The 57,671-nt window shown below is 35.4% G+C and carries 51 protein-coding genes, 2 pseudogenes and 1 riboswitch (1 of these 54 running past the window's edge); of the genes and pseudogenes, 41 read left to right on the top strand and 12 right to left on the bottom strand.

Going from position 1 to position 57,671, the window contains the following annotated elements:
* From rmuC to LDX58_RS18595, 8 genes are all read left to right on the top strand, one after another.
* Nucleotides 1–160 carry the 3' portion of a DNA recombination protein RmuC gene (gene rmuC / locus LDX58_RS18630; protein WP_227938317.1) on the top strand. 77 nt of this gene lie to the left of the window's left edge, so the window shows 160 of its 237 coding nt (coding positions 78–237); the start codon falls outside the window, past its left edge; its stop codon occupies nt 158–160.
* 441 nt (nt 161–601) lie between these two features.
* Nucleotides 602–1,585, top strand: coding sequence for a helix-turn-helix transcriptional regulator (locus LDX58_RS18625; RefSeq protein WP_227938316.1), 984 nt, complete (start codon nt 602–604; stop codon nt 1,583–1,585).
* Between the two features lie 80 nt (nt 1,586–1,665).
* Nucleotides 1,666–2,982, top strand: a complete 1,317-nt coding sequence (locus LDX58_RS18620; RefSeq protein WP_227938315.1) for a DUF4139 domain-containing protein — start codon at nt 1,666–1,668, stop codon at nt 2,980–2,982.
* A 145-nt stretch (nt 2,983–3,127) separates the two neighbouring features.
* A complete protein-coding gene (locus LDX58_RS18615) occupies nt 3,128–3,817 on the top strand; it encodes a DUF1643 domain-containing protein (protein WP_227938314.1) in 690 nt (229 codons plus the stop codon).
* Between the two features lie 100 nt (nt 3,818–3,917).
* A complete protein-coding gene (locus LDX58_RS18610; protein ID WP_227938313.1) occupies nt 3,918–4,364 on the top strand; it encodes a hypothetical protein in 447 nt (148 codons plus the stop codon).
* Nucleotides 4,365–4,390: 26 nt separating this feature from the next.
* A complete protein-coding gene (locus LDX58_RS18605; protein ID WP_308017573.1) occupies nt 4,391–5,491 on the top strand; it encodes an SIR2 family NAD-dependent protein deacylase in 1,101 nt (366 codons plus the stop codon).
* Nucleotides 5,492–6,554: 1,063 nt separating this feature from the next.
* A complete protein-coding gene (locus tag LDX58_RS18600; RefSeq protein ID WP_227938312.1) occupies nt 6,555–8,609 on the top strand; it encodes a RecQ family ATP-dependent DNA helicase in 2,055 nt (684 codons plus the stop codon).
* Nucleotides 8,610–8,623: 14 nt separating this feature from the next.
* Nucleotides 8,624–9,754: a DNA-processing protein DprA gene (locus tag LDX58_RS18595; protein ID WP_227938311.1), complete on the top strand. Its 1,131-nt coding sequence runs from the start codon at nt 8,624–8,626 to the stop codon at nt 9,752–9,754.
* 280 nt (nt 9,755–10,034) lie between these two features.
* On the opposite strand, the gene LDX58_RS18590 is transcribed toward LDX58_RS18595, so the two are convergent.
* Entirely contained in the window at nt 10,035–10,973 is a 939-nt protein-coding gene (locus LDX58_RS18590) for a YndJ family transporter (RefSeq protein WP_227938310.1), read from the bottom strand.
* Between the two features lie 191 nt (nt 10,974–11,164).
* Between LDX58_RS18590 and LDX58_RS18585 the strand changes: the two genes are divergently transcribed.
* The gene (locus LDX58_RS18585; RefSeq protein WP_227938309.1) at nt 11,165–11,656 is read left to right on the top strand and encodes a WG repeat-containing protein; all 492 of its coding nucleotides are present in this window, start codon (nt 11,165–11,167) and stop codon (nt 11,654–11,656) included.
* A 109-nt stretch (nt 11,657–11,765) separates the two neighbouring features.
* Here LDX58_RS18585 and LDX58_RS18580 read toward each other — a convergent pair whose 3' ends face one another.
* Nucleotides 11,766–13,049, bottom strand: coding sequence for an MFS transporter (locus LDX58_RS18580; protein WP_227938308.1), 1,284 nt, complete (start codon nt 13,047–13,049; stop codon nt 11,766–11,768).
* Nucleotides 13,033–13,752 carry a YndJ family transporter gene (locus tag LDX58_RS18575; RefSeq protein ID WP_227938307.1) on the bottom strand — a complete coding sequence of 240 codons (720 nt, stop codon included), beginning with the start codon at nt 13,750–13,752 and terminating at the stop codon, nt 13,033–13,035. Before LDX58_RS18575 ends, LDX58_RS18580 begins: the two co-directional genes overlap by 17 nt.
* 236 nt (nt 13,753–13,988) lie before the next feature.
* Between LDX58_RS18575 and LDX58_RS18570 the strand changes: the two genes are divergently transcribed.
* A complete protein-coding gene (locus tag LDX58_RS18570; RefSeq protein WP_227938306.1) occupies nt 13,989–14,216 on the top strand; it encodes a hypothetical protein in 228 nt (75 codons plus the stop codon).
* 45 nt (nt 14,217–14,261) lie between these two features.
* Here LDX58_RS18570 and LDX58_RS18565 read toward each other — a convergent pair whose 3' ends face one another.
* Nucleotides 14,262–14,816: a hypothetical protein gene (locus tag LDX58_RS18565; RefSeq protein ID WP_227938305.1), complete on the bottom strand. Its 555-nt coding sequence runs from the start codon at nt 14,814–14,816 to the stop codon at nt 14,262–14,264.
* 162 nt (nt 14,817–14,978) lie between these two features.
* Between LDX58_RS18565 and LDX58_RS26105 the strand changes: the two genes are divergently transcribed.
* The gene (locus LDX58_RS26105; RefSeq protein WP_265416755.1) at nt 14,979–15,110 is read left to right on the top strand and encodes a hypothetical protein; all 132 of its coding nucleotides are present in this window, start codon (nt 14,979–14,981) and stop codon (nt 15,108–15,110) included.
* 1,110 nt (nt 15,111–16,220) lie between these two features.
* Here LDX58_RS26105 and LDX58_RS18560 read toward each other — a convergent pair.
* From LDX58_RS18560 to LDX58_RS18525, 8 genes are read right to left on the bottom strand one after another with little or no spacing between them, the layout of a single operon-like run.
* The gene (locus LDX58_RS18560) at nt 16,221–17,777 is read right to left on the bottom strand and encodes a proton-conducting transporter transmembrane domain-containing protein (protein ID WP_227938304.1); all 1,557 of its coding nucleotides are present in this window, start codon (nt 17,775–17,777) and stop codon (nt 16,221–16,223) included.
* A 2-nt stretch (nt 17,778–17,779) separates the two neighbouring features.
* Entirely contained in the window at nt 17,780–19,249 is a 1,470-nt protein-coding gene (locus LDX58_RS18555; protein ID WP_227938303.1) for a complex I subunit 5 family protein, read from the bottom strand.
* Between the two features lie 23 nt (nt 19,250–19,272).
* A complete protein-coding gene (locus LDX58_RS18550) occupies nt 19,273–19,608 on the bottom strand; it encodes a sodium:proton antiporter (RefSeq protein ID WP_227938302.1) in 336 nt (111 codons plus the stop codon).
* Nucleotides 19,609–19,610: 2 nt separating this feature from the next.
* A complete protein-coding gene (gene mbhE / locus LDX58_RS18545; protein ID WP_227938301.1) occupies nt 19,611–20,315 on the bottom strand; it encodes a hydrogen gas-evolving membrane-bound hydrogenase subunit E in 705 nt (234 codons plus the stop codon).
* Between the two features lie 5 nt (nt 20,316–20,320).
* On the bottom strand, nt 20,321–20,554 hold the full coding sequence (locus LDX58_RS18540; protein WP_227938300.1) for a Na(+)/H(+) antiporter subunit B: 234 nt from the start codon (nt 20,552–20,554) through the stop codon (nt 20,321–20,323).
* A gap of 14 nt (nt 20,555–20,568) precedes the next feature.
* Nucleotides 20,569–20,904 (bottom strand): monovalent cation/H(+) antiporter subunit G, encoded by a 336-nt coding sequence (mnhG, locus tag LDX58_RS18535; protein ID WP_227938299.1) that lies wholly within the window; start codon nt 20,902–20,904, stop codon nt 20,569–20,571.
* A complete protein-coding gene (locus LDX58_RS18530; protein ID WP_227938298.1) occupies nt 20,897–21,160 on the bottom strand; it encodes an MrpF/PhaF family protein in 264 nt (87 codons plus the stop codon). Before LDX58_RS18530 ends, mnhG begins: the two co-directional genes overlap by 8 nt.
* A gap of 50 nt (nt 21,161–21,210) precedes the next feature.
* Nucleotides 21,211–21,717 (bottom strand): Na+/H+ antiporter subunit E, encoded by a 507-nt coding sequence (locus LDX58_RS18525; protein WP_227938297.1) that lies wholly within the window; start codon nt 21,715–21,717, stop codon nt 21,211–21,213.
* A 918-nt stretch (nt 21,718–22,635) separates the two neighbouring features.
* Here LDX58_RS18525 and LDX58_RS18520 point away from each other — a divergent pair.
* From LDX58_RS18520 to LDX58_RS18395, 30 genes and pseudogenes are all read left to right on the top strand, one after another.
* Nucleotides 22,636–23,436 (top strand): IclR family transcriptional regulator, encoded by an 801-nt coding sequence (locus LDX58_RS18520; protein ID WP_227938296.1) that lies wholly within the window; start codon nt 22,636–22,638, stop codon nt 23,434–23,436.
* A 29-nt stretch (nt 23,437–23,465) separates the two neighbouring features.
* Nucleotides 23,466–24,941, top strand: a complete 1,476-nt coding sequence (locus LDX58_RS18515; RefSeq protein WP_227938295.1) for an MFS transporter — start codon at nt 23,466–23,468, stop codon at nt 24,939–24,941.
* Nucleotides 24,942–24,968: 27 nt separating this feature from the next.
* Nucleotides 24,969–25,667: a cysteine hydrolase family protein gene (locus LDX58_RS18510; protein ID WP_227938294.1), complete on the top strand. Its 699-nt coding sequence runs from the start codon at nt 24,969–24,971 to the stop codon at nt 25,665–25,667.
* Nucleotides 25,667–27,088, top strand: a complete 1,422-nt coding sequence (locus tag LDX58_RS18505; RefSeq protein ID WP_227938293.1) for a dihydroorotase — start codon at nt 25,667–25,669, stop codon at nt 27,086–27,088. Before LDX58_RS18510 ends, LDX58_RS18505 begins: the two co-directional genes overlap by 1 nt.
* Nucleotides 27,089–27,153: 65 nt before the next feature.
* Nucleotides 27,154–28,167 (top strand): ABC transporter substrate-binding protein, encoded by a 1,014-nt coding sequence (locus LDX58_RS18500; protein ID WP_227938292.1) that lies wholly within the window; start codon nt 27,154–27,156, stop codon nt 28,165–28,167.
* A gap of 28 nt (nt 28,168–28,195) precedes the next feature.
* On the top strand, nt 28,196–29,032 hold the full coding sequence (locus LDX58_RS18495) for an ABC transporter ATP-binding protein (RefSeq protein WP_227938291.1): 837 nt from the start codon (nt 28,196–28,198) through the stop codon (nt 29,030–29,032).
* 45 nt (nt 29,033–29,077) lie between these two features.
* Nucleotides 29,078–29,830, top strand: a complete 753-nt coding sequence (locus tag LDX58_RS18490) for an ABC transporter permease (protein ID WP_227938290.1) — start codon at nt 29,078–29,080, stop codon at nt 29,828–29,830.
* 830 nt (nt 29,831–30,660) lie between these two features.
* Nucleotides 30,661–30,846 (top strand): annotated as a pseudogene (locus LDX58_RS26100) (DNA/RNA helicase domain-containing protein); the annotation flags it as partial.
* A 2-nt stretch (nt 30,847–30,848) separates the two neighbouring features.
* Complete coding sequence (locus LDX58_RS26830) at nt 30,849–30,971, top strand: DNA/RNA helicase domain-containing protein (protein WP_372459244.1); 123 nt, start codon at nt 30,849–30,851, stop codon at nt 30,969–30,971.
* Between the two features lie 463 nt (nt 30,972–31,434).
* Nucleotides 31,435–32,046, top strand: coding sequence for a GIY-YIG nuclease family protein (locus LDX58_RS18480; protein ID WP_227938289.1), 612 nt, complete (start codon nt 31,435–31,437; stop codon nt 32,044–32,046).
* 119 nt (nt 32,047–32,165) lie between these two features.
* Nucleotides 32,166–32,456 (top strand): PD-(D/E)XK nuclease family protein, encoded by a 291-nt coding sequence (locus LDX58_RS26095; RefSeq protein WP_265416754.1) that lies wholly within the window; start codon nt 32,166–32,168, stop codon nt 32,454–32,456.
* Nucleotides 32,438–32,872, top strand: a complete 435-nt coding sequence (locus tag LDX58_RS26090; protein WP_308017577.1) for a PD-(D/E)XK nuclease family protein — start codon at nt 32,438–32,440, stop codon at nt 32,870–32,872. Before LDX58_RS26095 ends, LDX58_RS26090 begins: the two co-directional genes overlap by 19 nt.
* 11 nt (nt 32,873–32,883) lie before the next feature.
* Nucleotides 32,884–33,540: a hypothetical protein gene (locus tag LDX58_RS18470; RefSeq protein ID WP_227938288.1), complete on the top strand. Its 657-nt coding sequence runs from the start codon at nt 32,884–32,886 to the stop codon at nt 33,538–33,540.
* Nucleotides 33,541–33,927: 387 nt separating this feature from the next.
* On the top strand, nt 33,928–34,461 hold the full coding sequence (locus LDX58_RS26490; protein WP_308017570.1) for a helix-turn-helix transcriptional regulator: 534 nt from the start codon (nt 33,928–33,930) through the stop codon (nt 34,459–34,461).
* Nucleotides 34,440–34,493 (top strand): annotated as a pseudogene (locus tag LDX58_RS27000) (hypothetical protein); the annotation flags it as partial. The gene LDX58_RS26490 and the pseudogene LDX58_RS27000, both read left to right, overlap by 22 nt.
* 54 nt (nt 34,494–34,547) lie before the next feature.
* Nucleotides 34,548–34,886: a WYL domain-containing protein gene (locus LDX58_RS26485; RefSeq protein WP_443627134.1), complete on the top strand. Its 339-nt coding sequence runs from the start codon at nt 34,548–34,550 to the stop codon at nt 34,884–34,886.
* A gap of 81 nt (nt 34,887–34,967) precedes the next feature.
* The gene (locus tag LDX58_RS18460) at nt 34,968–36,089 is read left to right on the top strand and encodes a hypothetical protein (protein WP_227938287.1); all 1,122 of its coding nucleotides are present in this window, start codon (nt 34,968–34,970) and stop codon (nt 36,087–36,089) included.
* A 333-nt stretch (nt 36,090–36,422) separates the two neighbouring features.
* Nucleotides 36,423–36,509: riboswitch (cyclic di-GMP riboswitch) on the top strand.
* Between the two features lie 121 nt (nt 36,510–36,630).
* On the top strand, nt 36,631–37,476 hold the full coding sequence (locus tag LDX58_RS18455; protein ID WP_227938286.1) for a hypothetical protein: 846 nt from the start codon (nt 36,631–36,633) through the stop codon (nt 37,474–37,476).
* 1 nt (nt 37,477) lies between these two features.
* The gene (locus tag LDX58_RS18450) at nt 37,478–38,983 is read left to right on the top strand and encodes a hypothetical protein (RefSeq protein WP_227938285.1); all 1,506 of its coding nucleotides are present in this window, start codon (nt 37,478–37,480) and stop codon (nt 38,981–38,983) included.
* A gap of 458 nt (nt 38,984–39,441) precedes the next feature.
* Nucleotides 39,442–40,992, top strand: coding sequence for a hypothetical protein (locus tag LDX58_RS18445; RefSeq protein ID WP_227938284.1), 1,551 nt, complete (start codon nt 39,442–39,444; stop codon nt 40,990–40,992).
* Nucleotides 40,989–42,290: a hypothetical protein gene (locus LDX58_RS18440; RefSeq protein WP_227938283.1), complete on the top strand. Its 1,302-nt coding sequence runs from the start codon at nt 40,989–40,991 to the stop codon at nt 42,288–42,290. Before LDX58_RS18445 ends, LDX58_RS18440 begins: the two co-directional genes overlap by 4 nt.
* Nucleotides 42,291–42,379: 89 nt before the next feature.
* A complete protein-coding gene (locus LDX58_RS18435; RefSeq protein WP_227938282.1) occupies nt 42,380–43,813 on the top strand; it encodes an NYN domain-containing protein in 1,434 nt (477 codons plus the stop codon).
* 16 nt (nt 43,814–43,829) lie between these two features.
* A complete protein-coding gene (locus tag LDX58_RS18430) occupies nt 43,830–45,728 on the top strand; it encodes a MotA/TolQ/ExbB proton channel family protein (RefSeq protein WP_227938281.1) in 1,899 nt (632 codons plus the stop codon).
* Nucleotides 45,712–46,434, top strand: coding sequence for an OmpA family protein (locus tag LDX58_RS18425; protein WP_227938280.1), 723 nt, complete (start codon nt 45,712–45,714; stop codon nt 46,432–46,434). The genes LDX58_RS18430 and LDX58_RS18425 overlap by 17 nt, the downstream gene beginning before the upstream one ends.
* A 468-nt stretch (nt 46,435–46,902) precedes the next feature.
* Nucleotides 46,903–48,828 (top strand): hypothetical protein, encoded by a 1,926-nt coding sequence (locus LDX58_RS18420; RefSeq protein ID WP_227938279.1) that lies wholly within the window; start codon nt 46,903–46,905, stop codon nt 48,826–48,828.
* The gene (locus LDX58_RS18415; protein ID WP_227938278.1) at nt 48,828–49,535 is read left to right on the top strand and encodes an OmpA family protein; all 708 of its coding nucleotides are present in this window, start codon (nt 48,828–48,830) and stop codon (nt 49,533–49,535) included. The genes LDX58_RS18420 and LDX58_RS18415 overlap by 1 nt, the downstream gene beginning before the upstream one ends.
* The gene (locus LDX58_RS18410) at nt 49,528–50,748 is read left to right on the top strand and encodes an EH signature domain-containing protein (protein ID WP_227938277.1); all 1,221 of its coding nucleotides are present in this window, start codon (nt 49,528–49,530) and stop codon (nt 50,746–50,748) included. The genes LDX58_RS18415 and LDX58_RS18410 overlap by 8 nt, the downstream gene beginning before the upstream one ends.
* 101 nt (nt 50,749–50,849) lie before the next feature.
* The gene (locus LDX58_RS18405) at nt 50,850–53,573 is read left to right on the top strand and encodes a DEAD/DEAH box helicase (RefSeq protein ID WP_227938276.1); all 2,724 of its coding nucleotides are present in this window, start codon (nt 50,850–50,852) and stop codon (nt 53,571–53,573) included.
* 484 nt (nt 53,574–54,057) lie between these two features.
* Nucleotides 54,058–54,309 (top strand): hypothetical protein, encoded by a 252-nt coding sequence (locus LDX58_RS18400; protein WP_227938275.1) that lies wholly within the window; start codon nt 54,058–54,060, stop codon nt 54,307–54,309.
* Between the two features lie 967 nt (nt 54,310–55,276).
* A complete protein-coding gene (locus tag LDX58_RS18395) occupies nt 55,277–57,193 on the top strand; it encodes a hypothetical protein (protein WP_227938274.1) in 1,917 nt (638 codons plus the stop codon).
* Nucleotides 57,194–57,671 lie beyond the last annotated feature (478 nt).

Raw genomic sequence — 57,671 nt, 5'->3', positions numbered from 1 at the left:
GAAATTCGGAGAGATATTAGATAAGACACAAAAGAAACTTCAAGAAGCCAATAACAATATGGAAAGAGTGTCGAGCAAAACAAGAAACATTGAACGTAAACTAAGCAAAGTACAAGAATTACCTGTAACGGAGAATGATTTTCTTGTTTTAATTGACTAATAAATAGAAACCTTAATAAAGTTCCTCATCCCCAGTGCTTTAAGTAACGGAGATCAGGAACTTTTTGTTTATTCATTAATTTTGTTGGATTCATTCAATAAAAAACAGTTAGAATCTAATTTTCACAAAAAAACTGGATTTTGTGATAGAACCTAATGATGAAGTGCCTAAAAGTTACTATTGACATAAGCAACCTTGCATGGTGGAACTTCTATTAATCACTTGTCTTGCACAAAAGCTAAAAGAGGGGTTTGTTCTAAGCATATTAGCTTGCAGGTCAAATAGGTTACCTTGTCGTATTATTTGTGATAAAGGAATCTTCTTCCATTATTTAGTTTCGGTGTGGTAACGAGCCAATTCTATTTTTGGGAGGTACTCCTCGTAATTGACCTAACGTAATGAGATATTGAACGATGAAGAGGAAAAGGGGAGAGAGATCAATTGTCTAACCGCACACGCTTATTGCTTTTAATGGAAATTCTGAAAAAGTATACAGATTCAAATCATCAACTATCCGTGCAAGAAATTGTTGAATTATTTGAAGAAGACTATGGATTAGACGTTAATTCGGTTGGAGTGAAAAATGATCTAAAAGAGTTAGAAATGGTTAATACTTTTGCTGTCATCCCTTATCAAGAAGCGAATGGCTTGCCGATCTATTATAGCTATCAAAATCGTCCTTTTGAAGTTCATGAGTTACGTTTAATGATTGACGCAATTTCGTCGGCGAAATTTATACCAAAAGCTGATACAGAAAAGATTATTGAAAGGCTAAAAAAGTTAACAAGCATTTATTTAGCAGAGCAACTTGAAAATCGAATCTTGCTTGCAGACCATTCAAAATCTGAAAATAATTACGTTAAATATATTATTAGTGACTTACATGATGCTATTTCTACAAAATCAATCGTGGAATTCTGTTATGGTCGTTACAACATGAACAAACAATTTGTGTTAAGTAACCAAGGAAATGTATATCGAGTTAAACCGTATGCTCTTGTTTGGAATCATGATTACTATTATCTAATTGGAGAGTACATAGCAAAAAAAGAAATTCGACATTATCGGATTGATCGGATTTATAAAAACATTACCCAAACGCATGAAACCTTCCTACCCGATTCAAATTTTAACATTACGCAATACACAGAAAAGCTGTTTCATATGTATGCAGGAGAAGAAACAGAGATTGAAATGGAGTTTTCTGCGAGTCTCATTAATGTCGTGATCGATCGCTTTGGTAGAAAAGCCGACATTCGTCCAGTGAATGATTCAACATTTAAGCTATTTACGAAAGGGATTATTAGTGAGGGGTTGGTACGTTGGACTTTAACATGGGGAAGTGATGTGAAAGTTTTATACCCACCAAGGCTTGTGCAGATGCTAAAGGTTGAGGCGGAGAAATTGTATAAGAATTATCAGTAAGCCCCCCCCCATTTTTTTGTTCGGGGTCATAAAGGTGTTCTCGGTATAATGAAAATATGAATGAAGAGGAGGACATTAAGATGCGCTATCAATCAACGAATGAAGAAAATCAAAGGTTAAGTATCACCATTTACAATAATCAATTCGGTCTTGTCAAAGAGGTACGAAACTTACATTCTAATGAGCCTTGTGAGGAAATTCAATATTTAGACGTAGCTAAAAAAATAGAAACTGATTCGATTATGATTAACGGTATTCATGTTCTTGAACTAAATTATGATTTTGATCTCGTTAGTAAGGCAAAGTTATTAGATAAATATTTAGACCAAATCATTTACGTTTATGATAAAAAGACTGAGGAGAAGCTTTCTATTAGACTATTAAGTGTTACCGATGGGATTATTGGTGAACGCATTGATACAAAGGAAATTGTGATTAATCCGGAAGGGGAACTTGTTTTACCGTCTTTGCCAGCAGGGCTTATCGCCAAACCTGCTCTACTTTGGAAGGTTCCAAAAGCTACACTTAATCAAAAGGTTCATGTCTCTTATCTAACGAAAGGCATCAAGTGGGATGCCAATTATGTTTTAAATCTAAATGAAAATGAATTTCAGCTTACCGGTTGGGTGGCAATCCATAATCAATCGGGGGCAACTTTTGAAAATGCGCAGCTCAAACTCATTGCCGGAGAAATCAATCGAGTAGAAGAAATCGATCATCTTTACGAACATGATTACACCGATCATGATCAAATGATCGTATATAGCAGTGTTGAATCGAGTTTTGAAGAAAAGAGCTTTGCTGATCAACATATGTACACTTTGCACCGCCCTGTTACGATCAAAGACGAACAAGAAAAGCAAATTAACTTTCTAAATGTTGAAAGAGGAACGTATCGAAAAATCTATGAAGTAAGTCGGTATACGACGAAGCCAGAAATTAAAATTGAAATCGATAATAGTAAAGAAAACAACCTTGAGATACCATTGCCAAAAGGAAAAGTAAAAGTGTACCAAGCAGATTCTGATCATCTCTTAGAATTTATAGGCGAAGATCAAATTCCACATACAGCCAAAAAACAACCACTCGTACTCACACTCGGGAAAGCATTTGATATTGTCTGTGATTCAATGGAAATTAACCGCTATCAAGAAGAGAATCTAGAATTCATTGAATATCATTATTACATGAACAATCTAAAAGATGAAACAGTGATGGTTAGAATCAACCATTCTATTCCTGACCGTGGATGGGAAATGGTTGAGACAAGCCACGATTTTGAGAAGGTTACCTCGCAATCCATCATTTTTAACATAGAAGTAGGACCGGATGTAGATACAATTATATCGTTCAAATACGTGATTGATCGCACGGTTTATATAAAAAATAGAGATTAGGTAAATAGGAACTAACAACAAGACACCTACTACGAAACTAAAGTAGGTGTCTTTTTTTTGCACCCCAAACAAAATTGATGAAGGTCTGGATTTGTGCGCTCATACAATGAAAGTATCAAAGTAATTATGTGGAGGGGATTGGATTATGGAGTTTTGGTCAGCTGAGCAATTAAGCAAAGAATTTAGGGCAATAGCAAGTTTCTATCAAATTAAAATAGGCAACAACATGTATCCGTGTAGAAATCATGCTGTCATTATGCGAAAAGGGTATGCAAGTCAAGAACGGCCAGATGCAGTCATTGTCATGGCAAACCCCGGTAGTTGTAGTCCAAAAGATTCATCTTATCAATTCCCAATCGTTCACGATGATTTTAAAAATATTCCTTATGTTGAAGTTAAGGTTGATCCAACACAACTGCAATTAATGAGGTTAATGAAGATGATGAATTGGAATGTTATTTCAATTATCAATTTGAGTAATTTATGTTCAGGAAAAATGAAAGAGTTCGGAGAAAAACTCAAAGAAATAGAATCTTATAATCAGCACTCGATTTTTGCTGATGATCGGGCAAATGAGTTTTTGCTTAAAGATACTCAGATGAAGATCATTTTAGCTTGGGGACAAGATCGAAGCATTCGAAAGCTTGCAAGTGAGGTTGTAAGAAAATTTCAAAACCATCACTCTATTTTCGGGTTGCAGTATCAATCACCTAAGTGGGGATATCGTCATCCTAATCCAATGATTCCAAATAGGTGTAAAGATTGGCTTGAAGACATGTTCGAGCAATTAAATCATTCTACCTTTCACCCCAATACTGATGGATCAAAAGACTAAGAATAACAAATTTCAATAGTGGACCCCTTTGAAAATGATTTAGGGGTACCCTCCAAGAATGAATAAAATAGGACTTATACAAGAACAAAGGAGGGCTATCGTGATCATCGGGTTCATTCTTTTTGGGATTTTGATTTATTATTTTTGGCAGAAGGAGAAATACATGACAAAAGAATATGAGCGAAGAGGGGAGACAATTGGGCAAGAGATTAGAAAAAATGGATATATTTATATGAATATTGGTGATTTAAGTCATAACGAAAACTGGATTTTAGCGGGGAAATATGAACCGGTTTATTACGTTAATGTATATAGAAAGGACGACACGTACGAAATTAAAATTGAAGACAGCTTTATTGAAGAAGCTCATGATTCAATCGAATGTGAAGCCGAGCGAGATACGTATATGACCGTCAAATTAAATGAAGATTTCTATTCGAATTATGGTGTAGTTGAGATTAATAATGAGCGATTTGAACATGTAAAAACGATTATAAAAACAGATCCTTATTTAAAGAAACATCATCAATCGTACATGAATGAATAAATAAACAGAGAAGGGTGGATATAACTATGGTAGATGGCTGGCAAACCATTATTTCATTTGGTGCAGAAAGTGGGAGCATCACGTTACTTGGAAAAGAGCAACAGTCTGGGCAATGGGAGTTTAAAAAAGCAGTTAATGAGATGAACTTTGATGATCTTGATGAAGAAATTAACAACTTAACAAAACTGACGCGAGAAACTCACTTTGCTAATCGAGAAAATATAGCTGATACCTGGGAAAATGCACTTCAAATAATGAATCAGTATCCGTGGCCTATTCTTCGTCCTCGTGAAGTCCATCCTGAGTTTAGAAAACGAGTTTGGACCGCATTACAAAAGGAAAGAGAGCAAAAGTACGGAAAGCGATTGGATTCTTATCGATTAGATAAATGGGCAGCCCTATGTTTTCCTGGTTATGCCCCTGAAGTGGTGACTTTAGCGACATGGCTTCAAAATGCGACGTATACTACCGTGCTAACAGGAGCAGGTATGTCTACTGAATCAAACATCCCAGATTTTCGTTCAAAAGAAGGTTGGTGGAAAAACGTTGATCCTAGAACGGTTGCCACAACTGAAGCACTTAATAACAATTATGATTTATTCCACGAATTTTATAGCATACGGATAAATGGACTTAAGCAGTGCACCCCTCATAAAGGCCATGAAATATTAGCGGCATGGGAGCAAAAAGGAATCATTCAGGCTATCTCTACACAAAACGTCGACGGATTCCACACGGCTGCTGGTAACGACCACGTGTATGAACTTCACGGCTCGATACACAAAATTCGTTGTGAGGAATGCTCAAAACCGGCGAGTGAACAACAGTTTCTAAATAAAGAAAAATGCATACATTGCGGTGGTTTACTTCGACCAGGCGTTGTTCTTTTTGGGGAGATGCTACCAGAGGAAAGCTGGAGCGTCTCGCTTGATCACATTCGTCGATCAGACCTCGTCATTGTGATTGGAACGAGCCTGGAGGTCTACCCAGCCAATGAACTTCCCCAAATGACAAATGGTAAAACGGTCTATATCAATATGGAAGTTGATGAGAATAGCCCCGAGTTTGACCTTGTTATTAAAGAAAAGGTGGGAGAATTATTGAGGGAAGTAGATGGGTTAGTATAACACAGGCAAGTGTCCCAGATGTCCTAGACCTCAGTGTAGTAAAGTGTTTGTGCACCAGGAGGTCTAGCACCATTATCTCAGGTATTATCTTATTTGGAGAACAGCTTCTATAGGCTAATAAAAATACTTCAAGAAATGGAGTTTGTGAAGCAATAATATTTTTACCATTGTGTCTAATTTCTTTTTTTCGTTTGACAATAACATAACCCTTTTCTTCAAGCTCTGAACAAACAGCATTAATAACATCTAATAACACCTACTTTCTTTTTTCTAGAAGTTCTGTCGTGATCCAAGTAAACTTTATCATGTACTACTTTTTTAATAAATTAGAAATATTAGAATCTATTTTGTGAAAATAAAAAGGAAGGGGCAGATTTAGCAAGAATGCTCTATATTGAAGCGGTTGGTGGAACAAGTTCAGAGCCTTCTTCTAAAAAGTATGGTAAACAGTTTGATAGAAGTCAGATAAAGGTTCATATTTCGGAACTTCTTTATGCAACAGCAGAAACAATATCGATGCACAAATTAGATATATATGAATATAACAGGAATAGCAATTCCAGATAATAGTGACCATAGGGAGTTTATTGGCAATATTCAACCGTTTTTATCATCATTAGGTATTGTAATATTTTTTGTTGGAAATGGTGTTGTGACTGATGTTATAAGTGGTTGGGAGTTATAGAATAAGAGTTAGTTCAAATGTTTATCGTGACAATTAGGGGTTAATTACGACACTTCAGTCTAAGAAAAAAAGTTTGGATTTGGAAGTGCAAAAGTATTGTTTTGAAATAATCTAAAAAAGTTTAACAGCTTTCATAAGGAAGCAGTGACAATTTATCCTCCCTCAGATAACTCGCAAGCACTTGTAAGGTTTGTGCCTAAATGCTAGTACTAATATAGAGCGAGTCTCGATTAAGACAATAACCATTCAACGTAAATTAAGTAAAGTAGAAGACTTCCTAGTAGATAAGAATGATTTTCTGGTGTAATGGATTAGAAAAAGGGTGATCAAGCCCCTTTTTATAGTAATAGGTGACGAATCTGTGAAAGGGTGATAACGATGTACTTAACGAAATTAAAACAAGTATTTGGACCTGATGCGTCTTTCCGCTCTGGTCAGGACCAAGCCATTGATCGTATCATAAAGAAAAAGCGTGTTCTTGTTGTTCAGAAGACAGGGTGGGGGAAGAGCTTAGTTTATTTTTTAGCAACAAAAATTCTTCGAGAACAAGGAGAAGGTGTAACACTAATTATCAGTCCCCTGTTGGCACTTACAAGAAACCAGATTACTAGTACAGAAAAATATGGAATCGTTGCAGAATGTATTAATAGTCAAGTTAATAAAACAAATGGGGAAAAGAAAGAGGTAATAAATCGATGCAACACTGGTGCGTGTGATGTCCTCTTTATAACTCCAGAGCAATTACAAAATAATGCTTTTATTGAATTGCTTTCACAACTTGAAGTAGGATTATTCGTTGTTGATGAAGCCCATTGTATTTCGGACTGGGGTCATGATTTTAGGCCTGATTATAGACGTATTCACTCTCTAATTCAAATACTCCCGAAAAACATTCCTGTATTGGCGACTACGGCAACAGCCAATAACCGAGTAATTGAAGATGTCGCAAAACAATTAGGAGACTGCGAAGTGATACGAGGTGATTTGCAACGAGAATCCCTTCATCTACATAAACTATATCTTCCTTCTGCAGAAGAAAAATATGCTTGGTTGGCTAAGAATATACGTAAGCTAGAAGGTGCAGGTATAATTTACGCCACTACCATTAAAGAGTGTGAACGCCTGGCGATGTGGCTTAGGCAGAATTCAATTAATGCAAGTGCTTATCACAGTGGTCTTAAAGAAGAGAAAAAGATTGAATTAGAGAGTGGATTAATTAATAATGAAATCAAAGTTCTTGTTTCTACCATAGCTTTAGGGATGGGATTTGATAAGGATGATATCAGCTTCGTTATTCATTATTACACGCCTAAATCGGTGGTTGAACATTATCAACAAATCGGTAGAGCCGGTCGTGGAATTGATGATGCGATTTGTGTGCTACTTTATGGTGGAAATGAAGAAAACCGAATTAATGATTATTTTATGTATAACTCATTTCCAAAACAAGAAGACATTTATCAGGTGATCAACTATCTCAGTGAAAACGATGAGGTAAAGAAATCCATACTTGAGCAAGTAATGAATATCAAATCAACTACACTTGACCAAATACTTAAATTATTATCAATTGAAGGTTTCATAAGAAAAGATTCAAATTCACGCTATCACCGTACCTTGAAACCATATGAAAATCAGCAAGCCTATTATGATTCTATCATTCAGATAAAGATTCGCGAATATCAAGAACTTGTTCAATTCCAACAAACCAAAGACTGCCAAATGGCATTTTTAACAAAGGCATTAGATGATCCGAATTCAAGAATGTGCGAAAAATGCAGTACATGCTTAGGGGAGGATTGGAGTTATACTGATGATCACGTCAGTCATGCCGAGGTTGATAGGGTTTCGGATTTCTTTAAGATGAATTACATCATCATAGAACCCCGAAAAAAATCCTTCGTTACTAATAAAAGACTTTCATTTAAACACGAAAAAGGGTTCGCGTTGAGTTATTACCATGAGCAAATTGGGCAAGAGGCTAGACGAGGAAAATACATTGATAATGAATTTTCAGATCTTTTAGTAAAAGCTTCAGCTGACAAACTAAGAAGGTTCTTGAGAGAAAAAGGCATAATTATCAGCGATTTAGTTATTGTGCCAATTCCATCAAATAGAAGGAAAGAGCTTGTTCCAGAGTTTGCAAAACGATTAGCAAACGAACTACAATGTTTATATGCACATATATTCTCTAAAGAGCAAAATGAGCCAGAACAAAAGTCACTTCTTAACAGCATACTTCAAGAGCAAAGTGTCCGTGATCATTTGTATCTAAAAGATGAAATAGATCTTAACAATCAAAACATCCTATTAGTAGATGATTTCGTAGATTCAAAATGGACTTTTACAGTTGCAGCTGAAATTCTGGGGGAGAAGTATGAAAATATTACTGTAACGCCGTTTGCACTTTCAGATACGAGCGGTAGTGAATAAATGAGGTGTACGTCATGGAATTTACAAATAATGAACTTGCCATTTATCTTTTTTGTGCGCAACTTACACAGACAAAAACGACGCCATTAACGATTATAGAGTGGAATGCGGTTGTAAAATCATTGAGCGAGCAAAATATGCAGCCGGAGGTATTATTTGATTTATCTACTGTTGAAATGGATAACGTCCTAACTAAAACAACGGAGACACAGAAAGATAGAATTATAAAAAAAATTGTATCTCGGCAAAAACTAGGTGTATCCATAATAGAATTAAAAGAAATCGTTCACCAAGGTTATGGCATTATGTTTCGCGCCCAAATGCCTTATCGATTAAAAAAATTAACTCAAAAATTCATACCGCCTTTCTTCTATTATGCTGGTGATCCATCGATTTTGTCACATCGTACCTTAGGTGTCGTTGGAGCGAGAGATGCAAACAATGTTGAACTGCAACAAACAGCTGAAATTTCAAAAAAGGCAGCTTCATATGGAGTAGTCATTGTATCAGGTGGTGCAAGGGGAATCGACACTACAGCGGTTGAAGCTACTCTTGAGAATGGTGGAAAAGCAATCATCTTTCCTTCTGAAGGGTTAGCGAAATGGGTCAAAAAAAGCAATATACGGAATCATATATCAAATGGGAATTTGCTTTTAATGTCGGCTCAAAAACTTGATGCCCCCTTCTCGGGATCTTATGCCATGCAACGAAATAAATTTATACATGCGCCCTCTGATGCTGTAGTTGTTTCTTCATCAAAGATATCAGGAAAGAAATCAAGCGGTACCTGGGAAGGTGTAAAAGAAAATTTGAAAAACAAATGGTCTCCTCTTTTTGTCATCGGTAATAGTGTGGGAGTAGAGAAATTAAAGACAGAAGGACTTGCAAGCGAATTCACCTCATTTGAACAGATTTTTAAGCAGGATGTGTCTCAGGAAAATCAGTCCTTAACTGATATTGATGACCAGATTTTATCTTTAATCAAATTAGCTTCAGTCAAGGGATTAGATAAAGACACAATAACAAAAAAGTTTATGGACATTTCAGCCGAATACTACAAGAACCAAAAGGGGTATTCACAAGATAACAATCCGAAAAAACATATGGTACATGAGCAGTTAAGTTTAGAAAGTTTTTTGGAATAAATAAAAGATACTAGCGAACAGTGCCTGGCACTGTTGGCAGCATAATTATCAACTATAAATGTGCCTCAGGACTACGACTGAATTTAAGGTGCCAGACCCCCATTTAGTGATAACTGAAAGTGGTGGAAACATCCGTATTAATAGATAGTAACTAAATTTTACAATTACAATTAACAGTGCGATTTGTCGATTTAAATTGCTTTTGGTGAGTAGATCCTTTAAACACACTAGTGCAAGTCCCTTGAAACATTAATGTACCAAGGGACTCGTACCTTTTTTATTAGCTTGTTTTATGGGGGTAGGAAGACATCATTAAAATCCATCCTAACAGTCCTAATAACACAAATCCAAACGCATGTAACGATCCGTATATAGGTACCATATCCAAAATGGTTAAGGGAAAAAACTTTTTCGCTATCGGATAACAAATTGAAATGACAATAATACTGTAAAAAGCAACTGTGGAAAGGGTTAAAAATAAGTTTCCACTACGTATTTCAAATCTTTTTCTTATTTTCAAAAGCAGATAGATACTATAAATGATAATATTGCAGGCAAAAAGGCTTACACCAATTATCTCTAGTGGTTTAGAAAAGACAATCCCGATGGCAATCAAGATTGGTCCGATTATGTCAATTCCAACTAACCAGTTATACCAACTTTTTTTGACCAAGATTCGTCCTAGCATTCCGATAAAAATAGGAACAATAGCAGATGAAAAATGAAAATGAACGGAGCTTAAAGCACTTATTGTAGGATCAACATGTAGAAAGTTAAGTTGATATTGATAAAGGGTATACCAAATACCTCCAATAAAAAAATAAATTAGTCCTGCACCGATTGCAATTTCTTCTATCTTTTCTTTTTTCTCCGAAATTAGAAGCACCCCATATAAAGCGAGTAAAAAAGTAAATAGGAGCCATCCAAGAGACAAAGCTCCTGAAATTACATTATTATCTAATTCCCAGATTTTGTTGCACATAAGGGAAGTTAAAGAAAAAAGTGCTGCAGGAAAATGTAGTACTTTTATGAAATAATAAATATTTTGTTGAATCTTTGTTTGCTCCTTGTTATTAATTAATAAAATAACTAGTGGTAATATCACAAAAGAGGCAAACATTAAATATTTTTCTATCAGACTAAATTGGAAATAGTCAAATGTAAAGATTGCAAAACTAATGATTCCTCCAATAATAGACGGAAAAAATGGATGTTTCATATCATGTGGTTTCCTTTCTGTCTCATAGCTTGTGAAAATAGTATACTCTTAATAACTTTTAATAGTCTACATTGAAGATAACAGCAAAAGCAACACTCGTCTTTTTATTGATTATGATGGTGTGGCGTTTTTTTGATCAGAAAAAAAGATGAGGAATTATGAAAAAACATTTATGAATAGTTCTCTTAACAATGAGTAGTTTAATTGCTTGCAATCATGATGAACAAATCAGTGAACCTGTAGAAATAGAACTAGAAACAAAAGAAAAAGAATTGCCCGTTAGTAAGTCACCTAAGGTAGAGGTGGCAGACACTTCTCTCTTTAGTTTTAGGGATCCGGAAACTGAATTGTATGGTTATATCAATAAACAGGGCGTGGTTGTCATTAAACCTCAAATTGGCCAGACATTTGATTTTTCGGTAGATTTAGGAAAAGTGAGTAGGTGGGTAGATGGAGTAACCAAAAGTGGATTTGTTAACGATAGTGGGGATTTTGTGATAGAACCAGAGTATGATCGTGCAGAAAACTTTTTAAATGGCTTAGCCGCTGTAAGCGTATTTAGAGGAACATATAAAAATGGATTTATTAACAAACAAAGTGAGATGGTCACTGAGATTGATGGTCCATTCTCTGCAGTGGATAATTTACCAGACTTCTCGGGCATTCAAAAATTTTGCGATTAGTATCAGAAGTAAGATGCTCTTCCGATATTAACCATTTACACTCCACTTAGAGCCCATAATTTGAGCAAAACTTCCGAATGACCCATGTAAGAACCGTCCCCATGCTTCTCTAAGATGAGTGGCTATTCGTTTTATGTCCTGCATCCTGACGTTTTTCCTTAATAGAAAGCACCCCAAGCAAGCCAATCATTGAAAAGATCACTGGAATGATGAAACCGTAGTAATATCCATCACTCATACTGCCTGAAGCCACCTGAAAATGATCCAATACATTGCCAAAAATACCTGGCAGCAATACAGCACTTAGAAATCCACCTGTATTTGCAAACCCGGAGACAATACCAGATTCAATTATTGGAAAAGATTGACGAACGACTGAAAAAGTTAAGGCACTTGCACCAAATCCGAAGCCAATTAAAAAGAAAAGCACAATGAGCATAACAAATGGTGGGTTCCCTTTAAATAAAAGGAAAGCTGACCAACTCAATAAAATAGTGATATGAACAACAACATAAGGGCATTTAATAGTTTCCAGCCGACTTGAGATCCAACTTGTTAGAGGAGCACCAATAAGAGCCCCAATCAGACCAATCATTATGAGTTGACTCGCATCTGAACGTGTCATGCCATACATATTCATCCCATAAGGCACTGCCCACGAACTGATAAATCCCACATATCCACCAACAACGCCAAAGTGACAAAAGAATAAAGCCCATGCCTGCCGATTCGAAAATATTCTTCGCAGTAAAACCAAGGTTTTTTCACGTGGTTGTTGTTTCTCATTTCTTACAGATACTGAATCATTAAGAAAGATTTGTTTTGGTTTTTTTATAAGTACAAAAAATAGGAGAATGCCAAGTATACATAATAGCAGTCCCGCCGAAAAAAATGCTGTCCTCCAACCAAGAAAGTTAATCCATGCGGAGAAAGGAACTGTCGCTAAAAGGAACCCAAGACTTCCTGTCATTCCCGCTAGGCCAATTAATCGAACAAATTCCTTTACTTTAAACCATTGGCTTAATATTAATACCATATTGACCCAGATGGTCGCATCCCCAATTCCCGTAAGTATTCTGGCAAAAAACAAGACAAATTCATGTGTACCAAGACTATAAATGATTGTGCCTAAACCTGTAAGTATCGCACCTATAATCAGAAAGATATTGGGCCCAAACCGATCAGCCAAAATCCCCATTGGAATTTGCAAACTAGTGTATACAAAAAATTGTATACTGGTCAGTAACCCAATCGTTGATGCTGTTACATGGAAATCCCTCATAACCTGGTCCGTAATCAATCCCGGGGCTGTTCGTTGGCTTGACATTAATAAGTAAGTAAACAATACAGAAGCCAATACAACCCATCTGAATCTGCTATTTTGTTTGTCCAATTGCCTCTACTCCTGTTAGCTTTTTTCTATATATATAGATTTCCTGCAACGGTAATGATAACTTACTGAACAACCAAGCTACTTCATGTTTGTTTTGTAATAATCCTCTCGTTTTCGAGTTCGACCAAACTATAACACTTCTAGATTGTAGCGAACAGTGCCAGGCACTGTTCGCTATAAAAATAGGAACAATAGCAGATGAAAAATGAAAATGAACGGAGCTTAAAGCACTTACTGTAGGATCAACTAGAAGAAAGGTTAATTGAAATTGATAAAGGGTATACCAAATCCCTCCAATAAAAAAATAAATCAACTCTGCACCGATTGCTATTTCTTCGATCTTTTCTTTTTTCTCTAAAATTAGAAGCAATCCATATAAAGCGAGTAAGAAAGTAAAAAGAAGCCACGCAAGAGACAAAGATCCTGAAATAGCGCTATTTCCCGTTTCCCAGGTTTTGTTGCTCATAAGGGAAGCTAAAGAAAGAAGTGCTGCAGGAAAATGCAGAACAGTAATGAAGGAATAAATCTTTTTTTGAAACTTTGTTTGATCCTTGTTGTTAATTAACAAAATAATTAGTGGCATAATCACAAACGACGCAAACATTAAAAATTTCTCTATCAGACTGAATTGGAAATAATCAAATGTAAAGATGACAAAACTAATGACCGCGCCAATAATAGCCGGAAAAAATGGATGTTTCATAGCAGTAGTTTCCTTTCAGTTTTATTAACTTGTGAAATTAGTATACTCTTAATAGTTATTGAAAGTCTAAAATATACTTACAGTTCTATTATAGCAACTTCGAACGTTATGAAAGAGCGGTAAAACAAACCTGAAAATTGTTGATGAGTCAACGCACAACTGAAGAGTATTAGTGAACAGTGCCTAGCACTGTTCGCCATGTTCATTTTTTTAGATATTGGAACTAGAGCGTAAGATTGGATTTAGGTGCCTGCCTATCTCAAAGCATGTTGAAATCTTCTCGACAAATTACAGGTAGTGACACAGGCATTAATATCAATATTAATATTTTATGTGAGATTCATATAGGCAAAGAAGACGAGAAACGCCAAGGAAGTGTTTTTCATAAATCAAATAGAATATTTTTGTTGGGGATAGCTACTTTTTCAACTAAAGGAGTGCGATTGCTCTCCCGCTTTTTTTAAGCGTTAGTTGTTGGGGCAGGCACTGTTTCAAGGCACCGTTTCACACTACAAAGTTTCTACTGGTATAATATCTGAAATGAGCGGAGATTTTATTGAAAAAAGACAATACAAGTCAGTAACCCCATTTTGTAGTTTGCAATTTTGAATGACAAAGCCTTCATACCCCTGACGAATAAGGCTGTTACGAAATTTTTCATTGGCTTCCTCCATATTTAAAAGGGTAGCCTCATCTTTCCAGGTAAAATTTCTTTTTCTTGCATGAAAATATTCACAATATTTGTCACGATCATTCATAAACAAATCATACGACTCCACGGTATTAGAATCATATATTTTAAGGTTTGGTTCATCTATAATTATTTTGTAAATAAAGCCAGTTCTCAGCTTATCAACTTGGATAACTTTAGGTTTTCCATCTTCCCAAAATTCCGTTTCTGACTTTTGAAAAACCGTCTCCGTTCCTATTGCATAACGTTTAGCAGAATGAATATCAGATGTAAGCCAAAATCCAATTGTACCAATAACGTTATTGACGTTTTGAACCTTTTCTTCACTAGTAAAATCTTCAATTTTATTCATAGTACCAAAATAAGCGATCATTTTCATACCTCCTATTTTTAGATTGCCCAATTTGGGGTTTATCATTTATGGATAAGTTTATTAAAAAATGTCAGAAACATTTGGCGGTCTCAACGCACAGGACTTACAACCACCAGTTTCATACGTACAGAAACAAGCAGCTTGGATTAACGGAGGCAGAAGATGAGTGAGCACTCAGATGTCGCCGAACAAGCTGTTATTGGAGCCATTCTCCTTGAGCCTAAACGGAAAAAAAATGGAGTCTACAGGTACGAAAAGAAAAAACATATGATTTTTAAAAAAGGGATAAACTGAAGAAAGAATGAAGAAAGGAGATGTGAAATATGACCAAAAAATATAATAAAGGCGGTAGCCGTAATCAAAATGCACCAGAATTACACGGCAAAGTCCCAGCAAGCGGTGATAACAATAAAGGGAATAAAAAGAGATAAAGATTGAAAGGCGAAAGCAACTAGGTTTAGCTTTTTGGATTGGAATCTAAATATAGATCTTTTATCTTTTTAGCATCAAGGGGGAGTGACTAATCACTCCCCAAAATGAAAATACCTGTTGTCAACTTTGGTAGAGGAATGAAGGAAATTAGAGCGCTGGAGCAGGCAATCTAAACCGCTATTGTTATCGATATCTACTTTTTATCTCCAAGAACTTAATAGATATATATAGTCATTTTTTTTTAAAATTCTCCTATCAAAAACCAACTCACCTTCATATTAAAAATATGAAGACATACATACGATAGAAGGATTTCATATGGCTAAATTCCGTATGATTCGAACAGGGTTCTGGAATTACCCGAAAGTGATGGAGGAGATGACACCGGAGGATAAGGTCTTTTTCATGTAACACTCACCAATCCGCAAGTGACTCAAATTGGGATCTACCGGATAGCGAACGGTGCCAGCACCGCTCGCCTTTGAAAACGTTAATCAGCTAGAATACAACGCACCCATATTGGAAATGTAGCAATCCTTAAGAGATTGCCGAGTAAGAAGTTGGATATTGAGAAGGAGATAGTGGAAGGGGGAGCGGTTTCGTAGGGGAGGGTGTGCCAGGTATGGTGCATCTTTTTTTAGTTGTTTAATTCACCTAGTTCCTAACGTGTGCTTTGTGGGGCAGGGGTTAATACTACAAACAGGCCAGATTGTGGAGTAACTCTTATATTACGTAGGACTGATACTACTCAGAAAAGATCTTCTTTTTTAGAGGGCTTTGCGAAAAAATGTACCTAAACTAACCTACCAAGAGTAGTTAAAAAAAGATAAAAAGGCCAAACAAATAACTTTGCTTAGACTTCTTACTACGAATGGTCTTTGGGGATTTGATCATCTTTAGCTAGTCATCTTATTAAGCCACTAACCCCTTTTATAGATACAAATCTATATCCATCATAACAGTAGATGGATATTAAACCATTAACAATAACAACAGTATTATTAAAGTGGTAGTTGCCCATACCAAATATTTATTTAATTTTCCGTCATGATAGTTACTTAACTTATAGCCTGTAGCTACAAATATTTTAGCCATTTTACGATAAATATCATAATATAGAAGTTTCTCATAGTTCTTCACTAAATATTTCTTTAATAAAATAAATACAGCAATTGACCAGAGAAAAGGTTGAATTCCACTTAACAAATGTTTTGTATCGAAATAATTAATATCTACATTCATATTAGTTAAACTTTCTAACAAAAAAGGATTAATACCAATCAATATCATCAAAACAGTTAACAATCCCAATCCTAACTGCATGCTGATGGCTGGTTTTTTATCTACGTTAATAGTACTGTTTTTGAAAAAGGCATAATAGATAAATTTTAAAAACATTAGAGAAGTCCCAAAACTCATTAGGTTAAAACCCCAGGTTAATAATGGTTCGTGTATAGCCTCTTTAATAATGGTTTTACTCATATATCCATTAAAAAAAGGAACTCCAGCTATCCCCATAAAAGCTACCAATGTTGCTATCGAAGTTACGGGAAGTTTACTGCGCATGATCCCTAAATTTTCAAAATTATCTTTCCCTGTTGTATAAATGACTACTCCCACTGCCATAAATAATACAGTTTTATACAATATGTGATTGACTAGGTGAAAAATAGCTCCAGCTATTCCATCTGCAGTACCAATACTAATACCAATAATCATAAAACCAACCTGGATTATGATGGAATAGCTCAAAAATTTACGAACTTGGTTTTGCCTTAAGGCCATTACAATTCCAAACAAAGCCGAAATAAGACCGGCATATGCCAAAATATTTATCCCGGACAGCAGGTTGCTCATTACATATACTCCCACTTTTGTCGTATAGATTGACAAAACGACTGCAACATAAAAAGGAGCTTTGCTGTAAGCCAATGGCATCCAAGTATGGACACCGACAAAGGCCAGCTTAATTGCTACCGCAATCATAAAAAGGGGGATTCCAGCTTCTATAGCATTCAAAGATAAATTACCTGTAGCCGAATACTGTAAAAATACCCCCCATAATAAACTTAAACCTCCTGCCACCTGCATTAGAAAATAATAATACCCCGTTTTTTTAGTTGAATCACTTGCCATTATAATAAGAAAAGATGAACTGATCGTCATTAACTCCCAGAAAACATACAGAGTAAACAGATCACCGGAAAAAACCACGGTGAGGGCACTACCAATAAACACAAACATTAACCTTAAATTAGTTCGAGAACATATAGTAATTGAATAAAGGACAGCAGCCAAGCCACTGACAGCAAAAATTAATCCAGTTAATTTACTGATACTATCTACTTTAAAAGGAGTGAGAGTATAATTGAGAAAATCCAGTTGTAAGCTATAACCAGGTATTAAATAAAAAGTAACAATAAGCGCTCCTGCAGTAATGAGGAAAGAAATGATGTATTTTATTTTATCACTCACGGGCAAAAGTAAAAGTATAGCACCTGCTATATATAAGAAACCTGGAGAAATCATCTTCAACCTCCTAGTACTATTCTTATGTATTCCCCATTATCCAGCAAAAATCTAGGAATTTTATTAATTAGACTTAAAGGTAATGAAGGTACTAAACCAAATACAATACATAAACTGCCCAGAAATATAGTCGGTAATCTTAAAGATAAATCTGGTTCTTCCATTAATAGTTTTTTTTCGGTTTTTGTATATAACTTAACAATTACTTTTAAATAATACGTTAAAGATAAAAACGTTCCCACCAGAATAAAAAAGGCAGCATAAACAAAACCAGCTTCTAGAGCTGCTTCAATAATAAGCCATTTACTCATAAATCCATTGAAGGGAGGCAGGCCCACTATTGCAAGAGAAGCAACGACAAAAATAAATGAAAGTATGGGGAATTTATAACCTAGCCCTTTAATATCTTCTATTTCAACAGCGCTTAAACTATAATAAAAAATTCCTACAACCAAAAATAAAGTCCCTTTCATTATTGCATGATTTAGAATATGAAAACTGCCACCAATTAATCCTCCTTCACTACCTACAAATAATCCGATAGTGATATACGCTATCTGGGCAATACTAGAATACGCAAGAAGCCGGACTAAATTTGATTGCTGATAGGCTAAAAAATGAGCAATAATAAAAGTAATGACTCCCCAGAAAACACCAATATTTAACATTCCACTTTCATCTAGAAAATCAATTCCAAACATAATATATAATAGTCTGATTAATGCATATACAGCAGATTTCATTACCAATCCCGAAGATAAAACATTATAAGGGATAGGGGAATCTTCATAAGCATCTGGTAGCCAAGCATGCAAAGGAATTAACCCTATCTTTATTCCATAGCCAAAAACAAAAAAGGCCATAAGTACACTTTTTATCGTAAAAGGGATGTCTTTAAATTCCAGTGAAATTTCTGCCATATTTAGAGTACCCGTTAAATAATAAGTTAAGATTGTAGCGAGTAAAATAAAAAAGCTCCCTAATGTAGACATGATCAAATACTTAAAAGTACCTTCTAATCCTTTTTTTGTTTTTTTCAGCGCCGTCAAAGCAATAGAACTTAGAGAACTCACTTCCAAAAATACATAAAGATTAAATAAATCAACAGTAAGAACCATTCCTGCAATACCGGCTATCATTAAATATGTAAAAATAAAATATTTGTGTTTATGAATGACTTTGATATATTTCAGGGAAAAAATAATAACTGGTAAAAATAATATAGCTATTATTAACAAAAACATGGTGGAAAAAGGATCTACCATTAAATTTATTCCCAAGAGCCCCCAATCACCAACACTGTAAACTTTAGGGTGATCACTATTATGAATAACTAAAATTAATAAATAAAGATATATGATTGCGCTACCGGTTACTAGAGGAAAAAAAATCTTTTTAAAATAAAACTTAAAAATTCCAAGAAAAAATGCGGTTAATAAAGGTAAAATGATAACCCAGACGGCCGCTTCCATTATTAACCTCCCGAAAATAAAAATTATCCTCTCAATTTTCTAATCTCATCAACGTTTAAAGTTCCATATCTTTTATAGATCTTAATCACCAACGCTAGCATTACAGCTGTAACACTTCCCCCAATAACAATTGACGTTAAGGCCAGTGCCTGAGGGATAGGATCAACTACTATTTCATATTCCCTATCTAAAATAGGAGCAGTTCCACCCGGTTTATAACTTACGAGTATTAATAATAAAATCAAAGAAGATTCTACAATAGCAACTCCAATAACAATTTTTATTAAATTTATTTGGGTAATGATCGTATACATTCCTAGACAGAACAAAATGATTACTAAAACAAAAGGTATTTCCACTATTATTTCTCCTTGATCAAACTATTAAAAATAATCGCCAGACCAGCTCCTACTTTTAAACCAATCATTAAATTTAAGTAAGGGATTAACCCAGCACTGATTAATTCCCCGGTATTTCCCGGACCCAAATTGGCTTGTCCGTTGGCCAGAAAATTGCTTCCAGTCAATACCCCTAGTAATCCCAGTAAGATAAAACCTATAGCTCCTATATCTTCTACTAATTTTTTTCGGGCTGGTTTTAATTTATATTCAGAGAATTCAACACCATAGGTTATTGTCAACAGAATGGGAATGATAGCTAGGACAACTCCTCCAACAAAACCTCCGCCAGGACTTAGATGACCAAACAATATTAAATACGCTCCTAAAACTGCTAAATAAGGGATAATCAATTTTATGGTTTGACTAACAATCATTGTAAATTTAGTGTCCTGCATTGTTGCTTTTGTTATGGGAACCAGAAAGGCTAAAAAAGCAGCAGCTGTTAAAATCACAGTTGCTTCACCTAAAGTATCTAAACCTCGGTAATCAAGTAAGACTGAGGCAACTAAATTTATCGCCCCGGTTTCTTGTACCCCTTCAGATATATAGTGTTCAGATACATATCTTTTACGATCGTTATCAAGATTATGTATTTCATAAAATATAAATAATAAGAAAATAGCCAACGATACAACAAGACCTATTTTATAGAGCTCTTTAATCATTTCGTTCAATACTCCGTTTTATTTATCGTAATGACAAAAAAAACAGTCGTTAAGCCAGCAGTCATTACCGCTTCAGCCAGAGCAACACCTGGAGCCTGGAGTATTACAAAAATAACTACTAGAATTGCACCGAATATGGGTAGAGTAATAACTGAGTTTGATATATCTTTAGTAAATACCATAAAAAATGCGGTAATTAGTAAAAATATCATTAACAGATTAAATAGTATATCTATCACGACTTTACCTCCAATCACTCTTCAATATCTTTTTTTGCAAGTGTTTTGGGTATAATATGATAATTATTAGTAAAACTGGCTATGACATGAATGGCTATCGGATTCGTGATTAATAAGAAAATCAGTATTACAAAAAGTTTTATAGAAACAACCCCAATTCCTTCGAGAACGATACATCCCATTAAAACTGAAATACCTCCGGCCATCAGGCATTTAGAGCCAGCATGTAACCTAGTATACAAATCAGGAAAACGAATCATTCCCACAGCAGTACTTAACAAAAAATAGATGCCTGTTAGTAAACATACATAAGCAAATATTTGTCTTAAAATAGTAATTAAATCAATCACTAACTTCTCCTTTCGCTGGTTTTCTAAAATATTTAGCCATAATTAAAACATTTATAAATAAGAAAACCCCATAAACTAAAGCTACATCAATAAAAATGTTTCTTTCAAAATAATAACTTAATAAAACTAAAACTAATAAAAACATTACACCTATCGAATTCATAGCAACTATTCTGTCAGGTACACTGGGACCTTTAATTAGCCTATAAAAAGTTAAAATAGCAGATAAGACAATTGCCAGTATTAAATAAAGCACGAATATCACACTCCAGATTGAATAAAAAACAAAACCAGATAAAAACTGAATTAATCAAATATTTTAGCTATCAAATTCTCATGTTTACTGATAAGTGCTTTCTTTACTTCTGCTTCATCGTCACTGTGAACATCTATCCAGTGAATCAAATAGTTTTTATTTAAAAGATCGAAATCCATCGCCAGGGTCCCCTGAGTTAATGTAATAAAATTGGCTAAAATTGCAGGACTGTTTATATTTTCAAGAGATGTTTTTATACTAACTACTCGGGGAGAAAAAGAAGGTTTAATTTCAAATGCATGTCTGGATACTCTGACTGCAGATAAAAATACATCATATATAAAAGCACTGATAACCAAAAATATGTAATATATTTTTAAAAAAAATTCTTTCGTCCCATATTTCTTTTGTACTAATCTGAATACATGATCTGCAAACATAAGCGATATAAAAGAACAAATTATAGTACCCAACAAAAATACCTGGATATTAACGCGGCCTGCAAAAACAAACCATAATGCCAAGGTTAGAAGAAATGTTAATAATTTTTTCTTCAAATTATGTACCTCACTTTTAATTTAGTAGTTCTTATTATTACCATAGGATGAGTTATTATTATTAAAATATTTAAGTCCAAAGAAGAAATCCAATGCGGTATTTTCGTCCCACTGTAGGCAAAGTATATTATGATATTGGTTTTTAGAAAAAAGAGGTTTATATAGCTCTAATCCAAAATGAGTAGGTGCTTAAATAATAAAAAAGAAAGAAAACAAAAAAGTGAGTGCTGCGCAGCAACGATACTATTCAATAGAATAGATAGGAGATTCAACAATCAGACACTATTTTTTGAAAAAACGCCAGAAAGTGATCTCAGAAAATGGAGGTTGCTTTTTTTGGAACACATATACGCTTTAGGTGCCTTTCGATAAGGAGCTTCTACCAAGTGGATGCACTTTACCAACAGGTGAGTATTTAGCATTTTTCGCATGTACATAATGCAGCTATTTTTTCTGTAAGGAAGAATTGAACTTTCAAACTGGTGAACTTAATTTGAAGTAACACATTAACAGTAGTTATTCATCAAGTTAATTGGTAAAATGGTAAAAATATGAAAAGATGCCTGACCCCAGTGCTTTAAAGCACTGGGGTCAGGCATCTTTTCTTCAGTTAAAGTACGAACTCTTTCTCTCTATCTACCTTTAGTCTAACTACTACAAACGGCCATAGAGTGAGGGGTTGAGAGTCGCTATTACCCGGTAGCAAAAACAGTTCAGGAAGCAAGAGAGACGTAACTTTGCTTCCCTCAAATGATGGTGTAATGAACAAGTGTCTTTTGTTTTACATGAAAGAAATGCTGTAATTAAATCTTACAGAACTACTGAAATATATTTTGGTGGGTGATATTCTTCTAAATAACAAAACTATTAATGGAACTGGTTCCACTATATGGAACGATAGTAAGGGAGGTGAAGGATATGAGTTCCGAAGAGAAAGATTTAGTTAAGTCTGTTGAGAGATCTTTAAATATCTTAGGGTGCTTTTCAATGGAACAACAAACATTAACTATTAAAGAAATAGCATCAAAACTTTCGTTACCTAAGAGCACGGTATTTAGATTATTAAATACTTTAAAGGCTAAAAATTTTATAGAACAAGACCCTGACTCGCAGCGATATCAACTCGGTTACAAGTTATATGATTTGGGGAACATTTATGCGGATAAATTGGACTTACGTAAACTTTCGTACCCAATTATGATGGAGCTTAATAAAAAAACAGCAGAGACTGTACATCTAAATATTTTAGATATGGGTCAACGGGTATGTATTGAAAAGATTGAAAGTACCCATCAAATTCGAAGTTCTATTAAGGTAGGAGCAAGAAGTTCTTTATGTTTTGGGGCGGCAGGAAAAGTCCTTTTAGCGTTTTTACCAGAAAATGAAATTAAACAAATTATTTTTAATGAACAATTGAGTGCAGAACAAGAGGAGATATTAAGAAAGGACTTACAGAAGATTCGTGATACAGGATTTATTGTCACGGTTGGCGATCGTGTCATAGATAAGACTTCTATATCAGCTCCCGTCTTTGACTCTATGGGTCGAGTTATTGCAGGTCTTTCATTATCAGGTCCGATTGAACGGCTAAACTCAAAGGTTGGTTGTTTAGTAGAGGAACTAACTGCTGCAGTGCAGTTACTCTCCTTAAAGCTGGGTGGTACTTATAATTTATCAAGTTTTACTTCATTAAAAGAAAATTCATGGGAAACACATTAAGGGGGTAGAGATTGGAGTAGAAAGTAGTTATGAATGAAAATAAGAAATCTTGGCAGCTACTATTAGTAACAAGTTTAGGTGTATTGCTAGTTATGCTTAATATGAGCACATTAAATGTTGCTCTACCGGAGTTAGCTACACATTTTCAATCAGGGCCAACAGAAACGAACTGGATATTGCTATCCTACATGCTATTTAATACTGTACTAATTTTAGTATTTGGAAAAATATCTGATTTATATGGTAGACGAAATTTGTACTTGGTAGGACTAGTTAGTTTTACAGTTGTAAGTTTATTATGCGGCTTTGCTCCTAATATTTGGTTTCTTATTATCCTTCGAATATTACAGGCTGCTAGTGGGGCCCTTATTATTACAAATACAACTCCTATGATCACCGATGCGTTTTCTAAACAAAATTTAGGAACTGCCTTAGGAGTGAATGTCCTTGTTTCTTCTGTTGCTCAGCTTCTAGGTCCTGTAATCGGAGGATACCTAACTTATGTACTTGATTGGAGATGGTTATTTTGGTTTAATGTTCCGATTGGGATTATAGGTATTATTTGGGCTCTATTTGTTATTCAACCTATCAAAGGTAAAGTTAAAGCTGAAAAATTTGATGTGCTAGGAAGTTTATTTATCTTATTTGGCTTAAGTGGATTAATTATTGCTTTTTCACAAGCTGGAACGACTGGTTGGAAACATATAGTTGTTATTACTGGGTTAGTAGTATTCCTTCTATCCTTTCTCTGTTTTCTATGGGTGGAAAGGAAAGCAGAGTCTCCAATTGTAGATTTTTCTATGTTTCAGAATTGGGAATTTTCAATGGCTAATTTAGCAACTTTTTTAAATTCATTAGCTAGATCATCTATCGTATTGTTAATTGCCTTATATTTTCAAGTGATTTATCAAGAAAATACGTTTAAAGCTGGATTATTTGTCCTTCCAATTACGGGAGGGGTTATTCTAGCATCAGCAATGATTGGTTTTTTAGGTAGAAGATTCAGTGTATTCGCACTTTCTACATCAGGTTTGCTTTGTTCGGCTGTAGGAATGGTTCTTCTTGTTTTTAACTCAGATGCCAATTCTTCGATTTATTTTTTGTTGATTGGTCAATTGTTAATTGGATTTGGTTCAGGAATGTTTATGACACCAAATACACAATCAATTATGCTAACGGTCGACCCAAAAAAGAGAGGTATGGCTAATGGTTTACGTTCGATGCTTCAAAATATGGGGATGGTAATAAGTACAGCATTATCACTCATGCTTGTTACATTTAATTTGCCCAATCACTTACAGAGTAAAATTTATGCAGGGGCGAATGCTCAAGTCACCAGTAGCGAACTAACTCTTATTTCAAAAGGCTTTCAACTAGCCTTTGCAGTCATGTTGAGTATTACAATATTGGCAATCATTTCTTCTTATCTACGTAAGGGTAGACAAAAGGAAGATATTGAAACAGAAGTTGAGGGGAAATCAAACGTAAAACAAAAAGCATTATAAAAGATAAACCATAAATGGAGGATGAAAATGAACATTGAAGAGATATGGAAAGATGTACTGTTGGAAGATGATGAACATGTTATTGGTAAAGGAGGATTCGGTAAACCGAGAGGATTAGGATCACGGCCAGCATTGCTAGTTATTGATGCCCAACCCAATTATGTAGGAGATAATAAGCCTATCCTGGACCAAATCGAGGAATTTCCTACTGGTGTTGGTGAAAAGGCTTGGATGGCACTTGACAAAACATTACCTGTCATCGAATTTTTTCGAGAAAAGGAATTACCTGTTATTTTCACACGTCAGATTGTAAAATATACTCAATTTGATAACTTCGCTGGGAAAAAAGAGTTGCAGGATCGCTCTATTTATGAGGCTGGACATTCGTATACAGAGCTAGTATCAGCGATAGAAAACCATCCTAATGATATTGTCATTGATAAATCTTATGCGAGTGCTTTTGTTGGGACCCCGCTTGTGAACTACTTAATTAAATTACAGGTGGACACTCTCATCTTCTGCGGAGGGGTTACATCTGGTTGTGTAAGAAGTGCCGTTGTTGATGCAGCATCACTTAATTACAAAGTTGGTATATTACATGAATGTGTTTTTGATAGAATGGAAATTTCTCATAGAGTCAGTTTGTTAGATATGTGGATGAAGTATGCTGATTTATTATCTGTAGATCAAGTGTTTGATTATATAAATAATGGAGGGGATCAATAATGGATACGATCATAAGAGGTGGAAATGTTGTTATACCTTATGCCGGAGTGAAGGAAGTTGATATTGGAATCAAAGATGAAAAAATCGTTGCCCTAGGAAAAGATCTAGAATTCGAAGGAGCAAATGTAATTGATGCTACAGGGAAACATATCTTTCCTGGAGCAATAGATGGACATAGCCATTATGGATTATATAGAGAGTTAGCTCAAGACTACCATGTTACTTCAAGATCTTCTGCAATAGGTGGTGTTACAACAGTTATTAATTTTATCAGAAGTGGAAGGTCTTATTTAGAGCAACAACCAGAAGAGTTAGCTATAGCAGAAAAGGAAAGTGTGATTGACTTTTGTTTTCACTTAGGGGTTGTACTAGATAAGCATGTAAAAGAATTGAGAGATTACGTTGAAAAACTAGGAACGACCTCCTTTAAATTATTCTTGGGATACAAAGGGATGGAAAAAGAGAGATATGGAACAGATCGGACGATAGATGATGAATTAATGCTAGATATTTTTCAAGAAATGAACGATATTTCTCCTGACCTAATTTTAGCTATTCATTGCGAAAATGTAGAGATGGGGAAACATTATTATAAGAAGTACCAACATATTGAAGATCGAAACGAACTAGTTTTTTGGGATAAATATAATCCCGATATTGTTGAAACGGAGAATGTTGTTAGAGTCTCTTATTTGGCGAAGCAGTTTAACAGTAAGATTAGCATAGTCCATTGCAGTGCCGGCACAAGTGTAAACACGCTAAAAGGAATGCCTTGGTTTGATCCGAACTTAGTTCATGTTGAAACGTGTCCGCATTACTTGACAGAAACTGTAGATAACGTAAAAGGTTTAGGAGCAATCGTAAAGCCACCTATTCGTTATAAGCATGATAATGATCAGTTATGGGAAGGGATTAAAGAGGGAATTGTTACATTTATTGGAACAGATCATGTTTCTGTTTCTTGGGACGAAAAATTTAAAAAAGGTAATCATATTGATAAAATCCAATTAGGTTTTGGCGGGGCAGAGTTTATGTTTCCTTTAGTATTAAGCGAGGGGCATTTCAATAGAGGTCTTCCTTTAGAAAGAATTGCAGAAATTACATCCGCAAATACAGCCAAAACATATGGGCTTTACCCTAATAAGGGAACGATTGATATAGGCTCAGATGCAGATTTAGTCATTGTAGATTTAGATAAAATGGTGACAATTGAACCGGATACGATTCCAATTAACTCTGACTACTCTATTTATGAAGGCCGTGAAGTAAGGGGGTGGCCTGTGATGACAATCAGAAGAGGAGAAGTTATCGCTGCTGATGGGAAAGCAATTGAACCAAAAGGAAAAGGAAAGTATCTAAGAAGAGAAGCGACCTCTGCTAAGCAACAGAAAGTCGTAGAGGAAACGACTGTTTTATCTTAAAATTACGAAAATAGAAAAAGAAAAATAACAATGGATAGGAATTCATTAAAAAGGAGAGATTTATAATGAAAAAATTCAAAAAATTAAAAATTATTTTATTTCTGTCTGTAATCGTTATGTTAAGTGCGTGTGGAGCGGAAGATTCAAGTTCAGAAAAAACAAATACAGAAGGTAATGACAGTAATACAGAAACAGAAGAGTTAATTCCATTTAAAATTGGTGTTAACAAAATTGGTGCTTTAACCAATGTATGGGCAGCTGAGCAAACAGGGATCTTTGAAGAACATGGACTTGATGTTGAATTGATTGAATTTAAGTCGGGATCAGAGGCAATCAGTGCACAACGTTCAGGAGAAGTGGATGTGGTTAATTCATTTCCTGGTGCTGCCATGGTAGCAAATGAGCAAGGTTTTGATTTAGTAGCAGTAGCTCAAAATGAAACGGCAAAGTCAGAAGGACCTGATTCAGGGGCCATCATTGTACGCGAAGATTCTGACATTCAAAGTTTGAGTGACCTATCTGGGAAAAAATTAGCAGTTTATAATTTACGAAATCAGTTGGTTATTGCATTAAATAATCTTATAGAAGAGGCAGGGGTGTCTGCTGATGATGTAGAGCTTGTTGAAGTTCCTTTTTCAAGCATGAATGACGCGTTAAATAATAACCAAGTTGATGCTGTATCCACTGTAGATCCTTATACCACGCAAATAATTAGTACTGGTGAAGGAAGAGTGATTTCTTGGAACTATGTTGAAAGTATTCCTGAACAACCTCTTGGTGCATGGTTTGCGAGAGCAGATTACGTTAATGACAATGAAGAAGCCATCTCTAGATTTAATGCAGCCATTTCAGCATCAATGGAATATATGCTAGAAGATGAGGAACGTGCTAGAGAGCATATTGTTAAATTTACTGGGATTGATGCTGGATTAGTAAGTGAGATGCCGATGATCGGTTGGAGTAATAATATTAATGTAGACGTATGGCAAGAGATCGTTGATATGTTTGTTGAGGCAGGCGAGTTAGAGGAACATGTTGATGTGGAAGACTATTTAGCTGATGCCGTAAAAAGCAATTAACTCTCTAGGGAGAAAGGGTGGATAAGGAATGTCTTTACAAAATTCTCTTGTCGTATATCCGAAAGTTGAAGAAGCAGATGAAAAGATGATTATAGAATTAGAGAATATTAATAAGCAATTTAACGTCAATAAAAATAGTATCACTGTCTTTAATGAGTTTTCATACAAAATTAAACAAGGAAGTTTCTTATCAATTGTTGGCCCTTCTGGGTGTGGTAAATCAACATTGTTGAAAATGATTTCCGGATTGGAACAGCCAACAGATGGAAAAGTGATGTTTAATGGCAATACAATATCAGGACCGCCTAAAGGAATGATCTATGTATTTCAACAATATTCAAAGTCTATTTTTCCGTGGTCTACGGTACTTGAAAACATAGAATTTGGGTTAAGAAGCCATAAAAAGGTTAAGAGCAAGCAAGAAGCAAAAGAGAAGTGTATGGAATTTATTCGGTTAGTTGGCTTGGAAGGATATGAGCATCATTATCCTTCCCAGCTTTCCGGGGGGATGCAACAGCGGGTTGTTATAGCGAGAGCTTTAATCTGTGAGCCGGAAGTATTACTGATGGACGAACCATTTAGTGCTGTGGATGCTATGACTCGCGCAATTTTACAAGAGCTATTATTAAAAATTTGGGAGTCTATTCCTATTACCATTCTATTTGTTACGCATGATGTAGACGAAGCGGTCTTTCTATCTAGTCAAATTATCTCCCTTGGAAGAGGAGGAGAGGGGGTTAAAGAAGATATAGAAATTACGTTGCCATATCCTCGTGATCAAATTGACACACGTAAAAATAGCAAATTTACAACCATTCAGAGTAAGTTATTCTCAAGTATTTTTGAGCAGGAAAAACAAGGATAGTAAACTCGTTAAAAATAATGGTTAGAAGAAAAGGGGGAGGAAAATTTGAAAAAGAGTTGGTCAGGTTTTTTGTTAATTATTGTACTGTTAATCCTGTGGGAGCTATCTTCATTCAACGGCTGGGTGGATTCAGTTAGTGTCCCTCAAGTGAGTCAAATTTTAATAGCGTGGGGAAATTTGATTTCGACTGGTGAGTTATTCAGCCAACTTCTACCAAGTTTAGCACGGGTGTTTACAGGATTTATATTAGCAGCGGCGGTAGCGATTCCACTAGGGATTATTATGGGAATGTTTCCTCCTGTATATCGATTGCTAGAACCGATTACTGAATTTATACGTCCTATTCCAGCTTCTGCATACATTCCCATTGCTATTCTATTTTTGGGAATAGGAGATGAAATGAAAGTATTTGTTATCTTTCTCTCTTGCTTCTTCCCAATACTGTTAAATACTTACAGTGGAGTACGTGGGGTTGATCAAGTTTTAATTGATACTGGAAGAACGTTTGGCATTCCGAAAGTTCAGTCTCTTTATAAGATCATTTTACCAGCTTCCTTACCTACTGTTCTTACTGGTTTAAGAATCTCTATAGGTATTGCGATTATGGTAGCTGTTGTAGCAGAGATGATTTCCGGAAATAATGGCATTGGATACTATATTCTTGATATGCAACGTATCTTCCGTGTAGCAGAAATGTTCGCAGGAATCTTTACTTTAGGTGTCCTAGGGTATGCTATCAACTATCTATTTTTGTTATTGGAGAAATATTTATTAAGATGGAGGAGTAATGAGGTGTAGTTAGCCAGTTAGGAAGGGGCGCAATCTACTGTCATTACCCGAAGTTTGTAGAAATTGTATACGAAATGAGAGTGAAAACTCTCCTCAGATTGTTGAGAAAATCTCGATACATTTTAGTTGTATTTTAGATACAAGATATTGTAGATATATCACTTAAGCAACACCTTATTTTGTGTAAAAAGAGAAATGAAATTAGAAAAACCCCTTTTCTTAAAATTTAGTTTTGAAAACTAGGGGTTCTCTAATGCTTTATTTTTCTTTCTAAAATCCAAGAAATTATTCATAAATTGAAAATTGCCAGCCACCTCACCTTTTGGTGAGGTGGCTGGCAATTTTGTTCTGTGCTAGAGCTGTCATCAGCACTTGTTTGTTAGCGTCCTTCAGCTGCGTAACCGGCAGTAGCGAAGCCCTTGAGTTGGTTTGAGGAGGAAAGCTTTGTTCTATTGTTACTTTTCTTTTTTTTATAAATCTCCTTGTCTTCCCAAACGCTCCCTCTGACGATCTAAATGTGATAGATAGGGAGAGAATCATGAACATTACCAGGTGTGAGGTGGGCATCAGTTTCGTAAAAAATGATCATCTGAACAAGTTGATCAATTGAAATCATCTCTAAAGTCTATTTGTTTTTCACGAATAGGTCTTAACATTTGGTTCACCTTACGATTTAGCGACCTGTGCCAGGCACTGGTCGCTAAATCAAATAGACTGTGAGATTGTTGGGTGGGCAGCAGGATTCGAACCTACGCATGACGGAGTCAAAGTCCGTTGCCTAATGTTTGACGACTTAGACGTAATCTCCCTACGCTCCACTACCTGTTGACGAGGATTACGAATTTAAAGTCTTTGGGTCGCTTAAAGAAATGCATGAAGCTATTAAAAAGAAGAATGAACGCCATGGTTTGAGTCGTGTCATATCGACGTTCGATTATCTACATAAAAAAGATGGAGGTATTTACTATATCAAGGAAGATAACGGGGATTATCAAATTCCATGGAACATAACTAATAGTAAATAAACTTGGGCCAAGCATTAACTGTATACGAAGCTGGTTCAATTTATACGATACAGGGATTTGATTTAAATTATGTAGGTGTCATTCTAGGTCCGTCAATACTTTTGATGAGCAAAGTGATCAATTAGTTGTTGAATTAGATCAATATAAAGATTTAGGAGTTTTTACAGGCACAGAGGGTATTAAGATTGTTAAAGCAGCAAAAGAACGAATCATTTTAAATTCAGTCAATGTGTTAATGAAGCGTGCATAAAAGGACTATATCTATATGCTAGTGATGAAGCATTACGAAATCGACTTTTAGAATAGCGAGAAGGTATTAGGTGAAGATATGGAAAATTTTGTGCTAGCAGAGAAAAACTTTACTGTAATGTTACAGGCACTGTGGTGCAGTATGGTAAGAGGCGGAGAACCTTGAACCAAATAAGTACCGGGATACGATGAAAGAGTCGATTGAAAGCTAGTTAAAGCTATACAACAAATAACCAAAAGAACAGTAAAAAAATTTTCTTGAACATTCGTTCGCTGACAGACTTGTGTCAAACTAATATAATACAATAAAGATACAACAGAAGGAGGGAGTTATTTTCAATGAAGGAACTCGTACTAGAAGTAGATGACAAGAAGCTATCATTTAAATATGTTCCTCTTTTGTTTAAAACAGAAGAGGAAACGAACCTATTTGCGAAAAAGAACAACAAAACAGTAAGAGAGACGATTGCACATCGCCGCTATCAATCATTGAAGGATCAGTGCGAACAGCTATATTCTAGTTACTTAGATGTTCCACTAGGAGAGTTTCTTAACATGTTAAAGCAAAAACGGGACTTATTCTATCAATCGTTTCTAAATCCGTATGGAGACTTAACGTATAGTCAATTTTTCATTCAAGATCCAGAAATTATCCATGATAGCGGAATCTATGCCTATACCGTTGAAGGTGAGCTGGTTTACATTGGACGTTGCCTAGATGCCTACAAGAAAAGAGTAAACAGTGGCTATGGTAGAATTGCTCCGAAAAATTGCTATAAAGATGGCCAATCAACAAACTGTCACTTAAATGCACTTATCACAGAGGCTAAGCACACACAGAAGATAGGATTTTACACACTGTCGTTGGAGAATATAGATGAAATAAAAGAGCTGGAGGTACAGATGATAGGTGAATATAGTCCGTGTTGGAATAAGCAGTTGAAGGTATAAATGTTAGCTTTTAACAGTTTCATTAGACGGATAACTATATAACCTCTGTAGTCAGGTATCGCTGCACCGTGATCGGTAGTACTCTAACTTATTATATACACAATTGGGGGAAATGAAAGATGAAATCTTTAAAACGAATGCTCTATGAATTAACGATGGATAAAGAATTTGTTGCACTAAAATTTTTGATTGATCGTCCAAATGTTTTCCATGTTGTTGGAGCAACTCATTTAGAAACGTGGCATTCAAGGTTCATGTCGTGGCTTTTGGATCCTACAGAAAGACATATGCTTGGGTACTATCCTTTTCAGAGGTTCTTAATGGCTGTGGCCGATTCCGCTGATGAAAATATTGATAACATTACAGATATTGCGATGCTAAATGTAGATCAATTCGAAATCCGGAGGTAGTAGCCGAAAAAGATATTAATAAACTGGATATAAACGAATTAGAATCAAGTGATGAGAGAGAACAGAATGATCAAAAAGGAAGACTGGATGTATTTTTTAAAGTGAATATCGTGGATGAACATCAACCTAGTGGGGAGAAAAAGCTAATCCTTGCTATCGAGCAAAAGGTATATGCAAGAGTTGATGTGAATCAATGCAATAAATACTTGAGGAAGTTTGAGGAGACATTCCAAGATGAAACCTTCCTTCTGGTAGGGTTAGTGCCCAAAAGCCAAATGAAAGACTCAAATGAATCTACCTTTGGGAGTTCAAAATGGATTGGAATTGACTATCAGCAATTAGTAGATATTGTTTTAATGCCTTGCCTGGAAAACCCCGACCTGAATACTCACGCTAAACCGATCATTAGTATTTAGATGCGTTACGGATGCCATACAAAGGGAACCGGGAAAAATTAGCTACAATAGAAGAAGAACGTACGTTGGTTCGCTCCATTTATGATCGCTTTGAAGATGTGTTTAATGCAATAACGAGAATCTCGAATGAAGAGGAAAGTGAAGAGAGACAGTATGTTAACTCTGTTGTTAATAAGAAATATAGCGACGTCTTCAGAACAATAAAATGGATCCTAAACGAAGAAAACGATATAGAAGAAATATGGAATTTCTCACCAGCATTCCAACGAACCATTCATAAAAGGTGGGACGAGCTTTATTTACTTATTAATCATAAGGACGAAGAAACGGTGATTAAGGGTGATAACGTTCCAACCCTTTGGAAAAAGACATTACTGTGGATTGAAGAAAATGGTCTCCCACTTCGTGAGTTAGTGGAAGAAGGGTTTATTCTTGGAGGAGGAAATAGAGGAAATCGCTATGCAATAGCGTTTCAACCAGTCCATAAGAATCGAAAGAAATTCGCCTCAATCCATACATACGAATCGGTCTTAACCGGCGAGACATACTACATTGAAACGAAAATCAATCCACTTAGTGCAATGAAAACGCTCGTAAAACTATTAAACAATCTAGGCGTTGAAGTAGAAACACCGTTACTAAAGGTTGATTTGGAAATTCAAGTTTGAGGGTTAAAAAGGAACGAAGGAGAAGGGACGCGTTTCTTTAGTATTCAATAGAATAGATAGGATATTCCACAATTAGATACTATTGTTGATAAATTCCGAAAAATGATCTCAGAAAATTGAGGTCATTTTTTTTGAACACATATACGCTTTGGTTGCCTTTCGATAAGGAGCTTCTACCAAGTGGATGCACTTTACCAACAGGTGTGTATTTAGCATTTGTCGCATGTACAAGATGCAGCTATTTTTCTGTAAGGAAGACTAGGACTTTCAAACTGGTGAACTAAATTTGAAATAACACAATAATATTAGTTATTCATCAAGTTAATTGGTAAAATGGTAAAAATAGGTTCTGGTGCATAATAGAGTAATAGAAAGGAAGTCCTCTCCATGTCAGAAAAACTAATAAGACTAGTCCGGATTATCAATCTCATTCAATCAAGTCCTGGGATTAAATCAAAGGAACTTGCAGACAGGTGTGAAACAACGGAACGAACGATTTATCGAGATTTAGAGATTTTAAGTGCGGCACGAATACCGATTATGAGTGATGGGTACGGAAAGGGGAATCGTTTTGTCGGTAACTTTTCTCTATATCCTCTTGATTGGACAGAGGAGGAGGCGGTGGCGTTTGGGATGATGCCGAAGATTTTAGATCCAGTCAACCATCTTGTTCCACCGGACTTCTATACCGCCTATGAAAAGGTGATGGCGACTCATCAAAAGGAGAAGAAGGATCTAGAAGATGTTCTTCAGAAAATGGTTTCCATTATTCAAATGGGGACACCTTCCTTTCAAGAAGAGCATTCCAACTTCCTCTCACCAGTGATTCATGCGATATTACATCCACAAACGATTGAGGTTTCTATCACACACAAAGTCGTGACGTCACAACAAAACGTTTGCTTGATCCTTATTATTTAATTCCGAGAGACCATCGCTTTTACTTAATTGCGTATTGTCATGAGAAGAAAGGGTTTCGTACGTTTCGATTAAGCCGATTTCTTGAGGTGAAACAAACGGAGGAAACATTCACTAAACAGGACTTTAATTTGAAGGAATACTTCCAACACACATGGTCAATCATCCAAGGAACGGATAAGATTCACTTTAAGGTGTTATTTAGCTCCAATGTGGCCCGTTACATAAAAGAAGAGGAGCTCTTTGTGACACCGAAGTTAACGGAAAAGAAAGATGGGAGCTTGTTGTTTGAGGTGACATTGAACCATGACCGAGAATTTCTGCAATGGATCATGCAATACGGAATGGATGCAGAGATCATGGAACCCATTGAATACCGAGAAAAAATGAAACAGATGCTTGCTGACTGGTTAAAAAAATATCAGTAAAACATTTGTTCGCTGACAATGAGTTGTCATTTCACTTTGTTATCCTAAGAATGTAAATCACATTCAATAGGGGGAAACGAAATGAAAAAAGCAGGGAAATTCTTCATGTCAGCTGTAGTTGCAGCAGTATTTGTAACGGGTTGTGGTGAAGAAACATCGATTGAGAAGGTGGATGGAGAAACACAAACAAATGCAGAAACAGAGAAAGAAGTGAATTGGTTAGAGGAGAAGAACACTCTAACCGAAGAAGAGCAAATGATTAAAAGCTTCGTACAACATTTCTATACGGCGGATGCACAAGCGCGTGAACAAGCGATTGATGATTTCATTCACCCTGATGTTCAACCGTTGTTTCATCTCATGAACGGTTTTAGCGAAGAATCTGAGTTCACAACGATTGATTTAAATCAGTTTGCCATTATTGAATCAATGGAGCATGAAGAAGAAGGAGAAACGGGGATTCTTACTCTTACTAGATTACAAGATGAAGACGGAAAGTTTGAAGAGATGCTGTTCTTTATTTATGAAGACAAACTAGGCTGGATCTTTAGCCCTACTGTTGAAGACGAAGAAATGCGTGATACGTATTATGAGTTGCGGAACCTTTTATCAGCAGACACACCACCAGAAGACCTGTTAGTCAAATATGAAGCAGAAGAAAGTCAAGAAGCTGAGGGCGATTCATCAGAAGGTAACGAAAATGAAGTTGGTACACGAAACGATCCACTGACAATTGGAGAACGGGTAACTCTTTCCTATAACGACCTTTTTCAAGGTGATGTTAAATTAGAAATTGAAATGCTAGAACTCATTAGTGGCGATGAAGCTTGGGATATGGTTCGTAAAGGAAACGAATTCAATGATGAACCAGGGGATAATCAGGAATATGTGTTAGCAAAGTTCCATGTGAGAGTACATGAAGTGGAAAATGAACCATTTGATTTAAATCATGCCCTATTTGACGCCGTAAGTTCAGGTGGGAATACGTACGATGACTTTATTTCTGTCTCTGGTTTAGAACCTGACTTATGGAATGAAATGTATGAAGGGGCCGAACGTGAAGGATATACGTACTTCCTTATTGATAAGGATGGTGAAAATCCGTTAGCAGCGTTTCAACGTCGATCGGATGCAGAGGTGTGGTTTGAGTTGAGGTGTGGGGCTTGGCTGTTTTTTTTAGTGTGGAGGTATGCATATTTTTAGGGTCCAAGTCCAGAAATGTGAAGACGGTAGTAATGGTTAGCTTAAGTCAAATGTGTCTTGGGTGACCTAGAATATGAAGGTAATCGGTTACTCCAGTAGGATCACGCACTTTATATACAAATCAATGTTCTTACAACCGGGTATTCGACAAAAACTAGCATTCTTCGGATGGTGCCAGTGAATTTCATAATAAGAGATAGAAGACCTGTCCTGTTACTTTTATAAAGTGACAGGATTTTTTGAAAATTAAACCAATCCGACAAAAAACGACAAGCTATCTATAATTCGTATGGTATAAAAGTATTATGAACCAAAGACCTAATTTAATATGACGATTGAAAATAGCAAATTTATCGAAAGGTAAAGACGCAAAGCTACGAGTCTAAAGTCCTGAAGGACAACGATAGTCGGGTTGCCAATTTGTAGTTTTTATTTGGCTATCCTTAAACGTTAAGGATGGTCTTTTTTATGGTTAATAAGTACACAGCTTACTAGAAAAGGGGGATGAGTAAGTAGTTATAATTACTTACTCAACTATCAAATGTTAAATTCAAAATTAAAGAAAAATTCTCTTGAAACGTTAAAAAAATTAAATAACCAGTATTCAGAACTGGGAGAGACTGTTCAAACAAATTCAATTGAATTACTAGACATACGAAATGATTCTTCCAATTCCATTCAAGAGATTGAGAACTATGTTAATACTTTGGCTAATAAACCAAAAGATTTTGATGTCACGTTCGCTGAAGTTAAGATCTATATGGAAAAATTCCAAGCCATATTAGATATTGAGTATGACGAGAAAAAAGCCAACCAACTTAGTGGTGGTATTGCAGGCGCTGGAGTAGCGATGGGTGCAGGTGTTGCTGCATTTGGGCCAACGGCTGCTTTAGCAGTAGCAACGACTTTTGGAACAGCCTCAACAGGTACGGCAATTTCTGCTCTATCAGGCGCTGCGGCAACAAAAGCAGCCCTTGCCTGGCTTGGGGGAGGAGCCCTCGCTGCAGGTGGAGGTGGAATGGTTGCTGGAAAAGCGCTCTTAGCTTTGGCAGGCCCAGTTGGTTGGGCGATAGGGGGAAGTGCTTTAGTAGGAGGAGCATTATTTGCAAATAAGAAGAATAAAGATCTTGCAGTTCAAGCGCAAAATGAATCGATAGAAGTTCAGAAACAAATAGCGATTTTAGATGCTGCAAACATTGAGATTCGTGAATTAATTAATCTAAATACCTTACATTTAGCTAATATTGAACAACAATTGGCTTTACTTACCGAGACGGCGCCAAGGGATTATAGTGATTTCACTGTAGAACAAAAACAAGAAATAGGAAGCTTGGTTAACAATACGTTGTCCTTATCTAAACTTATCAATAAAAAGGTAGGACAATAAGGTGACTTCTCCTTTTCAATACGCAAAAGATCAAGTGATCGGTTCCACTGTTGATTTATTGAATCAAACGAGAGTTCAACAGTTAGAGAAGGAACTAACAAGGATTCTGAATGATGAAAGTGTAAAACTTAGTCATCAAGACCAAAGTCTATTGGAAGCTTTAGCTCAATTAGAGAAGGTTAGAGACTTCTTAGGGAAACCAGAAAATATTCTAGGCAGTGATCTAACTAAACATGGTGAGATTGCTGAACAAATAGAAGTTCATATCCGTAATGCAAAAAATCTTATAAACGGGAAAGCTGCTTCTGCTACATTTGATCAGGTAGGCAGAACGGCTCCTGAAGATTACATAATAGATGGTGTGAACGTTCAATCAAAATTTATTAATGGAATTAATAATAACTTAGAACATGTTTTAAAACATATGGACAAGTACGCTGAATTTGGAAGAGATGGTTCGTATTATCAAATTCCGAAAGATACACATCGGGTTATTCAGCAAATCTTAGATGGAAACCCACCGGCAGACCTAAATGATAGAACGATTAATAAGATACTTGAGAAGGTACAAGAGATTGAAAAGCAATCTGGTAAATCGTTCTCAGAAGTTGTCAAACCTTCTATTTCAGATTATGGAGAAGTACAGCAAGGGAAAGCTCATGATACGGTTAATAATCATGAAGATGATATTAATAAGATGGATAACGACAATAAAGAAGAGATTAGTAAAAAGGCAGATAAAGAAAGAGAACAGGCACAACAAGATGGTAAGCCTAGCATGTCAGAAGGGTTGAAGGCAGGATTAATCGGGGCTGCTATTGGTGGTAGCTTAAACATCGCCATGTTTATCTATAAGAATCATAAAGCAGGCAAAAGCATCTCTCATTATAGTGAACAAGATTGGAAAGATTTAGGGATCAACTTTGCAAAAGGAAGTGCGAAAGGTGGGGTAACTGGTTTTTCCATTTATGGTTTAACAAATTTCACGAGTATGGGAGCCCCGATGGCAAGTGCTTTTGTTTCTGCCAGTTTCGGAGTTTCTCAATTAGCCCTGGACTATAAAGCTGGAAAAATAGATTTAAACGAATTCGTTGCACAAGGACAAATTGTCTGCTTGGAGTCAGGAATGGTTGCTTTAGGTGCTGCTGTTGGCCAAACATTAATACCTATTCCAATCGTAGGCACGTTAATTGGTAGCTTTGCAACAAGTGCATTAATTAATCTGACGAAAGAGCATTTATCGGAAAACGAAAAAGAAGTCACAGCTAAACTAAAAGAAATATATGACGAAGCCTTAAATAAAATTTCATATGAACACCAGAAGATTGTAAAAGCCATTCTAGAAGAGTACGAAAGACTAGGAACCATTACAGAAATGGCCTTTAATTTTGAATGTAACGCAATGTTTAGGTTTGATTATAGTAAGAAGCTTGCCATTGAATATGGGGTTGCAGACGAGGAAATTTTACAATCGCTAGAAGATGTAGATGATTTCTTTCTGAACTAAAGATAAGGGAAACAGCGCTGGCTACAAAAAAGTAAAATAAAAGAAAAAAGAGATTGAATAATGGGCACTAGATTACAAAATAATGATAAGAAGAATATCGATAAGACATTAAATGACCTACATTTGATACTTCAATCACTAGATCACTCTCTACAAAATATTCAATCTCCTGACTTAAGAAGGAAGTTAATCAATAAAAAAGGTTGAATATTTATCATAATATTAGTCTTTCGATATATATAGCTACTAGAAAATATTCACTTTTTAATATGGTCTCTACTACATGAAAACAAGAAGGCTATACAAGCTTATCTGCTTTTCATTATCTAAGTTAAAGTATCGGGATTTCCTAATTAAGCAGTTAAATGGAGCTATAAATTCTCGATTTATCAATTATGTTTCCAACAATTTAACTCTCTGTTAACTAACCTTCAATCAATAAAGGAGATAGACCTAGTATGAAAGGAAAAACATTAATAGATGCAATAATGACAGCTGATTCACAAAGCTTGCGATATTGTTATGTAGCTTTAACGAAGACGTCAATGTTGAAGATGATGTCTTCCAATTTACTACAGACATCGGAAAAATTGCTGAAAAAAGAAGAAACAGACCGCTACGACCTTTACCTAAAAGGGGAAGTAGACAAGGTTAACATGTCAGATGATCAATTAAGAATGGATATTTTACTTGTACTAGCTGAGAAACTTAAGGTCAACATGAATTATTGGAACACAACTAAAGGGCTAACTGAGTTTGGAGAGCAAGTGTTGAAGCAAACATTAGTGGAATACAAAAAAATTGATAAGAAATTTGAAGGCACTTCTTTTGATGAATTAATTCAATACCAGCTGGCTAGAATGTTTGAAGTGGTTGATAAGAAACTTGAAAAAGCATCAGAACAACAAAAAGAAAGATTCATAGAAAATGTTCAATCTTTCATGGTGCAATTACCGAAGGATCAACAAGATAAAATTCGAGAAGAGCTAGGTATTGAAGATTTCTCTAAAAAAGTTATTAATAAAGTTCTTGCCACAGGTGGAGCGAGTATTCTTTTTTCTTCTATTGTTAATACAATGGGTTTTTCTCTTTATATGGGGGCGTCTTCTTTGCTAGCAAGCAGCGCTGGCCTATTTGGTATTACGTTACCCTTTGCTGCTTACACAACGATGTCTTCTGTTATTGCTGTCCTTGCCGCACCATTATTTGTGGCTGGTATGATCGTAGCATCTGGTTTTTATCTAAAATCTCAAAAAAATAAACTAGATAAAATGATGGTTCCCCTTTCTCTTATGCAATTACTGTTAGGACATTTGTCGAAAGACGACCAAACTATACCGTCATATTCCACAATTCAACGAGCTTGGACAGAAACTTATCAAACTTATATTAGTTATAAAAATCTCAACCATCAGTTTATAACAGAACAGACCAATTTACAGACGAAGCTCACCGTGCAAAGAGAGGGTCGGAGAGAACTTATGACAGAAATACCTTTGTTGCAACAACAAGTGAATCGCTCAGTTACTGAGATAGCTGAATATCTCAAATACAATGAGTTTCAAACTACGAGTAAGGACACTGAATTAACTCGTGCTCTAAGGGAATTAAAAAAACTAAAAGTCGAAATAAACCAATTATCAAGAAAGGAAGTCGGTGCTACTGGTTTCCTCGCTAAAATTAAAGAAAGTTGGGTGAATACTAGCCAACATATCAGTAAACAAGACAGGTTAAAAAAACGTAACAATCAAAGTAAAACGGTGGCAGAGAGAATCATAGCGATTAAGCTTCCTATTTTCGAGGAAAAGCAGGTCAAGATTAACAAGAATAAAGAGAAGATAAAAGAGTTGGAGAGCAAAGTAAGAGAATCTACCGAAGCTATTAATAAACTAGAAATACAAAGAAAACAAGTAAAAGAGAAACAGCAAGTGAATCAAAACAAAATGAATCAAATAGAGAAGAGGTATTTTGGGATCGGAAAATTAACTTCTAGGGATGGGATTCAATGAGGCATATAAAAAACAATCGCTTCTACCAATTATGGGAGGAAAGAAAGTATAAAGAAGCATTGGAACAACCAGTTGAAGGCACGTCAACAAAAAAGGAACGAATCTCAGCTTTATTATTTGGATCCGATAAAGAGCGTAACACGACACTAGCAGTCGGAGGGATTAGTGTAGGAGATTTTCTATACGATTACATTCGAATTGATCCACATGTCGTGGAGGCAATCGATTTTGCACGGAGTGATCAGATTGACTCAATCTTTGCTTTTTCAGAGTTTTCGAAAGGAATTGACCCGAATTCAGTTGAAAATATCTCGCAAATGCAAGGATATGTGGCAGAGAAAATGCTAGCGATGGAGTTAACGGCGAAGGGGCACGAGGTTAGCTTTCCAACCGCATCCAACGAACCAGGATGGGATATTCTCGTAGATGGGGAACAATTTCAAGTCAAAAATCTAAGTGATCCGAGCGGGATCTATGAGCATTTATCAAAGTACCCGGATATTCCTGTGTATATAAACGCTGATTTAGCTCATCATTTTGAAGGGAATTCAAGTGTTTACATTGCAGAAAATATCCATCATCAGGAAATTGTTCAAATGACAAAAGAACATATTGTTCTAGGACAAGAACTACAGGACTTCGAGATTCCACTTATTACGGCACTTGTAAGTACAGTTGTGAATGTAAAAGGTCTTGTTAAAAAAGAGAGTGATATTAAGCATACAATTTCAAATATCGTAACAGATACGGTAACACGATCAGTCGGAGGCTATGTAGGACAATACTCTGGTGCAATTGCGGGTGGTTTATTATTTGGACCAGCAGGCGTAATTGTCATGAGTGGAGCTGGCGCTTTTGTTGGTGTAGCTCAAGGTGGTAAGGTCGCAGGGATGATCAAAAAAATGGCTGCAAAAGAAGAAGTAACTCGATTCCGGAAAGATCTGACTCAGCTCATTGACCAAGCAATAACAGAAATTCCCTCAAAGCTTGAGAGAAGGAATCAGCAATGGTTGACAACTAGACTACAACTTCTCCTAAGAAATGCACCAGGAGACCTAGTTGATAGCTTTGAAGCAAAATATCAAGATGAACAAGAATATCTGAAAAATAAGCGAAAAGAATTTAATACTTTAAAAGCGAATCTAGAAAACATGTCACATCAAGATGCTTACTGTGAAACACTTGCACAAATTTCTAATACGGGGATTCACCCTTCTAAATATCAGAGAGCCTTGAAAAAAGTGAATGAGTCTTTGGAAACTCTTCTTAAGAAGTTGAAAAAGATGGGGTTGGGATAAAAGGGTAAGTAATATCGTCAATTCAAGCTTCGCTAAATTAGAAAGAAAAAAGAACTATTAAATTAGACATATGTGTCAGAAGGAGAATTATGAAAACACCTAAACTAGATAGACCTATCATCATCCTGCCGTCTTTAAATGAAAGGAAGAATAGATTTTCGTCTATTTCCAACCAACTTTTTTATTCTTACCGATCACATTGTTCTGTGTTTGAGAAGTGTGGAGGAGACACAAATATAGTTTCAGAGCCGAATTATAAGTTTGAATCTCTTGATGTCATAGTTGAACAATATGAACGTGAGGGGAATGTTATTCCTGAAACTAGCATTATCCATTTATCTGATTTTCAGAATGTACATTCCTCTGATGTTAATAATGTATATCAAGCTTTTAAAAAGAATCTTGATCAATTACAAAGGGTTCATGCTAGCAGTCCATTTGAACTTTCTTACTATCAATGTCAATCTGTTAACGATCATGTAGCTTCGCTAAATCAAAAGTTAAAAGACGTGAGCAGGCATCAATATAGTGAAATCCCTATCTTTGAGTATTCAAACAAGGAGATTTCTTTACACAATGAGCATATCGAGCAAATGACGAAAAACCCTAAATGGATCATTCAATTAGTTATTTTCTTTTCTTCTTTAACAAAAAATAAGATGACTGTTACTTTCGAAGATCTTAATTTTGATTCCTTTGTTTACAACCAGAATGGGACTATTGCTGCCTTTATTAGCTATGACCTTGTAAATATTCGTCCGAATCTTTCTTCGACACAAATGACAGAAACGAATTTACGAGCTTTTTCGAAATTAATATGGGCCTTCTATGATTATAGTTCAAATGTCGATACAGATAGCTCGCTTTTCACCAATCATAATAGTTTATTGTACAAATTACTTCAGAGGATCAAATCAGAGACTGAGATTGAATTTACGAGTTTTCAAGAAATAGCAAGCTTCCTTAAAGGTGAAGAGGTAAATGTGAAACCTGCAAGATTTGGTGTGTTTCTTGACGTTGCGAATATATATACGGGACTGCAAACTATGGAAATTGATTATCATTCACTTTTCCTTTCTGTATTTGGACTAGAGGCAAAAGGCAGAATAAAAGAGGAGAATAAGCACGCAGTTATCTTTTTACCTGTTTATGAGGATGAAAGAAAAACAAACAAAGTTCAAAGGCATCAACGTGAACTGAAAGAAACATTGGAGTTGGAATTTTCTTTTAAAGTACATGAAACAACCAATGCTACACCGAGAGCAAAGAGTTTCATCAATGGAGAAGAAATAGATGTAGATGACAAAATGTTAATTAGAAAAATGGAGGAACGTCTTGATTACTTAGATCACATCCTGCTTTTGTCTGGTGATGCACATTTTGTTGATGTTCTAAAGAAATACAAGCAAGAAGGAAAAAAAGTATCAGTTATTTCAATCCATGAAGATGACACTTCAGACAAAATGCAGACAGAGTTTGATCATAAATTTATCCATGAATATGCAGAAAGTATTAGCATTTAAGGAAGGGCGATAAAAAGTGGAATTTATTCAATCAATCATTATGAACCCAGTTATACTAATAACAATTCTTTTATTGTGTACCATTGGAAGTGTGGCTGTGATTCAAAACATAAAAATCTATGAATTTATTAAAAAGCAAAACAAGGAAATGGCACTTGATCCAAGTAGTAATGAGCTTGTAAGTGAAATTGAAAGCAAGTATCTCATGAAAAGCAAACAAACGGATAACAAAATTAACATTCAATCATTTATCGAAGAATTTATGGCTGAATATAAAATACCTAAGACGAAGATAAATGTTGTTCAAAAGTTGAAATTAATTCAAATGACCATCTCGCTTTCCATTTTAGTTGGGGTATTAGGAACATTCATTGGCTTAGTTATAGCGTTAAGCGGAATTAACTCAGAGCAAATGGGAGAATCAATCACGAATGTATTGGATGGTGTGCATACAGCGTTTTATACGAGTATTGCTGGTATTTTAGGGTCAATTGTGATTAATATATGGACCAAAACGAAGAATTCAGAGCAACAGTTGATTCAACTAATGTTAAAAATTGAAAATGATCTAAGCTTAAAAGAGAGTCGTACTCTTGATCACAAGTTAGTTGATGCAATGGGAGATGTGAAGCTAGCTATTCAAGATATGAATCAGTCATTTGTAGATATTCAAGATTTCTCGGAGAGTTTTGAAAAAGCGACAAAGAACATGAATGAGTTTAATGTTGTGTTTTCAAAAAATACGCAAAGACTGGAAAAAGTATTTGTAAACATGGATCAATTCACAGAGAGTTACAACAACCATATGGAACAACTGAATACGAATTTTTCACAAGTGTTATCATTCTTTGAGAAACAAGATGAAATTCAGACATACTCTGTTGACCTGATGCAGCAGACGTCTAAGCAAATGGCTCAATACATGCATGATCAAACTGCCATTCAAGCAGAAAACCAGCAAGCCATTGTCAGTGCAAGTCAGTCAATCACCCATGTGGGTAAGGACATTGAAGAATACTTTACCATTCATTCAGAAAAACAACTTGATGCATTTGAAGAGATGTCTAGCTTTTATAACGATAGCTTAAAGCATCAAGAAAGCTTACTAAACTCACAGAGAATGCTAGAAGAGAAGAACACAAGTTTGATCACAAATGTTGAACAGGCAACGACCACGATGAAGGAAATCCTTGAAAATAGTTCGTTTGAACATTTAGGGACGCTAACGAAAACATTCTCAGAGAATGTACAAGACATGCATGATCAAATAAAAGAGATGGTCCAATACTTCCAAAACGTGGACACATTACAGAAACAATATCAAGATTTTTATATCCAAATCGTTCAACACATTGAAGGGCAAACAACAGCCCAGAAACAACAGCACGGTGAATTTAGTGAATACCTCTCTCAAATGCTTATGCAAAATCAAGAAGTGCAAGGTACATTTACAGAGACGGTTGATTTGTTTAAGTCATTTGACCGGAACAGTACGGATGTCGTACATGAAATGAAGAAATTAATGGAACACACAGAAAACATTGTTACCGACGGAACAGAATTATTTAAGAAACAATCGGAAGAATTACAGCAATCATTAAAACAATTCTCTGATCTTTCTAATAAGGAATTAAAACGTCTCCTTGAAAAACTCGATGATAATCTAGGAGAAGGTGTAAAGGACAGTATTAAACAATTCAAGACTTATGTGGATGTCACAAATCGAATCATCAAAGAACAGATGTCAACCATGATCAATCTATATGATTCCCATCTAGGGGCAAATGATATCTCAATTAGGTCTTTAGATAAAACGATCTTAGAGTTAAACGGAAGTATTAAAAAGCTAAATACTCAATTGATCAGCCAAGCTGAAAATACAGTACAGGATGAGATGTATGAATCAAAAGTATAAACGACTATTAAATAATGGATCAGATGATAATGACTTTTGGCCTTCCTTTACAGACGTTCTCTCAACCATTTTACTCGTAGTGTTGCTGTTTCTCATTGCGATTATTTTAAATAGAGAGGATGTACTTGCTGAGAAGGAAAAAACAATTGATGCACAAGAAGAAGTGATTAATTATTTTATTGGAATTCACGCGGATATTATTGAAGACCTAGAGAAAGAATTTGCTGAAACAGATTTAAAGATTGAAATTGACAAAGAAACGGGTGCGATTAAGTTCCAAAATGACTTGTTATTTGAGACAGGTAAGGATCGGATTCGCCAAGTGTTTAAGGATGACTTAGAGGTATTTATTCCTGCCTATTTTTCCGTGTTGTACGGGCAATATGGTGACCATATTGCGGAGATTGTTGTAGAAGGCCATACAGATGATGTCGGTTCTTTTATGAGTAATCTAGAGCTATCTCAACGACGAGCTTTTAGTGTTGTTCATTATATTCTTAGCGATGAGTTCGGAGACTTTCCACACAAAGACCTCGTTAAAAACACCATTACCGCAAATGGAAGGTCAAAAAGTCAGTTGAGGTATTTGGAAGATGGAAAAACAGTAGACAGGGAAAACTCGAGAAGGGTCGAGTTTAAATTCCGCTTAAAAAATTCGGAGAACATTGAAGAGGTTATAAGAGATTTAAAAGAAACTACAAATTGATGTTAAAGCAGTTAGATAAATAGGAGTTTATCTGTTAATCACTTAATAACAATTTAAGCTCTTCCTTATGGGAAGGGCTTTTTGTATAAGGGCAATTCTACTGTTAGAAGACAGGGGGACAGGTTCCTTGTCCCAAACGAATACAGAGTGAAAGAACCATTTGCAGGTTTTGGGAGAGAAAAAATCAAATGAAGTTTGTGATTAAACAGGCTAGGAAGATGCGGTGCTTGCCTTGGCTAATGAAGTGGAGGGTCAATTTTAGGAACGCTCAAGACAATTTAGTTCTAGTTAAGTTAATGGGTAGAATGGGACGAGGGACCTGTCCCCTTGTCCATTACCAAGAAGAGGAAAATGACTACTTTTGTCGAATTTAGGACTTTTGAATCGAATTGGACTACAATATATGAATGAACTTATAAGACAAACATTTTAAATAGAGTAAATAGATAACACAATGGAGGGAAATAGATGATAGATATAATACTAGAAATGATTGAATCGTCTTATGTATTGGTTTTAATTGCATTGGCGATTTTTTATGTAGTTGGAATGTTTATTTGGTATTCGAAAATGGAACGGTCAGTTTTAAAAATACAACAAGAGCTTCATAAAGATGAATATAAAGAAAGCACACCAGATGAACGAATTCATTTATTTAACGATTGGATTTATAACCAAAAACTCCCGAAGATCATTGTAAGTAAATGGAGTGATTTTTACGGAGAATATCGTAATTATAATGGAAAACTAATTCCTGACATCTATCATCATTTTGTTGAAGAAGAATTGGTGAATAAATATGGTTTTAGAAAGTTGGCTGAAAGTGTTCCAGCTGTATTTGTGTCGCTTGGGATTTTAGGTACTTTTTATGGTATTTCTACTGGTGTGTCAGATCTAGATCCTACAGGCCCTTCTGATGAACTAAAGGATGGGATTAACATACTTCTGTCTGGAATGAAGGTTGCTTTTTACTCTTCAATTGCAGGTATTTGTCTTTCTTTAATGATTCAAGCGTTTGATAAGCTTTTGTTATACCCAAAGCTTCAAACCAACTTTTATTCGATGCGAAATCAATTAGAGAAACAATTTCCGATTAAATCAGAAGAGAGTTTACTTGAAGAGCTTGTGGATATTCAAAAAACACAGATGGATGATTTAAAAACTTTCTTAGCTGATGAAATGATTGCAAAGATGACAAGTGGGATTTCCGATATTGTGGTTGAGGGGTTAAATCCACACTTGCAAAAGAGTAATGAAATCATGGAGCAAGTGGTTCAGAATACACAAAGTGCTCATAGTGAAAAGATGAATGAAATGGTCGAGTATTTCGTGAATTCATTAAATGAGGTTACGGGTGACCATATGAAGGAACTGGGAAATGCTTTAAATAAGACGATTGAGTGGCAGGAAAAAGTTCATGGAGAGATGAGTGGTCTTGTTGAAGAGTTAAAGATTGTTGCTGTTCAACAATCAGAGATGGCTAAAAACACTACTGAACTAACGGATAAGATGAATAACTACACGGAAACACTAGGAGAGTACCAAGAGAAGTTAGTAGATTCAACCACTGGATTACATGAGGTAACGGAACAGAATAGACAGTTATTAGATAGTATGAGAGAACTGCAAAAGGAAGTTCAAGAAGAAAGAAAAGATTTTGAAACAAGATTTATAGAACAGTTAAATCATTTGAATGTGGTAGTGGAACATTTGAATCAAAGTACAGAATCGATGGAATCGTTGCAAATGTTAAATCAAGGCTTCTTAGAGACCTTCAATGATTCAACGACAGTCTTGACCAATCTGACACAAACTCAAGTAGATTTAACAGAGAACACAACTGATCTTTCTAATAACCTTACGGAGCAATTAAAGTCTTCAACAGAAGTGAATGAGCAATTAAATGAAATGTTAACGGAAATTGCAGAAAACCATCAAGTAAGTTCAAGAATGCAAAATCACTTTGAGGAATTGTTTAAATTAATTAGTACTGAGTACAGCCGAATTGATGATTCTAAGGAACAATTCATGAATCAGCTAAAAGGACAGCTGGAGCAAATGGATCTGAGAGTGAATGATTTGAAGAGCTTCTGGACAACCAATCATGAAGAATTAGCTAAAAATCGTGAATTATTCACTTCTATAAATCAAAAATTGGATGGTTCGATGGAGAAGTTTGCGAATAACATGCATCAAGGATTAGGTCGTACCTTCAATCAATTTGATAAGCAACTTGGTAAATCGGTTGAATATCTAGAGCGTGGAATTAATAGCATTCGTACAGTAATCGAAACGATGGAAGGCGATATTGAACAAGTTAATAGTACCGTTACCCAGTTCAATCAGGCGATTAAGCAAGTTTCGGCTACAAAGGTAATGGGGAGTGATAAGTAGTGTCACGTCGTTACTCACGTATGCCAAATGGTAGAAAACAAGATGAGGATGTTGGAAGTCACTGGATGTCGTATTCCGATTTAATGAGCGCTCTTTTATTGTTATTTGCTTTGCTCCTCATGATTAGTTTGCTAAGTAATCAAACTGAAGTCGAAGCGAGAGATCAACTTATTGATGAGGTGCTTGGTGTCAAAACCAAGATAGTCGAGGAATTGAACGAGGCATTTAGTGATTCTAATCTTGAAATGGAAGTCGACCCACAAACCGGAGCGATTCGTTTCAGTAGTGGTGTCTTCTTTGAACTAAATAGTTACGAGGTATCAAAAACAGGGAAGAAAAATTTAGAAGAATTTATTCCTGTCTATATTGGGATTTTGCTTTCAGATCAATTCCGAGATCATATCTCAGAAATCATTGTAGAAGGACATACAGATCAACAAGGTTCTTATATTTATAATCTTGATTTATCTCAGAATCGCTCGCTATCTGTGGTAAAACACATTCTATCAGAAGACTTTCCTAAATATAAACATGATAATGAATTAAGGGACCTTTTAACTTCTAATGGACGCTCTTTTAGTGAACCTATTTTAGGTGAGAATGGAGAAGTGAGCCCTGAAAAATCACGTCGGGTTGAATTTAAATTCCGCTTAAAAGACGATGAGGTAATCAAAGAAATCGAAAAAATGGTGAATGCCAATGAGTGAATCATTCCTATATCGTTCCTTTTACTTTGAGCCCCAGGAGCTAATAAATACGGCAAACATGGTTGAAAAGAAATATAAAGATTTAGATGACGAAGTGATTGAACAGCTTGCTTCTAGGAGGCTACCGGGTCTTTTAAAAGCCATTCGGAATCTTTCAGAAGACCGTGAGAAAGTTCTTGCTTTTGCTAGAAAATTAAAAAAGATGGACGTTCGGATTTTAGCCTATGAATTCCCTTATCACAAAGAAGATAAAGTTACTCAGGGCAAGGTCTTGATCATTTTAGAAGAACGATATGAACGTTTTATTGGTAGACGAATTTGGAGTCATTTTCAAGTGAACCCAAAGGATTCTCATATTCACTATTTATTAAAAATAGCATTCGGCCGTGAAGATGAGACTTTCCTGTCCTTGGATTCAGTTATTCGAAAAACGTACAATAAAGTATTTCGTGAATCCAATCCGTTACTCGAGCTTGCAAGGCAAATAGGTAAGGATCATAAAAGATTAGTGGACGTGTTTAAAGAGTGGAGAGTTTATCCAAATGAAAAACTAGAAAGACTCCTATGGTTATATATTTTGTTCGTGCATATGGGTCGCAAGCCATTTATTGAAAAAGAAGGGGAGGAGCAAATTGTTGCTCGTCTCAATCAATTATCGTCTAATGACTATAATAAGATCATAAAGAATTATTTAGAAGCGTTTGAGTTTGAAGATTTTCATCATGAGATTCTAAAACAACTAACTGATAAATTAAGCGATCCACGAAAAAACTTGGTTGCATGGGAAGGGTTTTCTGAAGAGCAAATCGAGAAAGTAAAGCGTTGGTTGATTCGTAATGAGCTAATAAAGTTCTTTGCGGAAGACACAAAGTATCAACGATTTAAATTCTGGGGTCGTTACGTCAAGGTGATGCACGATGTGAAATTGATCAAATCACCTCCGATTGCTATTATGGATTTTAAACAATTTGTCGTTGTTGAGTTTGCTAAAACAGGAAATGCAGCGTACTTCTATACGAAGGAAAACTACGAAAAGTCTATTAAACCAAAAGTTTCAAGTTGGAGTTTGCGAGAAGATGACTTAAAGAACAAGAACATCATGATTCATAAATTGCCGCACACGGTTACGGCGAGTAACTCTAATTATTGGCATAGAAAGTTCGAAAACGCGATGACAGAATACATTAATGGTAACTTTAAATATCGTAATTGAATTTAACGTGTTCATTCTTACAACCACCTTTTTTAAGGTGGTTGTATTTAAATGCACGGCAGCATTCTTCACATTACATATGAGCGAAAGATGGTGATCTTATGTTTGATTTATTTAAGAGAAAAACAAGAAAAGAAGTTTCCATAACAACAGTAACGACACCTACCCCAGAAGGGTTAAAGGTCTTAGTCAAGAAAGGAGAAGAGCTCCTTTCCATTCCATTTCAGTTATCCGCTACAGAATACCGTGCTGCATCCTCACAATTGTTGCAGCTCCTTGAGGAACTGTGGTATGACGAATTATTAAAAGAGCAAGGTCACTCATACATCCTTCCCTTTGAATTAATCTATGAATTAGCTCCTGAAGAAAAACAGTTACTGGATTTGCCACCGGAACCTGCATTGTTAAATATGGAACTAGATAATAAGAGTTTTGTTGGATCAAAGCAGTTTTCCTTTACCCCAAAGTATAGCTATCAGGACTTTTGGCAGTTAGAAAAAGTAGGCAAAAGAAATGGTCCAATTATTCAGTTACCTACTAAACAACGGATCTTAATAGATAGAGATCAATACCATTTGTTAACCCTCATTGATGCTCAACCGGATCCGAGAAATCAAGATGAACTTTTCTCTTATATTGCTGAAGTGAAAAAGAAAGCAACCGACCTTGGAGTGAAACTAAATACTCATATTGAGAAAGAAAACTATCACTTTGTCAATGAGTTAGGCTATGAGATTCAACAGGATGCAGATGTGATTGATATACTCCCGCAGTTAAAGGATGACGAGCTAGATTCGAATGTGTTGAAAGAGCTCAGTAATCGCCAATCAGGTTACATCCAACACGAGGGTACAAGAGTATTTGTTGATGGAAGCGTAAAAAAACAAGCCAATATGCTTCAAAACCTAGAGCCGATTTCGGGAAGTAATATTCCTAAATTTATCGAGAATCCCGAAGCCTTCTTACCAGAGCAATTAGAGATTTCGATTGAACAGTTTAGTGAACGTGTACGCAACTTAGGGATCCGTGTTTATAAAGCTCAACCTTTTGTTCATGCAAGAAATAAAGAAAGAGGATGGTTTGAATTAGAAACAGGCTTTCATGTCTCTGATGAGGAGGGAGAAAGGAAAGGCGAACTTGCAACCGAGTCCATCAAGGATTTAATTGAAGAAGCAACAGAAAAGGGAGAAGAGTATCTACAGTGGGAAGGACAATGGCTTCGCATCCCGAATGATGCAAGTGAATTTGTCTCTGCTTCAGAAAAATTACAAACGGAACTTCAGGATGACAAATCCATTGACTACAGTAAGCTACCATACGTTCTTGAGATTTTTGAAAACGTTAATCAACTAGAATACAACGCACCCATCTTAGAAATACAACAATCCTTAAGAGATTTAAATGTGTTCGATAAACAACCACCAGCAATATTCAAGGCCACTTTAAAACCGTTTCAGGAGGATGGTTTTATTTGGATGAAGTCTTTGCACTTTCGCAAAGTCGGTGGTTTACTTGCGGATGACATGGGGCTAGGGAAGACGATTCAAGTGATTGCTTTCTTAAGTTACCTAAAAGAGATTGATAAACTAGGACCTTCCTTAATTGTCGTTCCGAAAACATTAATGGAAAACTGGCAAAAAGAAATCATGAAGTTTGCCCCTTCAATGGTAGGTTCGATTTATTTTCACCGAGGCACAGAGCGCGTGAAAAAGGTGGAAATAATTAAACAGCAAACGATTGTCATTACGACCTATCAAACATTGGTTAGAGACCAACTCACCTTAGGCCAAGTAGACTGGAGTGCCGTCATCTGTGATGAAGCGCAGGCAATGAAAAACCCGACGACAGCAGTCTCAAAAGTCATCAAAGCATTAAAATCAACCTTTCGATTAGCCATGACAGGAACCCCTGTTGAAAACTCATTAACAGAATTATGGTCCATCGTCGATTTTGTTCAACCTGGTATGCTAGGGAGTTTAAAAGAATTTAAGGACGCTTATATCAAACCATTAGAAGAAGAAAACATAGCCCCTCTTGAAATCGAGGAAAAGCTAACGCAACAACTAATGATGAACTACAAACGAAGAACAAAACAAAAAGAACTAAAAGGCCAACTCCCAGCAAAACATAACCATCCAATTGAAGTTTTGCTAGGGAAAAAGCAAGAAGAGCTCTACTTAAATATTATCGGTCTAGTAAAAGAAAAGGTGATCCCACCGATCAAAGCAATCGGTCAATTAAAAATGCTATCCTCGCATCCCGGTTTAATTAATGAGGAGTACTTAAACCTTCCATTAAAAGCCGTACCTAAATTAGCGCAAACAATCTCTCTGATAAAAGAGATTCAAGCTAAGAATGAAAAAGTATTAATTTTCACTGAATATAAGCAAATGCAAGTGATTCTAAAGAGATACATCCTTGAAGAATTAAATGTAAATGCAGCCATTATTAATGGCGAAACATCTAGAAGACAACTCGTGGTCGACCATTTCAATCAAAAGCCAGGCTTTGATGTGATGATCCTATCCCCTAAAGCAGCGGGAACTGGTTTAACGATCACATCTGCCAATCATGTTATCCACTACACAAGATGGTGGAACCCGGCAGTGGAAAACCAATCGACGGATAGAGTATACCGCATTGGACAAGAGAAAGAAGTTCATGTTTATTATCCAATTGTTAAAAGTTCAGGGAAGCTAGATACAGTTGAGGAGATTGTCCAGCGCATTATTCATGATAAGCAAGAGCTTGCTAATAGTGTAATTGTTCCGAGTAAGAAGTTGGATATTGAGAAGGAGATATTGGAAGCGGGAGTGGTTTCGTAGGGAGGTGTGCCAGGGATGGTGCATCTTTTTTGTTGTTTAATTCACCTAGTTCCTACCGTGTGCTTTGTGGGGCGGGGGTTAATAGTACAACCAGGCCAGGTTATGGAGTAACTCTTATATTGCGTAGTTGACTCATACTGCGCAGCAAAGATCTCCATTTTTAGAAACTTTGTTAAGGGATGTATTTACACTTACTAGTTTAGTGTAAGAAGCATTTTTGGGTAGGTGATATAATAAAAAACTAAACGTTAATTTTAACTATTTAAGCCAAGGGGAAATTTGTTATGAAAATGATTGACTATTTAGATAGTGTTGATTTCGCATTAACAAGCTATTACAACAGTATAGATTAGAAATTATAAAAACCAATCAACAGTTAAGTAAGGCAATTCGTAAGATTTATGTTGCCGAACAACAACTTTCACTAGGAGATGGGGATCCAGATGATAACTTACCTTATGGTTATATCGACCGTTTTCATGGAATGAAGGCAAAGGGATACAGTCAAATTCAAGAAGCCAAAGCTATTAAGGAAAAATTAGATATCCAAAAAGAAAGTGTCAATCAATTATCTGGCTTGATTTTGCAATTAGCAAAGCAAGGATTGTCATACTCTTATGGGAGATCCTTCACTATGGCCGTCTTCTCAGTAGTTGGGACCCAGGCAATAAGTAATGTTATACGCATAGCTAGGAATCAAGCATTGCACTATGAAGATGGAAAACCAAGTGAGTAGATAAAAAAGTGTTTTGAGTTATTAGGGCAAGACCTATCAATTACCTTTGATTTAACCAAAATTCAAGGGGAAACTGTTGTTTTTAAAGTTTTAAAATGGAGTGACCATTCTACTTTTAAAAACATAATGTTAAACCTTAAATAAAACTTAAACGAACTTGTGTAAGAATTGAATAAGGAAACTACTCTGAACTTAATAGACTCACAATAGAGACCGAGTTTTTATATTACCCAACAGCTTCTTGAGATGACACATGCTTTAGGATAAGTTATCTTTTTAAACTGATCCCTAACTTGTGTGAATAATTAAAACAATATATAGAGGGACATAGGGACATGTCCCACTTAATTTGTTGTGGTGGAAGCATGGGGACAGTTCCTATGCTTCCTTATTATCTGCTTTAACTTTGGATTGGATTTTCACCGGATTAGTAATTTCCTGGATCAATCTTCTTTACTTTGCAAAGCACTGTCTTTCCCCAGGATCTCACCACTTCGATACTCGCTTACTTCGCTAGTGGATGACAACTATTCGCTTATCCACAACGATAGTTTTTCTGTAAGGACTCGGTAATAAAGCTCAATTTTGGACTAATTGTAGGATTTTTTCAGTAATTGTCGAAATATAAAAGTAGGCGATAGTTCAAATAACATGGATTTTAGAGATTTAAGCATTCTAGTCGTTCAAGATATAGGTTTGTGGGTCGAAAGAAATAATGTAGATTTCAAAGATTGTATAAAAAGATATAACGTATTGAAACCAATGAATATTATATATAGGGACACTTTTTGATAAAAAGTTTGCCTAGTTGAGTTCTTAGAGCGTATACGATGTATTTTAATACTGTTCCTGATGGTAATTTAAAATATTAATCGTCTTTAAAATTACTAAAGTAGAGAATATGTTGAGTGTTACACAAGGTAAAAAATAATGGCTTAGGGTTAGTCGATAATAAAGAGAAAAGGTGATGGACTTGTTTAATAATGAAGATTTAGATTTAATTAGAGAATTATTAGAAGATGCTGATATATTGACTTATGTTACTGAAGAATACCAAGATGAAAAAATCGAAATTGATATGTTTGAAAAACTTATAAACCATGTTAATAATCCTTTTTATAAATACCATATAGAATCCTTATCTATTTATGAGTCATTAAATGGAGGAAAAGAATTAATTAAGCTATTTTTCAGCGAGGTAATAAGGAACGCTAAATCTAAAAAAGAAAAAAATATGAACATTAGAGTAGTTGGACAGGAGTCTAAATGGAATATTAACCCAACTACCGATAATAATGATAATTACTCTGGTTTGGATAATGAAGTAAGATTCCTAAGTGAAGAGTATTTAAAGTACCTTACTACCTATCAAAAGATTTCAAAAGCAGATTTTAGAAATAGGAAAGGTCTAATTTTTCTAATAAAAAAAATGAAGGAATATAGTCGGAATGGGGATATTAACACTATTATAAACAATTTGTATGATGAAATTAATCAACAAATTAATAAGTCATATATTCATTTATTTAAGGAAGATTTCTTTTTATTAGGTCTATTAATAGATGACTATGCAGAAAAAGTTAGCTACGGCAGTGCAATAAATAAATTAAACAGTCAAGATTATCGTAGTTTAGCACAGAATTTATTAAAACACGGGTCTTATTACCTAGTGTTTGATCTTTTAAAAAGAATTCTAAGAAAAGGATTTAATCATCTATTAAATTTGGAAAGAGATTATTTAAAATCGAAAATACAATATGATTCTATTATTGAAGATAGAATGGGATTTAATGTAAATCGTGAAAATGGTGAAGATATCGTCTTTTATTATGACGAATTAACGGAAGATGAGGATATTTCCTCAGTAAAACCAATGGACCTATTTGCTGAAAAAAATATTGGGGATTATATATATCTTTTAGAAAATGTGGGGAAGGATGATATCTCACAACAAGAAATCATTGAATTTTTAGAGAAGCTATCGAAAGAATTTAATGCACCACTCGCAGCAACTTTAGTTTTAAATAATTTGAATAAAAGAAATGAATTTATCCATACCATTGTACCAAGAATTAAAAAAAGCTTTGGAATAAATGAAATGACAATCAATGAAAAGTCTTGTAGTATAACAATTACCCCATTAAACCTTGTTAGTCTATCTGTTAAATATGAGCATTTTTTTACCTTTAATAGATTAGATGATACACACACCAATTGGTTATCTATTTATGATGCCACTAAAGGTTCTGTAAAACATCTTGATATTGGATTAACAATCGCTCATAAACTACTTAATGCAATTGGTCTAGTGATAAGTAAAGACTATATTAGCGTTGTAAATAATATGGTGATTCACAGTGAGATTGAAAATACATTTTCATTTCACTATAATGTCATAAATATAGTAAATCATTGTTATTCAAATCTTGATATAAGACAAAATTTTTATATTAATAAGGATAATAAATTTGCACCTATAAATTTTAAAGATATCATAAGCACTTATCAAAGTGTAAACTTTAAAGCTCTTCCATCCTATGAAGCATATACGAAATTTATTATGCAAAATATAATGAGTATAAAAAATAACCCTTATCTACGTTATAGTAAACAGGAATTAGATGCTGAGATTAGCTTTCTTGTTAAAAAAGAAAGCTACCTTAAGAATAAAAGTTCATTTAAAGAGCTGAAAGTAATCGGTGAGAATCGATCTTTTGTCTATGAGGCCTTAGAGATTTTACAAGGAGCAGATAATCTAGGTCTTTATAGTTTAGATTTGACCCCAGAAGTTGCCATAAAAGTTATAATAGGTCAATCAGTTTATGAACTAACAAGCTCTACAGGTATAAAATTAGCAAATATCTTCAATTCCTTTTTTGAATAAAATTAATGTTATTATAAGAAATAACTGAAACTCCATTTTATTACTGAAGAAAAAAAGGCACAATTAGGAGTGATTATCTACTTTCTTCTTGAGTATAGTTAAATAATTTAATTGACTTTGATAAGCAATAAAGCAATATTTGCTGCTTAGAATTGGATGGAGTTCTTCAGTAATTTAATTGGTTAAGTAAAGAGTCTAGTTGACGTGTTTCCTCAATCCCCGGTTTTAATTTAAACAATCGTAGATCAATTCATGTGTTGACCAAGGAGCTGTCAAATGTGGCAACTTCTATTTTGATATATCACAGATAATATAACAAAATGGCAGTTTAACAACTAATACCACAAAGTTATTTGCTGCACAGTCATTCATGTATATTAAAACCAGAGATACACCACCGAGAATGAAAATAAGTATACTTTGTCCATACTGATTCTACGGCTGGCTGAGGAAGGTCGATGTACTGTGGTGCGTGAGA

The sequence above is a fragment of the Alkalihalobacillus deserti genome, assembly GCF_020734105.1.
Classification (GTDB): domain Bacteria; phylum Bacillota; class Bacilli; order Bacillales; family Bacillaceae_D; genus Halalkalibacter; species Halalkalibacter deserti.
The sequence above is the reverse complement of the archived record's forward strand: the minus strand, read 5'-3'. Positions and strand labels throughout refer to the sequence as shown.

Bases quoted from the DNA above. Each gene is read 5' to 3' on its own strand.
- LDX58_RS18620 (WP_227938315.1), top strand. From the start codon at position 1,666: ATGCGCTATCAATCAACGAATGAAGAAAATCAAAGGTTAAGTATCACC.
- LDX58_RS18615 (WP_227938314.1), top strand. From the start codon at position 3,128: ATGGAGTTTTGGTCAGCTGAGCAATTAAGCAAAGAATTTAGGGCAATA.
- LDX58_RS18605 (WP_308017573.1), top strand. From the start codon at position 4,391: ATGGTAGATGGCTGGCAAACCATTATTTCATTTGGTGCAGAAAGTGGG.
- LDX58_RS18600 (WP_227938312.1), top strand. From the start codon at position 6,555: ATGTACTTAACGAAATTAAAACAAGTATTTGGACCTGATGCGTCTTTC.
- LDX58_RS18595 (WP_227938311.1), top strand. From the start codon at position 8,624: ATGGAATTTACAAATAATGAACTTGCCATTTATCTTTTTTGTGCGCAA.
- LDX58_RS18590 (WP_227938310.1), bottom strand. From the start codon at position 10,973: ATGAAACATCCATTTTTTCCGTCTATTATTGGAGGAATCATTAGTTTT.
- LDX58_RS18585 (WP_227938309.1), top strand. From the start codon at position 11,165: ATGAGTAGTTTAATTGCTTGCAATCATGATGAACAAATCAGTGAACCT.
- LDX58_RS18575 (WP_227938307.1), bottom strand. From the start codon at position 13,752: ATGAAACATCCATTTTTTCCGGCTATTATTGGCGCGGTCATTAGTTTT.
- LDX58_RS18565 (WP_227938305.1), bottom strand. From the start codon at position 14,816: ATGATCGCTTATTTTGGTACTATGAATAAAATTGAAGATTTTACTAGT.
- LDX58_RS26105 (WP_265416755.1), top strand. From the start codon at position 14,979: ATGAGTGAGCACTCAGATGTCGCCGAACAAGCTGTTATTGGAGCCATT.
- LDX58_RS18560 (WP_227938304.1), bottom strand. From the start codon at position 17,777: ATGATTTCTCCAGGTTTCTTATATATAGCAGGTGCTATACTTTTACTT.
- LDX58_RS18555 (WP_227938303.1), bottom strand. From the start codon at position 19,249: ATGGAAGCGGCCGTCTGGGTTATCATTTTACCTTTATTAACCGCATTT.
- mbhE (WP_227938301.1), bottom strand. From the start codon at position 20,315: ATGATTAAAGAGCTCTATAAAATAGGTCTTGTTGTATCGTTGGCTATT.
- LDX58_RS18520 (WP_227938296.1), top strand. From the start codon at position 22,636: ATGAGTTCCGAAGAGAAAGATTTAGTTAAGTCTGTTGAGAGATCTTTA.
- LDX58_RS18515 (WP_227938295.1), top strand. From the start codon at position 23,466: ATGAATGAAAATAAGAAATCTTGGCAGCTACTATTAGTAACAAGTTTA.
- LDX58_RS18510 (WP_227938294.1), top strand. From the start codon at position 24,969: ATGAACATTGAAGAGATATGGAAAGATGTACTGTTGGAAGATGATGAA.
- LDX58_RS18505 (WP_227938293.1), top strand. From the start codon at position 25,667: ATGGATACGATCATAAGAGGTGGAAATGTTGTTATACCTTATGCCGGA.
- LDX58_RS18500 (WP_227938292.1), top strand. From the start codon at position 27,154: ATGAAAAAATTCAAAAAATTAAAAATTATTTTATTTCTGTCTGTAATC.
- LDX58_RS18495 (WP_227938291.1), top strand. From the start codon at position 28,196: ATGTCTTTACAAAATTCTCTTGTCGTATATCCGAAAGTTGAAGAAGCA.
- LDX58_RS18480 (WP_227938289.1), top strand. From the start codon at position 31,435: ATGAAGGAACTCGTACTAGAAGTAGATGACAAGAAGCTATCATTTAAA.
- LDX58_RS26095 (WP_265416754.1), top strand. From the start codon at position 32,166: ATGAAATCTTTAAAACGAATGCTCTATGAATTAACGATGGATAAAGAA.
- LDX58_RS18470 (WP_227938288.1), top strand. From the start codon at position 32,884: ATGCCATACAAAGGGAACCGGGAAAAATTAGCTACAATAGAAGAAGAA.
- LDX58_RS26490 (WP_308017570.1), top strand. From the start codon at position 33,928: ATGTCAGAAAAACTAATAAGACTAGTCCGGATTATCAATCTCATTCAA.
- LDX58_RS18460 (WP_227938287.1), top strand. From the start codon at position 34,968: ATGAAAAAAGCAGGGAAATTCTTCATGTCAGCTGTAGTTGCAGCAGTA.
- LDX58_RS18455 (WP_227938286.1), top strand. From the start codon at position 36,631: ATGTTAAATTCAAAATTAAAGAAAAATTCTCTTGAAACGTTAAAAAAA.
- LDX58_RS18445 (WP_227938284.1), top strand. From the start codon at position 39,442: ATGAAAGGAAAAACATTAATAGATGCAATAATGACAGCTGATTCACAA.
- LDX58_RS18440 (WP_227938283.1), top strand. From the start codon at position 40,989: ATGAGGCATATAAAAAACAATCGCTTCTACCAATTATGGGAGGAAAGA.
- LDX58_RS18435 (WP_227938282.1), top strand. From the start codon at position 42,380: ATGAAAACACCTAAACTAGATAGACCTATCATCATCCTGCCGTCTTTA.
- LDX58_RS18425 (WP_227938280.1), top strand. From the start codon at position 45,712: ATGAATCAAAAGTATAAACGACTATTAAATAATGGATCAGATGATAAT.
- LDX58_RS18420 (WP_227938279.1), top strand. From the start codon at position 46,903: ATGATAGATATAATACTAGAAATGATTGAATCGTCTTATGTATTGGTT.
- LDX58_RS18410 (WP_227938277.1), top strand. From the start codon at position 49,528: ATGAGTGAATCATTCCTATATCGTTCCTTTTACTTTGAGCCCCAGGAG.
- LDX58_RS18405 (WP_227938276.1), top strand. From the start codon at position 50,850: ATGTTTGATTTATTTAAGAGAAAAACAAGAAAAGAAGTTTCCATAACA.
- LDX58_RS18400 (WP_227938275.1), top strand. From the start codon at position 54,058: ATGAAGGCAAAGGGATACAGTCAAATTCAAGAAGCCAAAGCTATTAAG.
- LDX58_RS18395 (WP_227938274.1), top strand. From the start codon at position 55,277: ATGGACTTGTTTAATAATGAAGATTTAGATTTAATTAGAGAATTATTA.